Raw genomic sequence first — 57,359 nt, 5'->3', positions numbered from 1 at the left:
TGAGCAGGATCAGCTGGTTTTTGGCAAACACCGGGTCGACCATCGTCAGCGGAACGGTGTGGAAAGCCAGATCCCAGGCCGCATACCAGGGGTATTCCCACTTGTCGGGCATGCTCATGACATCCTCGTTGTTGAGGTGTTTCCAGGCGTGGTTGCGGCCCCACCAGCGCTCGGGCGGTGGAGGCGGCTGACCGGGGTCGCCGCGTAGCCAGTGCGGAATGTCGTAGTGGTAATATTGCTTGCTCCAGAGCATACCGGCCAGCGCCTGCCGCTGAATCAGTTTCTGGTCGGGTGTGGCGTTGACGGGCGCCAGCGGGGCATAAAACAGATCGGCTTCGCGCTGCCGATCGGCAAACACCTGCTCAAACGCCGCATCGAAGGGTTGCGTCTGAATACTCTTGCTCAGCCGGAGCGATACCGTACGGGTTTGGCCCGGCTCGATGCTCAGGCTATACACCGGGGCGAATTTGGTGCCGGTCTCGTTTTCGCGCAACAGGTCGCAGAGGTAATCGTTGTGCTCGGCAATGGCTTCGTGGAAGGCGTCTTTGACAAACGGCGTCGCATTGGGTTGCCCGTAGAGCCGCTTGGTGTTTGTCTCGTTGTCGGTCATCAGCGACAACTCCGTCGGCTGATAATAGAAGTAATAATGGCCTGTTCGGAAATGCGTGATGTGTACGTTGCCCGCCGTGGGGCCTTCGGGCCGGCGGCTGATGGTTGGCTTCTGAAAGTCGGGTTCGAACGCCCATCGGTTGCGGCACCAGATGGTTGGCAACAGCGTCAGCGGGGCGTTGTCGGGGCCGTGATTCGTGGCCGAAATCCGGATGCAGATGTCGTCGGAGTCGACTTTGGCGTATTCGACCAGTACGTCGAAATAGCGACCATCTTCAAAAACGCCGGTGTGCAAAATCTCAAATTCCGGGTCGCTTTTGGTGCGTTGGCCGTTTTCGTGGATCAGCCATTCGTAGGGAAACCGGGCCTGCGGGTATTTGTACAGGCCCTTCATGTAGGAGTGCGTCGGCGTGTTGTCGAGGTAGTAATACAACTCCTTTACATCTTCGCCGTGGTTGCCCTGGTAGTTGTTGAGGCCAAACAGCCGCTCCTTCAAAATCGGGTCCTGCTCGTTCCAGAGCGCCAGCCCGAAACAAACGTTCATGCGGCGGTCGGCAATGCCCATCAGCCCATCTTCACCCCAGCGATATACCCGGCTACGGGCCTGATCGTGCGGAAACGCGTTCCAGGCGTCGCCGTTGGCGCTGTAATCTTCGCGCACCGTGCCCCACTGCCGATCGGCGAGGTAAGGGCCCCAGTTTTCGAGCGGGACCGTTTTCTTGGCGTTTTCGTGGAGGCGATCTAATTCAGGATTGATTGGCGTTCGTGGAGTCGAGGTCGGTTGTGGTTTCTTCGCCATGATTCAGGTACGTTGACTCTTCGTAAACCGGTCAGCCGGTGGGGTTGTTGCTGCCAGAAGCGGTTCTAACCAACGATTAATGTAGGCGGTTGGCCTCCACGGCGGGAAAGCCAACCGCCAATTTGACCCGCAACTGATTGTTGGGTTGTAAACTGAGGCGATCAGCCGCCTGTGGCGAATCCTTCAAAGACCGTCATGCCGCCGTCGATGAAAATGCTGGCACCGGTGATGTAATCAGAAGCATCAGAAGCCAGAAAAACTGCCAGGTTGCCAATGTCTTCCGGCTGCCCGATGCGGTTGTACGGAATTAGTGTCATGAGCGAATTCAGGGCCTGCTGGGTGTTCCAGGCGGCCGTGTTGATGGGCGTCTGAATGGCACCGGGGCAAATACTGTTGACCCGAATCTGCCGGTCGCCGTATTCCTGCGCCAGCGACTGCATCAACATTTTGATGGCGCCTTTTGAGGCGGCGTAATTCACGTGCCCTGCCCAGGGAATCAACTCGTGCACCGAACTCATGCAGATGATTTTTCCGGTGGCTTTCGACACTTCGGGGCGGGGACCCCGCCGCAGAAACTCGCGTATGGCCTCGCGGGCGCACAGAAACTGCCCCGTCAGGTTTACGTCGATCACTGTCTGCCACTGTTGCAGCGTCATTTCGTCGAATTTGGCGTCGCGCTGTAACCCCGCGTTATTGACCAGAATATCGACGGTACCAAAGTGCGCCACGGCCTGCTGGAACATGGCCTGCACCTGATCCTCTTTGGAGACATCGGCCTGAATGGCCAGGGCGTCGACGCCGTAGCTTTTGATGGTGGCTACGACGGCTTCGGCGTCTTCGGGTTTCGATACATAGTTCACAATAACGTTGGCGCCCGCCTGCCCTAGTGAGTTGGCTACGCCCGCGCCAATGCCCGAATTAGCGCCCGTTACAAGCGCCGTCTGACCGGCCAATTGCTTCTCTGCCATATAACTGATGATGGTTTACCTTGTCATTACTCGCTAAACCGCACTTTGGTTACCGGGCTGACACAATTTAACAGACCGTTAACCTTTTAAGATTGGGGTAGTTGTACTTGAAAAGACAACGTTATGATCGAACGCAAGGAAAGTGGGCAGTCGCCCGACGAACAGGACCCCAAACCAGGTACGTTCCTGAAAGGTGAAAACGAAGATACCGACGTTGATGCGTCGGAAGTCGACGACCAGTCGGATGGGATGCCGGAACGGGATTTTCTGGGTAAGAGCAATTTAAGAAATCGCGACAAAGACTCGGAAGAGAACGCGTAGACCCGATAACCGGTCCGTTGGCATTATGCCTGAGCAACCCGCCATCAACGTTTTGTGGTTCAAACGTGACCTGCGCCTGCGCGATCACGCCCCCCTACAGGCGGCGGTGGCCGCGGGACGTCCGCTGCTGTTGCTCTATTGCTTCGAGCCGTCGGTTATGGCCGACCCGAACTACGACCTGCGCCACTGGCGGTTCGTGACGGAATGCCTGGCCGACCTGAACCGGCAACTGCCCCGCATTGCTTCGGAGCCAACCCGGCCTGCTGCCGAACCGTTGCAGCACGAGTGGCTTCCTTTTCAGTTCGACGATGAGCCACTTGATTCATCAACGGATGGGAGCAGGGGAGAACCCCGTGTCTGGCTGTTCCATCGCAACGTAGTTGATGTGTTGACTGCCTTGCAGCAATACGTACGCATCGACACGCTTTTTTCGCACGAAGAAACCGGCCTTCTGGTAACCTATGAAATTGATAAAGACGTGGCCCGTTTCTGCCGCGATCAGGATATCACCTGGCGCGAGTTTCAGAGCAACGGGGTCATTCGCCGCCTGAAAAACCGTGATACCTGGACTGCCGACTGGCAGCGCACGATGCGGGCCGAACAAGAGCATCCCGACCTGACCCGATGGCACCCTGCCGACTTGCCCACCGATTGGTACGAGACAAACCGGGGCCCCGATCTGCCGACCGACTGGCAGCAGCCCGACCCGCTTTTTCAGCCCGGCGGCGAGCAGAATGCCCACCGCTACATGGATAGTTTCCTCACGGATCGTATCACGCTCTACGCCCGGTCGATCTCCAAACCGCTCGAAAGCCGCCGGGGCTGTAGTCGACTATCGCCCTACATCGCCTGGGGTTGCCTCAGCATCCGGCAGGTGTTTCAGGCGCAGTTGGCGGCGGCAAAACACCCGGTTGGTCCAGGATTGGGGCGTCAGTTTAGTGCGTTTGCGTCGCGGTTGCGCTGGCATTGCCACTTCATCCAGAAATTCGAGAGTGAAGACCGCATCGAGTTTGAGAATGTCAACCGGGCGTTCGACACGCTCCAGAAAAACGAAAATCCGGCGCACTATGCCGCCTGGCGCGATGGCCACACCGGCTACCCGCTGGTCGACGCCTGCATGCGCTGCCTGACGGCTACGGGCTACATCAATTTCCGGATGCGGGCCATGCTCATGTCGTTCCTGAGCCACCATCTGCTGCAACACTGGAAGGAGGGTGCGTTGCACATGGCCCGGATCTATACCGACTTCGAGCCGGGTATTCATTACGCGCAGATTCAGATGCAGTCGGGCATGACGGGAACAAACACCGTGCGGATTTACAACCCGGTGAAACAATCCCAAGAGCACGACCCGGAAGGCGTTTTTATTAAACAGTGGGTGCCTGAGTTGGCAAATTGCCCTACAGCCTACATCCATGAGCCGTGGACGATGCCGCCCCTCGAGCAGGATATGGCTCATTTTCATGTTGGCGTCGATTACCCGGCTCCCATTGTCGACATCGTGCAAACGGGCCGGGAAGCCCGTGTGAAGCTGCACCAACCCCGCCGCAGCGACGTAGGTAAAGCCGAAAAAGAACGTATTCTGGCCAGGCATACAATCCCTCAAGCAGACGTACCCAGCCCTACGGTCCGGAAAAAAACGAAGCAGGGCCCGCCCCCGGAGATCCCTGCTCCAAACGCAAGCAAACTTATAGCAGGAGGGGCATAGCCAGGCTCGTTGGGTTGTGATCCATGCAGCAACCTCTTGATCATATTACGGCAGGTTACCCAAACCATGGTCTGCTTCCGAAACGTGGTTATCTTGTAGCGACAAGTCTGGTTGCTATGTATACCCGCAAGCGTGTTGCTCTCCGTCATATCTGGCCTTTTGCCTGGCGGTCTGCCCTATTCTTTGTGCTCTACAGCGGAGTGATCGTCTCGCTCTACGTCTTTTTCCGTTGGCCTTTCCTGACGGTCCCTTTCATACCCATTGCTACCATCGGTACGGCGGTGGCTTTCTATGTGGGGTTCAAAAACAACTCCGCCTACGACCGGCTTTGGGAAGGCCGGCGCGTGTGGGGCAGCCTGACCAACGCCAGCCGATCGTGGGCGATTATGGTGCTCGACTACGTCACAAATTTGCAAACGACAGACCCGCTGCCCGAAACGGCACTACGCGAACAGCAGCGGCTGCTCATCTACCGGCATCTGGCGTTTCTGAATGCCTTACGGATGCAACTGCGGAGCAAAGTGGTCTGGCAGGAACACCACGGATCGGAACTGCGGATCGTCGAGCAGATCGAAGCCTTTAATCTGGGCCGCATGGACGAAGAGCTATGCCGGTTTCTGCCCAAAGGCGAGTCGGCAACGTACCTGAACAAAGCCAACGTCGCTACGCAGCTCATCCGGCAGCAATCGGCTCAATTGCGTGAATTACGGGCTCAGGGCCTGCTCTCCGATATTTATCACAACGAGCTGGAGCGAATGCTGGTTGAGTTATATAATCAACAGGGGGCTGCTGAACGCATCAAATCCTTCCCGTTTCCGCGTCAGTATGCGTTTTTCAGCTACGTTTTCGTCTGGTTGTTTATCCTGCTGCTGCCCTTCGGTCTGATCACCGAAATGGCTAAAGTTGGTGGATGGCACGTCTGGCTGACGATTCCGTTTTATACGATCATCGCCTGGGTATTCAACACGATGGAAGTAGTGGGCGATACCTCCGAAAATCCGTTTGAAAACTCGATCAACGACGTACCCATCTCGGCCATCTGTCGCAATATTGAAATCGACCTGCGCGAAATGCTGGGCGAAACCGACTTACCTCCCAAACTACAGGCTGTCGACAATATTCTGATGTAAGTTGCCGCCTCCCGCTGCTATGGTTTCTTCTTCACCACCAACTCCCGGTAGCCGAACGTCGGGTCGGGTTCACGAACGTACCTGACACCGGGTAGCATGCCCAGCACGATCTCGGCGGTGGTGTAAATGGTATTGCCCGCCATCAGATGCCCGCCGATAGTGCGTCCCGTCGAATCCGACACGGCCAGATGCAGGTGGCTGCCGTTGGTCGACAACGTACCCACGAGCGCCACAATCTCGAAATGCCCGTGATAGGCCGTGGCCCCTTCCTGATTCGCCAGCCGCAGCGAAACGTCGGTCAGGCTACCCACGCAGGTCAGCACCAGCCCCGCCTCGATCCGGTGCTGTGTCACCAGCTTATCGAGTTCCGTTTTTAAATCCTGACCAGGTCGTAACCTGACGGAAAGCGTGGTCATGGGAGAGGGCATGGGCGTGGCAGTCATACGCGTCGATTGTGCCTGCAAATCAGGCGAATTTATTGTGTTCAGCAGGCAAAAAAAGGTAAACAATAAAAAACGTGACATAGCGGTTAATGGGTTGTGTGATTGACTTGTTTTATGCGAAAGTACACCCTACCCGCCATCCTGGCAGCGCTGCTTCTGACTGGTAGCAGTGCCTACACGCCCTCTCGCCCTGCCACAGGTACGTATGCGGTAGGGCTCGCACCGACGGAGTACGAGGTTATCGATACCTATGCCCGGCGTACCCCCGAAGCCAACGCGCGCAGCCTGAAAGCGCTGAGCGCCTACCTGACGGCCCCGGCCCGTACTGATTTTGCCAAAGTGCGGTCTGTCTATGCTTGGATTATGTCGCACGTGAAGTACGACGACCGGGTGTTTACCGGTTCGCTCTATTCGTCGGAGCCGCAGTATGCCGCCAAGATACTGCAAACGCGAAAAGCCGTCTGTACAGGATTTGCCCTGTTGTTTAAGCATCTGTTGGTCGAAGCGGGGGTCAATGCCGTGACGGTGAAAGGCTACTCGCGCTACCTGGATTCGCAGGCCGGTTCGCCTACGGGGGGGATCGACCATGAGTGGAACGCCGTGGAGATCGATGGCGACTGGTATTTGTTCGACATCACCTGGGCGAGCACAACCGCTCAGCATGGCAAACCCAACGATTTCTATTTCCTGACCGACCCGCAGGCCTTCGTATCGCAGCACCTGCCCATCGAGTCGCGTTGGCAGCTCCTGTCCCGGCCCGTCAGCAAAGCCGACTTCGACAGATTCCCCAAATATTACGACGCTTATTTCCAACTAGGCTTCACGCCGTATTTCCCGAAGCAGGGGGCGTTGCGGTCCTATGATGGATTGACACTGAACCTGACCAACGAGGAGAACGTCGAATTCTATTGCGCTGTCGGGCCGCGCGGCGGAACGAGTTACACCAAAGTGCCTCATACCACGAACCACGATGGCGACAGTTACCAACTCCGGGTTAGAATCCCGCAACGAGGTACCCAAACGCTCTACGTGTTTGCCAAACAACGGGCCGCCCGCAACGAGCGCTACAAACAGTATTCGGCCATCGCCTCTTTTACTGTCATGTAATGCCCGGCTCCAGCGGGTAGAAGTAAATGAGTTGATCAACAGTTAGTACCCAACAAACTACCCGGCTGGAGCCGGGCATTACAGATTACTACAAACAACAAAAAGGCCCGGATCATCAGATCCGGGCCTTTTTGTTGACTACGATTACCGATTACTTGTCGCTATCGATGCTTTCCGTACCGAAGCTTACGTCCCGGCGACCGCTGCGGCCACCCCGGCGCGGTTGCTTCGGAGCAGGCGGTGTCGTCAGTTTCTGATACTGCTGCGCGTTGAGCGGCTTCAGATCAGTGATCGAGTACGTGTTGTCGCTGATGATCGTGTTGAACTGACCAACTACGCGCTCAGGCTGACCGTTGCACGGCAGTTGCGTTACGCTGAACACAGCGCGGAAGTACTGCACTTGCGGACGTACCCGGCGACCTTTGTAGCGGATAGCGCGGCCACTTTCGATCGTTGATTTCTCCTGTTGCAGCTGACGAGCCAGTTCACCCGGCAGTTCGCGGAAGTCGAGGATCAGCGCGGTGCTGTCGAACTCGAACGGTTGCGAAGCCAGACGACGGTTCAGCGTGCGGTAGCGCAGACGGGTTACCGTGTCACCTACCGACGTTACCTGACCGTTACAGTAGCAGACGTTAGCCACCTCACGAGTATACGGGTTGCGGTAGTAAACTTCCAGACGCTCCAGACGGTGACGGAACTCGCAAGGACCACCCACGGCTGCCAGCGGTGCAATGCGGCTACCCAGGAAGGCAAAGCTTGTTGTGGCCACTTCGCTCATACACTCGCCGCACGGGGCTGTCTCGTGGTTGTGTACCGTTACGTAGTAGAAACCACGAACCGGCTTACCATTTTGCAGATACTGCGACGGGAACGCGAGGGTTGTGTCTTTCGTGTCAACCGCTTGAGCGATAACCTGATCACCCGTTGCTGAAGCCGCCGGATCGTCAGGACGGAAGTACAGACGGGCCGTGAAGGTTTCGTTTTTCGGGTTGATCGTCGTGCTGCGCCAGCTGATGGTCGGAGCCGTTACGTTGTCAGGAATGCTGTCGGCAACCAGTGTCAGACCGTTAAGCGGTGCATTGCGGAACCGAACGGTGAGTTGCGGAATAGAGTCGCAAGTCGGGCAGAAGGTCGGTGCTTTCGGGATCAGACGCTTCTGGATGAAGCTCTTCCGCAGGCCCAGACCCGCCGTGAAACCGCCGTGCATCCGGCTGAATTCGTAGAAGCTGTTCGTTACGTTCTGCGAGCCACCATCTACAATCACGTAGTTGAGCCGCGTATAGTAACCTTGTGCCTGAACACCCAGATTCCAGTTATTGCCAATGGGGAAGAAAACACCCAGTGAGGCGTTGCTACCCAGTTGAATCAGGCGGTTGCTTGGCGCAACAACCCGAACAACCTGCTCACCCGTGATCGCTACACCCGTCGGGACGGTAGCGCTCAGGAAGGCCGACTCGGTGCGGTACAGACCACCACGAATAGCTGCTTCCAGGAAAGCACCGGTGCGAACGGGGTTTTTCCGACGGCCAAACTCCCATGAAATGATGGGACCGATCGTCAGGAAAAAGTCTTCCTGCGGCTTGTTACGCAGGGCTACCCGATCCGTCGGGATGCCGCGTGACGTTGCCAGATTCAGGAAGTCGGTGCGCCATTCGTTGCGCGTGTAGAAATTCTGGTAGCCAAGCGCAGCGCTCAGACCAAATTTGAACAACCGTTCTGGTTTTGAAAAGAAGTAATCGGCGTTAAACGTAACGTTGACCCCGGTTCCATTATAAAGCGAGTTATCGCGTTTGTTGGGACCGAAAGTAGCGTCGAACGAGCCGCAGTAGGCGAAGGCAGGGCCCACAAAGGCACCTACACGCCAAGGCGAGAGACGGCGAACCAGTGCAAAGGTCTGCAAAGTCGTGTCGCAATCTTCTAGTTCCGTCAGGGTGCTATACTGGCTTTTGAAGGCGGCGCGCTGAACAGTGTCTGCGTAGCTTCCCCGGCCGAGGTTGAAGATGCGTTCACGTGGGGCATAACGATCAGTAGGCTGATTTCGGCGCAGGGTGTCGCCTTGTTGTGCATAGGTGAACGTCGTACCCGCATGTAGGAACGCAATGCCCGCCATGAGTCGGATAAGTCTGTGCATACGTACAGTTATTTTTGTTTCGTTGGCAAAATACAACTTCACTAACTTAAATCAAGAAATTGTTCACTGAAGAATTTAGGCAACGGTCCGGCAACTAAACCGATTTTGGTCAATCAAAGTCGTCGTAAGAATCTGGTACTGCGTTGGATAGGTATTCTCGGGGTGGTAGCTAAAAAAAGTTTACCCGTAATTCGAACAAATACCGCTTTTGAGCCGGTACAGCCACTTTTTAGTACCGTCAGTTGCAAGCCCCGATGACACCGATTTACGCTATTGATTAACTCAAAATCCTGTTGAATGGCTTTTCATTTCACCTGTTTTTTTCAAAATGACGATTGGGTTTGAAAAAGCTTCGTTTAGTGAATTCTTAATTTCAGGCCAAGGTACTCTAAAAAAGTTGTGTTTTTATTCTATATATATAATAGGGTATTTATTGTAAGAAAAGTCCATCATCTACAGAAAGGTGGGGGTACGGAGAATGGACAAGGTTACGCCGATGCCCTACCTTTGCGGCATGAAACCATCCGTAGTTAAGGGGACGCGCGATTTCGGGCCGGCACAGATGCAGAAACGGCTCTTTATCTTCGACACCATCCGGCAAACATTCCGCCGGTTTGGCTTCCAGCCCCTCGAAACCCCCAGCATGGAAACCCTCCAGACGCTCACCGGCAAGTATGGTGACGAGGGCGACCAGCTTCTCTTCAAGATTCTTAACTCTGGCGATTTTGCCGACAAGCTCACCGAGGCCGACCTGGCGCAGGGCAGCAAGAAACTGACCCCGAAGATTGCCGAGAAAGGCCTGCGCTACGACCTCACCGTGCCTTTCGCCCGGTACGTGGTGATGAACCGCCACGCCCTGCCCATGCCGTTCAAACGGTATCAGATGCAGCCCGTATGGCGCGCCGACCGCCCGCAGAAGGGGCGTTACCGCGAATTCTATCAGTGCGATGCCGACGTGGTAGGTACCGACTCGCTGCTCTGTGAAGCCGAGATCGTGCTGATGGTGCACGAAGTATTCCGGAACCTGGGCATTCAGGATTTTACGCTGAAGATCAACAATCGGAAAATACTGGCGGGTATTGCCGAAGCCATTGGCCGGCCCGGCGAGGAAGGGACATTAGCCGTCGCCATCGATAAATTGGATAAAATCGGTCGGGAAAAGGTGATCGATGAGCTGCGTGAACGGGGGTTCGACGATACCAATATCAGCGCACTTGAACCGCTGTTTACCAGTTCAGGTACGTTAGACACGGTGTTGACTGGCCTACGTACCTGGCTCGCTGAGTCAGAACTGGCGCAGTTGGGGCTGGCCGAACTGACCGAAACCCTGCAACTCGCCGATGCGCTCGGCCTGACCGATTCGCGGGTTGAACTGGACGTGACCCTGGCCCGTGGTCTATCCTATTATACAGGGGCCATTTTCGAGGTGAAAGCCAACGGCGTTTCGATTGGGAGCGTGAGTGGCGGCGGGCGTTACGATAACCTGACCGGTACGTTCGGGATGCCGGGCCTATCGGGTGTGGGTATCTCGTTTGGCGTCGACCGGATTTATGATGTCATGGATGAGCTGAATCTCTTCCCGGCGTCGGCGGCACAGGGGACGCAGGTATTGCTCGCCTGCTTCGACGCCGACGGGCGCGCATTGGCCTTACCGCTGCTGAGTCAGCTCCGGGCCGCCAACGTAGTCGCCGAACTCTATCCTGACCTGGCTAAGGTGAAAAAGCAGCTTGACTACGCCAACCAGAAGCAGATTCCGTATGTGGTGCTGATCGGTTCCGACGAAGTGCAAACGGGACAATTGTCGGTGAAGAACATGAACACGGGCGAACAGCAGAAGCTCTCGGCTCAGCAGGTTGTCGAGGCGATGGTGTCGATAAACGGATAAGGAAACGTACCTGAACTCTACAGGTTGATGGCTTCGGTCAGCACTTGCAGGTACGTATCAACGTACTGCTCGACGGCTTTCGACTTATACTGCAAAATATAACGCGGGTGATCGACCGACACGATCCGCTCAAAGAAGGCTTCCTGCTCATTTAGTTTGTGCAGGAAGCTTTCGTTTTTACGGCCCAGGCAGATGGCAATGTGCCGGTCGCAGCCAAAAGTCTGTTGCTGATGCAGTCCCTCGATCATTACTGGCCAAAGAGCCTGCGTGGTGGCCCGGTCGTCATAAAAGTTGTAGTTTTTCCCGTCTTTGATCAGCGCCAACGGGTAAAGCGACGACAGAAAGAACCGGCCGTAAAACGCCTCGACCCCGCCGAAGGCTTCGATGACCTTGTAAATGAACCGGCTCGATAGCTCGGGAGTGGGCGCGAGGTCGTTAGGTATACCGCAGTAGCGGGCCAGGTTCTGCGGGGTCGTAAACGAAAGGCCCGTCACCCCCGCTCCAAACCGACCCGGATTGATGCCTAGGATATAGACGCGGGGGCGGTTATCGCTGTAAAATTTGGTATAAAACTGCCGCACGATGTCCTGCACAGTTGGATCGGCGTAGGGATTCATCGCCGATACGCCAGCGGGCAGGTTGTCAGGTACGTTCAAACCGAGGTAATACGCAATGGCACGTTGCGCGAAGCTGTCTGTTATGCTCACCGCTCTATCCGATAATTAATAAGGGTCAGATCCTGACCCAGCCCACCTGTACCATCGTATTGGCTGATGATGGCCGCCCCCAGCGATTCCGGAATTTTACGGCTGACGATATTGCGCGAATCGACGGGGTAGATCAGGTATTCGTAGGCCAGGTGCTCATCGGCCCAGCGTTTCAGCGTATGAATGGCTTCGCGCCCGTAGCCGTGCATCTGCGCCGACTGTTTCACCCAGATGCCAAATTCGGGGCGCGGGCTGGCCAGTTTGTGCAAGCCTACGCATCCCAGAAATTCGCCCGTTTCACGCAGGGTCATCACCATGTTCAGGTTGCTGCCTTCGCGGTTTTCCTGTTGGGCAGCTGTTACAAACGCTTCCGTATCGGCCCGATGACTCGCCGGGCGTGGATACATGTAGGTAGCAATCGCTGGCGTAAATTCCCGGTAAATCAGGTCGATGTACGCGTCGCCGATCGGGCATAGCCGCAGCCGCTCGGAGTCAAGTACAAGGGTAGATAGGTCGGGGAGCATAACAGGAGCTATTAGGATAAATGGCTAACGGAGGCTTTCATGGCTTCCGTCTGTCGTTTCTTCTGCAAAACGGTAGGGGGGGCCACCCGTTCGCGGCAGTCAAAAATACCACAGCGTTCGCAGGCTTCATTGACCGTGCGCTCAATGATGCTGGGCGGCGTTTTTTGCAGGAATTTCATCTTGCTCCGTAGCGTATCGTTGACGGCGAAACACATCGAGACGCTCATGTTCTGCGCCGCGCTGCCATCGGTGCGGTCGGTCCGGTGAGGATGTGCCACCGAGATAATCAGAAACGTATTGCCCGTATCGGCGTAGGTCGATAGCTGCGCCTGGCAAAGCGAACCGGTAAACCCCTTGTGCAACTGCATGAAACCCAGCTCCTGCAAGATCGTGAGGGCTACCCAACGGCGGCAAAAATGCTCGTCGACCATACCGCGGGGGCCCTGCTGCCGCGAGAGGTGCATCTCCTTCGTAAGGGCGAAGGTAGTTTGTCCGGGCGTATGGTTGAAGCGGTAGAAGAACAGTTGGTCAATGCCGAAATCGCGGGGCAGTACGTTGCTGAGCCGGTAGAAGAACCGTTCGGGCGTAGCGCCAAACGACTCGATCAGTTGCAGAAAGCGCTCGTTGCTCCAGGTGTCGTGGGCAAATAACTCGGTCAGTCGCTCCACCAGCACGTCGCGTCGGATAAGCACCGCCCCGGCGAAATACGACGCCTTGTAATTGTTGAATACCTGCTCGAATGAATCGACTTCCACATACGAATAGGTATAAGGTCGGTTCTTGATGTTCAGGTATTGAAAGCCCACTTCCCGCGCCATCACGTATTGCTGCTGCGCCGCCGACAGCGTGGTGTTCAGGTGCAACGTACCCCGCCCCGCCGTACCCGACTCCGGCCGGAAGACCGACCGTAGCGAACCCAACTCGGGTTGAACCGCCGGATCGAACAGGGCGATGTTGACGTTGAAACGCGTCTTCAGCAAGTTGGTCAGCAAGCTCACCGACACCACCTGATTGCCGGGTACGTATTCATCCAGAAACCGCAGGGCCTCGGTTTCGATATCGTCGAAATGGTTGTCGTTGATTTCCTGATAAGACCGCAGCATGGTCATATAGAGCCGCTCTACGCTCATGTTGTAGCTCAGCGCGATGTCCATAAACGTACGGATCATGGCGCTCACCTTATCGGGTGCCCCCGCCAGCAATTCGAGCAGGTCCGACGGGTCGATGCCGAACAGTTCAAGGGGTATTTCGGTCAGGAATTTGGAGCGAAGCAGATCGGCAATCGGCGCCAGTTTCTTGCTGACTTTCAACGAAACCAGCGTATCATAGTCGACGTCGAGTGCGCCGGCCAGACTCGAAATCTTGTCGGCCTTCGGGTATTTGCGACCTTTCTCGATTTCGGAAATATAGGAGATCGCCAGCCCCGACCGTTGAGCCAGTTCACTCACAGAAATGCCTTTTTCAAGGCGCAGTTGACGAAGTTTCAGCCCGAAAAGCAGGCGAATATGATCGGAAGATAGCGACACGTGCGGGTGATTAAACGGCTATAAAGATACAGTCATTCGGGGTCTCTTCACGCTACGCAACGGCTGACTTTCACGATAGTACCCGCGCTCTAATCCGCTGCTAATGGGCCAGCGCCGCCAGAATGGCATCCAGCTTCTCGACAATCTCCGTATCGATGTCGGCAGGCTGCAATTGACTGATAAGCTGATAATAATCGCGCTTGTAAAAATCTTGCGGTAGCCCCAGTCGGTTGTAGAAATCAGGGAAGATCAGATCCAGCCAGTCATCGGATAGTTTGGCCGTTAGCCAGAAGGAAGCTGACAAATCACGCAATGCCGCCGGGGCCGTATGTTCAGCAATAGCAGCCTGCATAGCGTCTGTAAGCTGCTCTACACTGAAAGTAGGGTGTTTGACTTGCAGGGACTGCGCAAAGCGAAGCAGAGCATCGGGCCGTGCAAAATAATTTTCCAGTTCGCGCCGCTGCCAGAAATGAATGGGTATTGGTAGTGATTGCTGATCGTACTGTTTCTCTTTTTCTAATTTGTCAAAAAGCGCAAAGCCGCGCAAGTCCGGGATGAATTCGTTTAAGGCTACATAATTAGCGGTGGCCTGATGCGGTACGTTATTGGCAGTGTAGTGCACATTGGCCTGTTGCAAAAAAGCTTCGGCTGGATGCTGTAATTGATGCGCAAATTGCTTGAGCATTTGCAGATCTGTTGAGCCTTCCAGATACAGAATGTGTTTTTTTAATCGAGCTAAATAATAACGCTCCCAACCAATATCGGTTAGCGCTTTTTTTAAGTAATTGATCTGCTTCCGCTTCTGCGACTCAGACGAATTTAATTCAATCGCCTGACTGTCGATGACGGCGATGATATTCGAGGCATCAGCCGCTTCGTCCAGCACAACTTCTGAGTGAGAAGCAATAATGAGTTGCGAACCCGTTTCGTTGGCAACGGCATTGATGAGTTGAAAGATTTCCCGCTGCCGAATCACTTCCAGATGAGCATCAGGTTCATCGAGCAACAAAGTCGTACCGGGGTTGGCGTACATGTAGGCTAACAGCAGTAACGTTTGCTGAAAACCGCGTCCTGCCGATGTAATGTCATATTGTATATTGTTTTCAGTATAAGTAAGTTGTAGAAGACCATTGGCGCGGCTATAAGTCGGTTCTTGCAGCTCAGCGCCAAACATTTTTTGAATGGCAATACAAAGATTCTGCCAGCTTTTCACTGGATCAGGCAATGCTTGACTAACTGTTTCCGGGTGCAGAATCTGGTAGCATAGATTACGCAATACTTCGGCGGTTCGTCCCTCGCCCAACCGGCGGGCAATGGCACCCGGCGTTAGTAAATCTTCTTCCGTTGCTAACCCCGACATAGGTTGCAAGAAACCGAAATGGGGAAGTTGATGATCGTGATATAATTCAGTAAGTAACTCAATAGATCCCGATAGTTCACACTCAATCGACTCAGTATTATTGAATCTAAATATTGCTTGACAAAGCCAATTTAGATTCTTGTTGTCTCCAAATATATTAATTTTTATAGGTATATCTTGTGAAATAAAGTCGATCTCTTCGTCATACTCAGCATGATTCTTTTCTCGCCACAACAAAGCTGTGTCATTGATAGGATTATTAAGTAAATCTTTTCGATTTAAAGTAGCTGAATAATAATCACCTATATACTCATCGTAATTGTATAGGTGGTGAGAGAAAAGTTTTCCGCTTTTCTCCGCTTCTATATAGCTTATAACTGCTAGCTCCCATAGACACAACGCCTGAAAAATGGTCGATTTTCCGGCGTTGTTAGGGCCAATCAGAACAACGGATTGCGACAAAGAAAACTCTACGTATTCTAACTTCTTAAAATTCTGAATGATAACTTTTGTCAGCATTGTTCAGGGCCAGTTACAAGGCAACTACGCTCAAATATAGTTGGCTGACCTGGAAGTAGCGAGTATGGCTTAGGCCCCTGAACTCCGCTATCGCCGCTTCGGCCAGATCGCCAACGTACCCAGCAGCGGACCGGGCAATAGCAGCCAGAACAACCAGACAGACGGGCCAAGCTCCGCAACCAGCCAGGCCATGAGTTGGATCGACAGCACCGTCAGCAGAAAGCCGATACTGACCACCAGCGTAATGAGGCTGCCTCGTTGATCGGGTGGCGTGAGGCTGGCTACCAGCGTAGAAAACTGAGGCGAATCGCCCGCGGCGGCCAACCCCCAGATGAACAGGAACATGGCAAAGGCAAACGGCGGCAGGTCGAGCAGAAACGGCACCAGCAGCAGGCACAGCCCCGACGTAATGAGCAACCCACGGGCCACCCGTTCACTACCCACCCGAAGCGCCACGTACCCACCCAAAATGCAGCCAACCGCCCCGGCCGCGATCGCCCCAAACGACCAAAGCGATGCATTGATCGGCTGCGTGGGGTGGTGAGCAGCATACAGCGAAACCAGCGTGGGCAGGAAGGCCCAGACCGTGTAGAGCTCCCACATATGCCCGAAATAACCCAGCATAGCCGGGCGAAAGGCCGATGAACGCGCTAAGGTTTGTAAGGAATCGAGCCCAAATGACTGGCTTTTTGTTGCGGTCATTGTTGACGAAACTGGCTTCGACGGGATGAAAAGCAGTAGTAACAACCCGCCCAGCAGTGCCAGCCCGCTTACCGCACCCGTAATGAGCGAATAGGGCAGCGACGTACCCAGCCCACGCAGCAAGTGCGGGAAAGCCGTGCCTACCACGAGTGCTCCCACCAGAAAGCCCATGGCCCGCCCCAACACCGGCCTGAACCAGTCGGCGGCGATCTTCATGCCTACGGGGTATACGCCCGCCAGAAAAAAGCCCGTCAAAAAGCGGCTGACCAGCACGGTTTCGGCCCGGAGCGGCAAGGCCAGCCACCCCACGTTGACCAGCGCCGCCAACGCCACAGACACCATGAAGACGCGGGTGGTGGGAAATCGGTCGGGGATGGCGAAGAGCGCATAGAGCAACGTACCCAGCACAAAGCCAAGCTGCACCGCCGACGTGATCCAACCGTTCAGGGCGGGTACGTTCAGTAACCGTTGCAGATCGGGCAGGACTGCGTTACCGGCAAACCACAGCGACGTACCCGCAAACTGCGCGAAGACAATAATGGCCAGGTGCCCGTTGGAGAGGGTTGTTGGTGCGGGAGCAGGCTGCATGTTGCAGAGGGTTAACGCGCCAACCCCTGACCGGCAACGTACCCAGTGGTCCAGGCGTTCTGGAAGTTGAAACCGCCCGTAATGCCATCGACGTCAAGCACTTCACCCGCAAAAAATAGGTTGGGATGGGCCTGACTTTCCAGTGTCTGCGGGTCGATGCTGCCCAGCGAGATTCCGCCGCAAGTCACAAATTCGTCTTTGAATGTGCTTTTGCCCGCTACCTGAAACTGACTATTGCCGAGTCGTTCGATCAGCCGGTTCTGGGTTTTGCCGGGCAGATCGGCCCAGCGGATGCCTTCGGGCACACCGGCGTCGGCGCAAAAAGCATCCCAGAGGCGAGCCGGCAGACCAAACGGATTCAGCGAGGTCACCTGCTTGCGGGCATTGTCGTGCCGGAAGGCCTGAATGGTATCGCGCACCTGTCCTTCGTTGAGGTCGGGAAGCCAGTTAATGCGGAGCGTAAACTGATAGTCGCGCTCGGCCAGCTCCCGCGCCGCCCAAGCCGACAGCTTCAGCACGGCGGGGCCACTAAAACCCCAGTGCGTAATCAGCAGCGGACCACGCTGTTGCTGTTTGGTGCCCACCACCTGCACAGCGGCCATAGGCACCGATACGCCCGCCAGCTGAAGCAGCGGATTGTTGGGCGTGTTGAACGTAAACAGCGACGGTACGGGCGACATCAGCGGTTCACTTTGCGTGGGCATCCAGCCGTAGGAGGGCGCCTGCGGGTAGCCTCCTGTAGCCACCAGTACCCGGTCGGCACGCTCCGGTTCGCCCTCGCGGCTGGCGAGCAGATGCAGCGCATAGGTGCCGTCGGGCAGTGGCTCGAGGCGGTCGACGCCGCTGCTGGTCTGAATGCGAATATGGAGGAGGCGGGCCGTATCGAGCAGGCAATTGATAATCGTTTCCGACGAATCGGTTGTTGGAAACATACGCCCGTCGGGTTCGGTTTTTAAGCGAACGCCCCGGTTTTCAAACCAGCGCACGGTCGCCGCCGCGTCGAACTGCCCAAAGAGCGACCGCAGCCAGCGGTCGCCGCGGGGGTAGTGGGTCGCCAGCTTTTTAGGGTCGAAGCAGGCGTGGGTTACGTTGCAGCGACCGCCGCCGGAAATCCGTACTTTCTGGAGCACCGTTCGCCCTTTTTCGTAGATGGTAACCTCGGCAGTTGGGTTGGCTTCGGCGGCGGTGATCGCCCCAAAAAAACCAGCCGCCCCACCACCAATAACAGCAATGCGCAACGTAGACATGATACAAAGTTAGTTCAAAGTTCAACGTCTGATGGCCAAAGTTGGCGGGTAGATCCTGGCTTGGACGTTGATCGTTGCACAATGAACTTTGACCATTGAACAGTAAACTTTAAGCTACCTTTACCCGATGTTCGTTCGACCCAAATTTCGCGCGTCAAAGCGCTACGTGCAGCGTGGTTTCCGATTGCGGGGTAACACGCTGATTCTGTTGTTTGGCTTTTTTTTGCTGGGGCTTTTTTTGCATTACAAAGGGCGCACCGAGCCCGTAGTGGCTTTCTGGAATGATGTGCGTAGCCTGCTGGGCATTCGGCACGATCGCACCGATCGGTCGTCGTCCGATAATCCGTACAAAGCGCCCGAACCCAACGAAGACGTCGCTACCGACGACCGGGCGAGCGACCGGGCTGGCGAATCGGAAGCCTCGGACAAAGCCGGTGAACGCACAGGGCGGAGCGCCGACCAGAAAACGTCAAGTACGCTTTTTGCCTTCGAAAAAGAAGTCGATTTTTTGCTGCCCACCGGCAAAGCCAGCGACGAGCTGGTTCGTCACGAAGGCTACACCCTTCGGTATGATGAAGACCTGAAAAACCCGGTTTGGGTGGCTTATCCGCTACTGGCCTACGAGATTACGGGCGATGCCGAGCGCGATAACGAACGGTTTATGCCCGACCCCGCCGTTGATGGGGGCACGGCGCTGCCCAGCGACTATACACGCTCGGGCTACGATCGGGGGCATCAGGCACCGGCTGGCGATTTTAAGTTCTCGCAGCGCCTGATGCGCGAATCGTTTCTGATGAGCAATATTTCGCCGCAGGCTCCGCAGTTTAATCGGGGTATATGGAAATCGCTGGAAGATCAGGTACGTAGCTGGGCCTACCGCGATGGGGGCCTCTATGTGGTGACGGGCCCCGTGCTGAAAGCGGGGTTACCGACCATCGGGAAAACCAACGAGGTGGCCGTGCCCGAATACTTTTACAAGGTGATTCTGTATTGCCACAACCCCGACATCCGCATGATCGGGTTTCTGCTCAAAAACGAACCGTCGGATGAGCCACTATCGTCGTTTGTGGTGCCCGTCGATCAGATCGAACAGGCAACGGGGCTCGATTTCTTCCCCAAAATTCCCGACGATCTCGAACGGCGTCTTGAAAGCCGGAGCGGCCGCGACGTGATTGATAAGTGGTTTTTTCGCTAAAAAAAGGCGTCGCAAGCTGCAGCCTACGACGCCTTTCGAACTACTAATCACCAGTTATTATTTCTTGAATTTGCCGGCTGTTTCGGCAACGCGTTTGCCCTGGAAGCGGGCCGATGCCAACGCCGTCTCGTCGGGTGAAACGGTACCGTTCTGGCTCGTAAACGACGTGCCGTACGGGTTGCCCGCCTGGAACTGGATAGGATCGGCATAACCCGGCCCAACGATGATCGAACCCCAGTGGTAAAACGTGTTGCAAAGCGCCAGAATCGTCGATTCGTGACCGCCGTGTGCGGTAGCTGCACTGGTAAATGCCGATGCGATCTTGTCGACTAACTTACCCTGCCCCCACAGTGGGCCGGTGGTGTCGATAAACTGCTTCAACTGAGCGGCGGGCAGGCCGTAGCGCGTGGGTGCACCCAGCACGATGGCATCGGCCCATTCCAGATCGGCGAGGGTCGCTTCGGGTACGTCCTGCGTTTCGAGGCGGTGCTTGGTCCAGCCTTCGTTCGACGCAATTGCTTCTTCGGGAGCCAGCTCACGCACCTTCAGGAGGCGGGTTTCGGCCCCGGCCTGTTTGGCGCCTTCTTCAACGGCTTTCGCCAGTTCATAAGTCGTGCCGGTAGCACTGTAGTAGATAATCGCAACTTTAGCCATAATGCGTTCTGAATGAAGTAGAAAGTTTGGTTTTGCTAATTAAATGTATCTACATGTAATTTTGTTCGAGCGTTCTGTGAAAAAATCATGAAATCAGAGGGAACGGTCAGGCTGGCGTGGGAGGGTGTCAACTTTTTTTGCGAAAAAGAATGACAAATCGCCTTCACGCTTGATATATCGGCGAGGTAATTGTTGCCAAAACCGTGTACATTGCATCAAACGGATGTTCCTGAAAAAATAGCTATGAAATTAACAGCTACTCTTCTCCTTTTCGGCGTGCTACCCACAACGGCTGCGTTGGCCCAAAGCCAGATCGTTGTGCCAGATAATACCCCCGTGGCTATCAGCGCCGATAATGGCACTAACAACCTGTTCGTCGGGCAAAGCACTACGCTAGCCAACGGCTCAACTGCCAATACTTTTTTGGGCGCTCAGGCCGGGCAGGCCAACACCTCGGGGTCGCGCAATACCTTTCTGGGTCTGAGAGCGGGTTTCCCGAACACGAGCGGATCAAACAACACCTTCGTGGGCTTCGAGTCGGGCAAGAACAACACCGACGGGAGCGATAACGTGTTTATGGGCTATAACGCCGGGCAGGGGCTGCAACGGGGGCGCGGCAACACAGGCATTGGCTCGGGCGTGGGCGCGTTCGACGGCGAGCAAAACACCTACCTCGGTTACAATACGTCGGGCGGTGTAAAAGGCCTGAGTAACGCTACGGCTATCGGGGCCAACGCCCGGGTGCTGACAAGCAACGCGCTGATCCTGGGCAACAACGTAAACGTGGGCATTGGCAACTCGGCCCCGCAAAGCCTGCTCGAACTGACGGCCCGCGCCGACAACCAGAGCGGCCTTCGCTTTACAAACCTGACGGCCAATTCGCCAGCGCAGAAAGATGTAGCGCAGAACTTCCTGACGGTATCCGAAAAAGGCGACGTGGTGTTGGCTAATAAACTGACAACGAACCAATTGGTGGTGCGTACGAAAGCCGCCAGCGAATGGGCCGATTACGTATTTGAACCGGGTTATGCGTTGCAACCCCTGGCCGAGGTGGAGCAGTACATTCGCCAGCATGGGCACCTGCCCGGTCTGCCTGCGGCCGCCGACATGAGCGCGCAGGGTATGGAGCTGACCAAACTGCTAACGACCCTCGTGCAGAAAAACGAAGAACTGACCCTGCACCTGATCAATCAGCAAAAGCAGATTAAGGCGTTGCAACAGCAACTGAAGCGCAAAGCCCGTCGGTAATCGAAACAGATAGTGCCTAATTAGAGCGCCCGTAGGTTAACGCCTTCGGGCGTTTTCGTGTTAGAGGCTACAGAGCGCAAAGCCATTGCCAGACAACCGTCCCAAACCGAGCGACAACCCACTGACTGGCAACTTCCCGTATCTTTGCGGCCCGATATGAGTGAGAGCCTGAAAAAGACATTGGTCGAGGAGACCGAATCGCCCCGTTGGCGCGACGCCTGGAAGCACACCCGTTTTCGCCGACTGGCTATTGGAGGCCTGCTCCTGTGCGCGTTTCTGCTGTCGATCTGGCCGTGGTATCTGGGGCGCATCGAGGCCCGGCACGGTATCTTGCTCGACGATGTGGTGCTGCGGATGATTCCCGCCCGCGATGTCTCGTTACTCGTCTTTATCAGCTTGTGGGGGGCGGCGCTGCTGCTGATTTACCGGGTGCAGCGCCATCCGATGATCTACCTGAACTTTATCTGGAGCTATGCGCTGCTGTTCATCACCCGGATCATCAGCATCGGTCTCACGCCCCTCGAACCACCCGTTGGCCTGATCGAACTGCGCGACCCGCTCAGCAACTATTTCTACGGGGCTAAATTCATCACCAAAGACCTCTTTTTCTCGGGGCATACGGCCAGTATCTGCCTGATGGCGTTCTGCCTCATACGCCCACTCGACCGGTGGCTTGTCTTCGTGGGTACGTTCATTGTGGGGTGTGGTGTACTCATTCAGCGGGTGCACTATACGGCCGATGTAGTAGCGGCCCCCTTCTTCGCCTATGCCACCTATTGGCTCGCCCAGCGTATCACCCGCAACGCACTCAGCTAGCTTACACGATTAGCAGCACGGTCAAGGTGATCCAATGTGGCGCATTTCATACGTATAAGTATGTGATATGCTGCATTTTATAAACCGATGGTTAACTTGTTTTGCAATGAGTATGCATTGATTAGTATCTAGTGGCCGAATTTGTCGATGGATGATGAAGACACGTTACTGGCTACTTATACTGGGTTTGCTGGGTGTTGGCCCGATGGCTACCGCTCAGTCGTCGCGGACGCTCGATTCGCTGATGACGTACCTGAAAACGCACCCTGCTACCGATACGGCCTACGTGAAGGTGATGGATAAGGCGGCGATTGAACTGATCTACAAAAAAGCCGACTACCCGCGTGCCGATTCGCTCAGTCGGCAGATGGGGGAGGTGGCTACTAAGGCAGGCAATTGGACTAAAGTAGTGGCGTCTCACCGAAACCGCGCCGCCATCTATCTGCTGAAAGCCGACTATGAGCAGGCGATGGTGTTTTTCCAGAAAACGCTGGAAACGGCCGAACAGCATAACCTGCCTCGCCAGGTGGTTTACGGCGCCATGTGCAACCTGATTGTCGGCCACGATAAACTCCAGCACAACGAACAGGTCATTCAACTGGCTACGCAGGCCATCAGATACCAGGAACAGTATCAACTCAAACCCCGCGCCCCGCTGCCACATCGGTTGATCGGGGAAGCCCTGGTGCGCCTCGGTCGGCCACAGCAGGCCATTCCGTACTACCAGCAGGCTGGGGTTATTTTCCGGGAACTTGGCGACGAACGCGGCATTGCCATCTTCGAAAATCAAAGTGGCGATTTTTATCTGGCCTTGAAACAGCCGCAAGAGGCCCTGGCCCACTTCCGGCAGTCAATGCAACTGGCCGAGCGGCTTCAGTTTGAATTGCTTCAGGCCGACGTTCTGGATGGCATCGCCAACGCCCTGCGGCTGCTGAATCGCCCCGCCGAGGCAATGCCCGCTGCCCGCCGCGCTCTGGTAATTGCGCAGAAACAAAACAATGAGTTGGGAATCAGTACGGCATACGGGACGATCGGGCAGCTCTATCAGGCACAGCAAGACTACCCGAATGCCGAAACGTACCTGAAAAAGGCCATTGCGCTGGCCGAGAAGAACCAGTACAAAGACGATCTGAAACGCTACACGCAGGCGCTGGCCGATCTGTTTGCCGAGCAGAACAAGTACCAGCAGGCCTATGTGGTGCAGCTCCAAAACAACAAACTGACCGACTCGACAACGGCCGTGCGTACCAACGCCGAAGTACAGCGCCTGCTGGCCAGATACGAAGCCGACAAGCGGGAAACACAGATTCGCCTGTTGCAGAATGAGCGTAAACTTCAGCAACAGGAAGCCGACCGGACCCGTTGGCAGCGAAACGCACTGCTGGCCGGTGGCGGGTTGCTGGTGTTGCTGGGTGCGGCCGTCACGGCCTGGCTGCTTAACCGCGCCCGGGTACGTCGGTTACAGGAGGCGCAGCAGATTCGGAAACAGATTGCCCACGACCTGCACGACGAGGTCGGTAGCACCCTCAGTAGTATCTCGTTGCTGAGTGGTATGGTCAACGACCTGATCGCGCAGAAACGCCCCGAATCGGCGGAACGGGCCATCCAGAAAATCAATACCGATGCCCGGCAGATTCTGGACGCGATCGACGAGATTATCTGGACCATAAACCCCGGCAACGACTCACTGCAACGGGTGGCCCTGCGGCTGAAAGAATACGCACAGCCCCTGATGGAGTCGAAAAACATTGCCTTTTCGCTCATCGACGACGCGGAGTTGGAACATCTGCCGATTTCAATGGACGTACGCCGGAATTTGTACCTGGTGGCCAAAGAGGCGATCAACAACCTGGTCAAATACTCGGAAGCAACGCAGGCGACGATGCGCTTTGAACATCAGAACAAGCAACTCAAAGTCGTGATCGAAGACAACGGACGCGGCTTCGACGTGAACCAGACCAGCCTGCGCACCGGGCAGCAAAGCATGCGCGACCGGGCCTCGGCCATGGGTGGATTGCTTACCGTGCAGTCAGCGGCAGGAAGCGGCACCAAGTTGGAATTAGTTGTCGATCAGTAGATTTAATGACCCTTCTTTTCTACTATTTTATCGTTTTATAGTGAAATGAGCTAGCTTAAAGGCTTTTCCTGATATACGCCTGAACCTAGCTGAATGAGTCGTTTTTCTACGTTTTTGCTTCTGTCTTTCTGGGCAGTAGCCTTAGGGGCCTACGGGCAATCGAAACCCGTCTATTCCCTCACTGGGTACGTTCGGCAGGCAGGTACGAACGCGCCCGTCGCCGGGGCTACCATTTTTGTGCAGAGCACTCGGGTGGGCACCACGTCGGGCAAAGACGGCTACTTTGTGATCCCGCTCGAAGCCGGGGTCTACCCCGTCAGAATATCACACGTAGGGTTTATGGCACAAACCCTGACCATCACGCTCGACAAGCTGACGATGCTGAACATCGAACTGGCCGACGACACGAAGTACCTGGAAGAAGTGGTGGTCCAAACCGAAGCTCCGGATAAAAATGTGCGTAAAGTGGAGCTGGGTGTTACGCAGTTGAGCATCAAGAACATCCGGCGCATTCCGGCGTTTATGGGCGAGGTCGACGTGGTCAGGAGTTTGCTGCTGCTGCCGGGCGTTACGACGGTAGGGGAGGGGGCCACCGGCATTAACGTGCGCGGCGGAAGCATCGACCAGAACCTCGTGCTTCTCGACGATGCGCCCCTCTTCAACACCAGCCACCTGCTGGGGTTCTTCTCGGTCTTCAACCCCGACATTGTGCGCGACCTGACGCTGCACCGTGGTGGCATTGCCCCGGCCTTTGGGGGGCGGGCGTCGGCGGTGCTCGATATTAAGGTGAAAGAACCCGAAACCGAACGTTGGTCGGCCTACGGAGGCATCGGGCTGGTGTCGAGCCGGGCGGGGTTTGAAGGACCCATTGTCAAGAAAAAGCTGACCGTGCTGGTGGCTACCCGCCTGTCGTTCAACGATTTCCTGTTTGCGCTTGGCCCCGCTAACCTGAGCGGTACCCGCGCCAATTTTTACGACGTCACGACCAAGCTGAAGTGGCAGCCTTCCGAAAAACATACGCTCACCAGCACCGGCTATTTGGGCCGCGACATTTTCAAACTGCCGGGCGACTCACTGTCGGGTCAGGAGATCAACGCCTCATCGACGCAGTTCGACTACCGGAGTATGGCCGGCACGGTGCGCTGGAATTTCTTCATCAACAGCCGCATCAACCTTAACACAACGGCTATCTGGAGCCAATACCGCACCGAGACGTCGTCGGCCGATTCGGCCAATCAGTTTAGTCTGGTGGCCGAAGTGCTGCATAAACAGATCAAAAGCGATCTGTCGGTGATGATCAACGACCGGCACTCGGCGCAGGCGGGGTTGAGTGCCATCGATTACTATATACAGCCCAACCGCCTCACGCCCGGCCCTTTCTCCAACGTGCTGCCCTTCGCGTTGCCAACCGAACGCGCCTACGAACTGGCGGCCTACGTGCAGGATGAATGGAAAATCTCGGAAGCCACGTCGATCGTGGGGGGGCTGCGGTACTCGATGCTGTTGAATGCCGGCCCCGCTCAGGTACGTACCTATGGAACGGAGTTGCCTCGTTTGCCCGGTACGGCCCTCAGTACGACCAACGCCGATGCTGGATCGATCTACAACACCAACGGCGGGCTGGAACCCCGCCTGGCAGTGCGGATGACGGTGGGCGAAGGGCGGTCCATCAAAGCGGGTTACAACCGGATGCGGCAGTACATTCAACTGGTGTCTAATACCACGGCCGCGCTGCCTTCGTCGCGCTGGGTGTTGAGCAACGCGAACATCAAGCCGCAGATTGCCGATCAGTGGTCGGTGGGGTATTTCATGAATGGTAAACAGAATGAATACGAAGCCTCGGCCGAGGTGTATTACAAAACCCTGACCAACGCCATCGATTACCGCGACGGGGCCAACCTGCAACGCAACGCCTTGCCCGAAACCGACGTGTTGCAGGGTAAGGGGCACGCCTACGGCCTCGAACTGCTGGCGAAGAAAAACAAGGGCGCCTGGACAGGCTGGGTCAGCTACACCTACGCCCGCACGCTGCTGACGATCGATAGCCGTTTTGCCGATGAGCGGGTCAACAGCGGGCAGGCATACCCCGCCAATTTCGACAAACCGCACACGCTGAACGCCACCACCACCTACCGGCCCAGCCTGCGGTTTAGCCTGTCGCTCAACTTCACGTACAGCACCGGCCGCCCCATTACGCAGCCTTATGCCCGCGCCCGCTTGAACAACACCATTGTGCCGATCTACGTCAACCGGAATCAGGAGCGTATTCCCGATTACCACCGGCTCGATTTCTCGATGCTGTTTGAGCAGGACCCCGCCAAAAAACGCAAGGTGCAGCAAAGCTGGAATTTCTCGATCTACAACGTTTACGCCCACAAAAACGCGTATTCCGTTTTCTACCGCTTCGACCCGCGCCAGGACAGCGACGCGTTTAAACTATCCATTTTCGGCACGGCGTTTCCGTCGCTTACCTACAACGTCCGCTTTTAACGACGCCCTGACTCATGCTTACCGTTCAACTCAAACAGGCTACACGCGCCCTGGCCCACCTGCTGCTTTACGTACTGGTGATGTCATGCGTGACGCCCTATCAGCCTGAAACCAAATCGTTGCCCAACCGATCGCTGATCGTTGATGGCTACATCACCGATCAGCTGGGGCCGCATCAGGTCACGCTTACTTACACGGCTGATTATACCAATACCGCGGTTAACTTCATTGTTTCCGGTGCCACCGTTTACGTCACCGACGATCAGGGCAACCGGCAGTCGTTCAGCGATCTGGGGCGGGGCATCTACCGCACGCCTTCAACGTTTAAAGGTCAGACAGGACGTACCTACAAACTCACCGTGATCCTGCCCGACGGCCGCCGCTACGAATCGCAGCCCGAAACGATTCGCCCCGTTCCGGCGATCGACAACATCTATGCAACTTATACCCAAAAGAACGTAGCCGGAACGGCCACCTTCGATAAAGGCTTCGATGTCTATCTGGACACGAAGGACCCGGCTACTACCGGCGATTACTACCGCTGGGTCTGGACACACTATGAGTTTCTGGATTTCTGTGAAGTTCGTTCCCGGCTGGTGGGCAGTACGGCGGTCGAGAATAGCTACAGCTGCTGCCAGAAGTGCTGGGATATCATCCGGTGCACGGGGGCCAACTGCAACAATGCCATCTCCGACGAGGCGATCAACGGCAAGGCAATCAGCGGGCAGTTGATCATGCGTGCGCCCTACTCGTCGCTGACGAGCTATTACCTGGAAATTGAACAGTTGTCAATTTCACGGGATGCGTATGTGTATTACAAATCAATCGAAAACCTAACGCAGAACAACGGCGGCATTTTCGATGCAGCGCCTTCTAGTCTGCGGGGTAATATGGTTTCAGTGTCGGATCCCGGCGAAACTGTATTTGGCTACTTCAGCGCCTCTGGCGCGCAGAAAGTGCCGTATCGGGTCGACCGGACAAAAGGCGATGGCACGCCCAATCTGATTATCCGTCCGCCACTGCCCCCGAGCCCGCCCCCACCGCCTTGCGCAGAATGCGTCGAAAGCGACTACCGGACCCGCATCCAGCCCCGTTGGTGGGATTTGTGAGTTTGAGGGTTTAGAAGTTTGGAGTTTGCAGTTTTCAGTCAGTCTATGTGTGCCCATTAACTACCAAACTCCAAACTCCAAACTACTTTTGCGGCATGGCCACCAAGTTTCTCATTCTTCGGTTCTCGTCGATTGGCGACATTGTGCTTACGACGCCCGTTGTTCGTTGCCTGAAACAGCAGGTGCCGGGAGCCGAAGTGCATTTTGCTACCAAGCGCGCCTTCGCTACGCTGCTCGAGCATAACCCGTATGTCGACAAAGCTCATTACTACGATGGCTCGTTGCCAACACTGGTGCGCGCGCTCCGGGCCGAACGGTTCGACTACGTCATCGACTTGCACAACAACCTACGTACCCGGCTGATTAAGCTACAACTGGGCGTTAAGGCCTATTCGTTTGAGAAACTGAACTGGGAGAAATGGCTGCTGGTCCGATTCAAAGTAAATAAGCTACCCAACCTGCACATCGTCGATCGGTACATGGCGACTACGGCGTCGTTCGGGGTGCTCAACGACGGCGCCGGACTCGATTATTTTATTCCCTACAAAGATCAGGTCGAGCGCGAGTGGCTGCCAACGTTGCATCAGGCTGGGTACGTTGCCTACGCGATTGGGGGGCAGCACGCCACCAAAAAACTACCTGTTGACCGGATGATCGAGCTTTGCCGGAAGATCAACCGGCCCATTGTGCTGCTCGGCGGGCGGGAAGATCAGGCGGCGGGTGATACCGTTGCCGACGTGCTGGGCTCCGATATCATCTACAACGCCTGCGGGCGTTACAACCTCAATCAGTCGGCCTCGTTGCTGCAACAGGCGCAGGTTGTGTTCAGCCATGATACGGGGCTGATGCACATGGCCGCAGCACTCAAAAAGAAAGTGTATTCGATCTGGGGCAACACCACACCCGCCTTTGGCATGTATCCCTACCAGACGCCCTACGTGGCGCTGGAAAACACGGCGCTCAAATGCCGTCCCTGCTCAAAAATCGGGTATGACAAATGCCCGTTGGGGCACTTTCGCTGCATGAATGATATTTCATTCGACTTCGTATTGAAGGAGCCCTCCGGGCATAAGCCCCATTCGTAACCGTGCAGTAAATTAGGCTGCTGAAACAAGACATTACGCTTGTTTCTGGCGGAGACCTGCCGGTAATATCGGTGAGTTACGGCCAAAAAAACGTATATTTACTGAGTAGATACTTAGTAAAAAGCTGATAAGTAAACATGGCAGACGAGACACCATCCATCTGGTTGGTCGATGACGATGAAGACGACCTGCAGCTGATACGGGCCGCTTTTTATCGGGCGGCACCAGATCTGGCCATAAAGGCTTTGCAGGACGGAGACGAAGTACTGGCCCAATTGCTATCGTCGCCCGAGTTGCCCAGCCTGATCATGCTCGACCTGAACATGACCCGCACAGGTGGCTTTCAGGTACTCGAAGCCATGCGCTCGGATGAGCGCTATAATCAATTGCCCATTGTGGTATTAACCACGTCGACCAATCCGGCCGACAAAAGCCGGTCGCAGAGTCTGGGCGCGAGTGATTTTTATTCGAAACCAGATCAGTTTGATGCCCTTACGCAGCTGTGTCAGCAGTTGGTACGTCATTGGTTAAGCAAACAGGTCGATTAACGCTCCGCCGTCTCCAATGATTGCAGACATTCTCCGACAGCACAATGTGACTATCAGGGGGCAGGGCGCCCAGCCCATGCTGTTTGCGCACGGATTTGGCTGCGATCAGCACATGTGGCGTTATGTAACCCCCGCGTTCGAGCCAACCCATCGCGTAATCTGTTTTGATTACCTGGGTCATGGCGACGCTTCACTGGAAGCCTACAACCCCGAGCGGTATGCCAGTCTGCACGGCTACGCGCAGGACATCCTCGACATCTGCCGTGCCCTCGATCTGCGCCAGGTGATTCTGGTCGGGCATTCGGTAAGCAGCATGATTGGGTTGCTGGCCTGCATCCAGGAGCCCGATCGGTTCGAACGCCTCATTATGGTGGCCCCGTCGTCCCGGTATCTCAACGACGATGGCTATTTCGGCGGCTTTGAACGGGACGATATCGACGGACTACTCGAAACAATGGATGGCAATTTTCCCGGCTGGGCGTCGGCCATGGCCCCGGTAATTATGAGTAATGCCGACCGGCCGCAACTGAGTCAGGAACTGACCACGAGCTTCTGTAAGACCGACCTCGAGGTCGCCCGGCAATTTGCCCGCGTGACTTTTCTGGGCGATAACCGGCGCGACCTGCCCAATATGCCGGTCCCGGCTCTGATCATTCAGGCGCAGGACGACGTAATTGCACCGGTCGAGGTGGGAAATTACCTGGTCAGCCACATGCCTCACAGCACATTGCGCATTATACCGGTGATGGGGCATTGCCCACACCTGAGCGCTCCCCAGCTAACCATCGACGCCATCCGCGATTACCTGACCATCAGCCATTAACCTTTGTTCTTCTCTCCGTATGCCAGTTAGCCCATCGTCTCTGCCTTGCGGCGTATTGGTGCTGACGAACGACCTGCATATCGAGTCGGTGAACCCATATGTGAGCAATCTGCTGCGTTACGAGGCCGACGAACTGGTGGGTAAACGCCTCGATACGTTGTTGACCATGCCGAGCCGGGTCTATCTACAAACGCACATTTATCCGTTGGTGAACCTGAACGGGCAGGGCAACGAACTCTACCTGACGCTGCAAACCCGCCAACGCGAGCAGGTGCCGGTGCTGCTCAACGCCATCCGGCAGCAGGACGCCGATCAGGTACGTTACGTGTTCACCTTTATGCCCGTCTTTCAGCGGCGGCAGTATGAGCAGGAGCTGTTGGCGGCAAAACAGGCCGCCGAAAACGAACTGTTACGCAACGAACGACTGCTTGGCGTACAAGAGGCCCTGCAACAGCAACAGGTCGAATTAGACCGGCAGGTGGGGCAGCTCCGGCAGCGCAACGACGAGCTGGAACAGTTTGGTAAAATTATCTCCCACGACCTTCAGGAACCGCTGCGGAAGATCTCGGTATTTACCGATATGCTGCGAAATGAGGCGAGCGGAAGCCTGCCCCACATGACGCAGACGGCGTTGAAAGCCCTCGAAAAAGCCAGCTATCGGCTCCGGGCGCTGATCCATGAATTGCAGCTTTATTTCACGCTGCCCAACGATATCGACAATATCTCGCCCATTAATTTAAACGATTTACTGTCAACGGTTTACACGGAGTATGCCAGTCCTACGGCCACTTTCGAGCTAAAGCCGCTGCCATCGATTCTGGGAAATGAAGTTGAGATTACGATGCTGTTTCGGCACCTGATCGATAACGCGGTAAAGTTTCGGCGCACCAACGTACCGCTGCTGGTGCAGGTGAGTGGCTCCGTGGTTAGCCGCAATAGCTTTCGCCATTTACCCAACAAATACAACTACGTGGATTTTGCCCGGATCGTACTGAGCGACAACGGGATCGGTTTCGCCAGCGAACAACGCGAAGCGGTATTCCAACTGCTAAAAAAACTACAGAGCAATACGCCCGGTATCGGCCTTGGCCTGGCAATGGCCCGAAAGATTGTTGAACGGCACGGGGGGCAGATTTCCGCTGAATCAACGGTGGGTGGCGGAACAAAAGTCACGGTATTCCTGCCCATTGCGTAGTTTTGGCCCTGATAACGGCCACCTCGCGGGCCTACGTCACATTGGCTTCAGGGCCGCTAACTCGCCTCGTTTATGTCTCTACACGTGAATGGCCGGATCTGGCTGGAAACCGACGATGAGCGCTTTATGGGTATTGGCCGGATCGAGTTGCTCGAACATATTCAGCGAACCGGCTCGATTAATCAGGCTGCCAAAGCGATGAGCATGTCGTATAAGCGAGCCTGGGAACTGGTGAACTCGATGAACCGGCAAGCCACGCAACCCCTCGTCGACACCCAAACGGGAGGTACCCACGGTGGGGGAGCGGTGGTCACTCCAACGGGGCTAACGTACCTGGCCCATTACAAAGCGCTGCACCAGCGGTTTCGTGATTTTCTGGAACAGGAAGCGGCCCAGCTGCCTGTTTTATAAGCTTAAACTAGTACCGCAGGCATAAAAAAGATCCTGATGTAACGCTGCTTGAGCAAGCCCACTTTATAAAAAACGGGGGGGCGATTAGTAAAAACGATGAGCGTTATATTTCTTTGGAAATAACGCTTCTGCTATGCTCAACGGTTTACTCCTGCTCACCCTGCTGACCCCACCCGACAGCCTGCCAACGCGGACTCCCATCCGGCCTGATTCTGTGCTGCTGAATGAGGTGATCGTTGTGTCGGCCTCGCGCACGGCAGAGCGGCTGATGCGGTCACCGGTGAGTATTGATGTGCTCGATTCGCGCAGCATCCGGCTGTCGGCGCAACCGTCGTACTACGACGCCATTGAGAACCTGAAGGGCGTTCAACTGCTGACGCCGAGCCTGGGTTTCAAGGTGTACAATGCCCGTGGCTTTGCCAACCCGACCAACGTGCGGTTTGTCCAACTGGTGGATGGACGCGACAATCAGGCCCCGCATATTGGAGCACCCATTGCCGGTGCATTGGCCCCGTCGGATCTCGACATTCAGCGGGTCGAGCTGGTACCCGGTGCCGCTTCGGCCCTGTATGGCATGAATGCGCTGAATGGCCTGATCAACCTGCTGACCAAAAATCCCTTTACATCGACGGGCTTGAGCATCAGTCAGAAAACGGGCGTTAATCACGTCGCCGAGGGGGACATTCGGCCGCAGGTGTTCAGCGAAACGAGTTTGCGTTATGCGGCCCTGCTGGGTACGTCATGGGCGTTCAAAATCAACCTTAGCTACCAGCGCGGCTACGACTGGATTGCCCGCGACGCTACCGATCTGTCGCCCGGTCTGAACGCCTCGCTGGGCTTGACGGGCGCCGATAACCCTGCCCGTGACCCGGTGAGTAGTTACGGGAACGAATCGGCTAACCGGCGCACACTCAGTCTCAACGGCCGCAACTATGTGGTGGCCCGCACGGGCTATTACGAAGAAGAGGTCACCGATTACCGGCTCAGTAATCTGGCGGGGTCAGTGGCGCTGCACTACCGACCGTCGCGCACGACCGAACTGGCCTACGTGTATCAGGGCAGCTGGCTCGACAACGTGTATCAGCGCACCAATCGGTTTCGGCTCGAGAATTACCGGCTCGATCAGCATAGCCTTACGTTCACGTCGCCATCGGTTCAGCTGCGGGCCTACCGCACGAGCGAGAACACCGGGCAGAGTTATAACCTGCGTTCGATGGCCGAGAACATCGACCGGTCCTTTAAGCCGGACAATGCCTGGTTTGCCGATTTTTCGCAGCAGTTCCGCAGCAGCGTGGCGGCGGGCGCTTTAGTCACCGATGCGTTGCAGGCCGCCCGTACCCGCGCCGATCAGGGCCGCCCGCAGCCGGGAACGCCCGCTTTTGCCGAGGCCATTGCCCGACTGCGCGACATTAACAACTGGGATATCGGCGCGGCGTTGCGCGTGCAGTCGTGGTTGTATCACGTGGAAGGGCAGGTAGAGCCTACCCAAAAGCTGTGGACGCGATTTCGACAGCAGACCGGCATCGACTTGCTGGCCGGGTTTGATTACCGCACCTACGTGGTCTTCCCCGATGGCAATTACTTCATCAACCCGCCCGATCCCGGCCATAACCTGATTTACACCAAAGCGGGCGGGTTTGTGCAGGCCACGCGTGCCTTCTTCGCCGATCGGTTGAAACTGACAGGTACGTTGCGCGTCGACAAGAATTCGTATTTCAATACCCGGCTCAACCCGCGGGTGTCGGTGGTGTATTCACCCGTGGCGGCGCACAATATCCGGGCGTCGTACCAGACGGGTTATCGTTTTCCATCGCTGTTCGAGGCGTTTTCCAACGTCAATTCGGGTGGGGTGAAGCGCGTGGGCGGGTTGCCGCTGCTGGCGCAGGGGATCTTCGAGACGTCGTACTTCCGCACGTCGATCGATGCCTTTCAGGCGGCTATCAACACCGACGTGAACGTGAACAAGCTGACGACACAGCAGGCTATAGAAAAGAACAAGGGGCTGTTGAAAGCAAATACTTACACCTACATCAAACCCGAAGAGGTGAAGGCGTTTGAGATGGGCTACAAAGGGCTCGTGGCGGGGCAGCGGTTGTTTATCGACGCCGATTTCTATTATTCGACCTACCGCAATTTTATCGCGCAGGTAGAGGCCAACGTACCCCGCACCAACGTACCTGACTCGATACCCTACGCGCTTGCCGACCGTACCAAACAAGACCGCTATCGCCTCTGGACTAACTCCAAAACGGTGGTGCGCAACTACGGCGCCAGTCTGGGGCTGCGCTATGCGCTGGGTACGTCGTGGATCGTATCGGGCAATGCCACCTACGCCCAACTCGACCGCACGGATAGCGGCGATGGGCTGGAAGAGGCATTCAATACGCCAAAATGGATCACCAACGTCGGGCTGGCCAACAGTCAGTTGCTGACCAATTTGGGTTTGTCGGTCAACTACAAATACCAGAGCACCTTCCTGTGGCAATCGTCGCTGGCAACGGGCCTGGTGCCGGCGTTTCATACCGTCGATGCGCAGGTTACCTACCGCCTGGCGGCGTTGGGCGTAACGGCCAAACTGGGAGCAACGAACCTGTTTAATCGACCGTATACGACGTTCGTGGCCGGGCCCAGCGTGGGCGGGTTCTACTATACCACACTGATTTGGGGGCTGTAAGACGCGCCCACTTCAAAAACGGGCGTTTCGGCGTAACGGGAAGCTACCACCACCTGAACCCCGTCGGCATGGGCGTTGAACAATTCACTAACCACCTGCGGCGAATTGTTGTCTTTCGACAGGTGAGCCAGCAGTAAATGGCTCATGTGGGCGGGCCGGTGTTCGCGGAAAAGGTTTAGTGCCTGTAGGTTCGAGAGGTGGCCTTTGTCGCTCTGGATGCGCCGTTTCAGCACATAGGGGTAACGGCCCAGTGCCAGCATATCCTCGTCGTAGTTGGTTTCCAGGAAGGCCGCGTGGCACTGGCTGAAATGGCGCACCACGTGTTCGCAGGGCGCCCCGATGTCGGTAAACACACCCACCTGCACCCCGCCCTGCGTGACAATGAAACTGTGCGGGTCGGAGGCGTCGTGCCATTTGGGAAAGGCCGTCACGCAGAGTTCACCCACGCAGATGGGGTCGTAGGCCCGCAACGGGTAAACCGGGTAGCGCGGCTGCGGAAGCCGGGCGTGCTGCCAGGTCTGCTGGGTCATGTACACCGGCAGGTAATGCTGCTTGGCCAGTTGCGGCAGCCCCCGGATGTGGTCGCTATGTTCGTGCGAAATAAAAATGGCCTTTACCCGCTCCATCGGCAGGCCCAGCCGCTTCATCCGGCGTTCGGTTTCGCGGCACGAGATACCCGCATCGATCAGGACCGCCTCGGTATCGTTGCCGATGTAGTAACAGTTGCCGTTGCTGCCTGAATTGAGCGAGGTAATAAAAAGAGACATGGAGGAAGGTTACGGTTATAAGCAGAACGTACCTGAGCCGCGAAGCCGTTCCTGGGCTACGGAATAAATGCCCAGAAAGTAATACGTTGCTCTGTGGAATCGGTCGCGCTGACCAACAACTAATAGGCCACGGCCACCAGCCCCGGCTCCACGTGCTGGCAGTGGATGGTTACGGCTGTGTAAGCGTCGGGCAGGCGCACGTGGCCGGTTAGCTGGGTAGCGCCGCTGGCAAACGAATCGACCAGCAGGTGTTCGCGGAAGGTGAGCTGCCGTTTGCCATACAATTTGTACATCGCCTCTTTGGCGCACCAGTATACCGCCAGTCGGTCGGGTTGGCCGTTGGCATCGGCGATCTCGGTGGCCGAAAGTACCCGTGGCACCACGCGGGTAAACTGGTCGCGGATGGGTTCAACATCCACGCCGATGGGCCGGGCAAAGTGCCAGGCCGCTACCGCCCAGCCGGGCGTATGGGACAGCGATACGTGGCCGGGCAGGAACGTACCCCGCACGCTGCTATACAGGTGCGGTTTGCCCCACTCGTCTTTATAAAGGCCCATGTATGGGAAACCGGCGTCTTCGATGAGACTTTTGAGCGCTACCCGGCACGCCAGCCACTCGACCCGCTGCCCCGGATGCGTGATGCCGTCCAGGTCGGCCTGTTCGTCGGCCGTCAGTACCAACTGCCCGGCCAGCGTCGGTTCATCTTCGGTGATTTGCCAGCGCACTAGTTGACAGTCGGGGGAAAGCGTATCGGTGGAGAGGAGCGGCATGGGTAATTGGGCGTTCAAAAGTCAAAGTTCACCCTTCGGGGGCCACCGTCCAAGGTTACGGCGCAAATTGGTAGTCCCGTTTTGATGGGTGAACTTTGGCTCGCCAAAACGGCTTGCTCTCCATAAAGAATGCCTAGTTACGTCCAGGTCGAACGCATCGATACATTCGGTGGCCATCGCGATAGTGTTTTTGCCCTCATCAACGCCGCCCAACCCGATCACTTCTATTCGGCCGGTGCCGACGGGCAGGTAGCCGACTGGGATGCCACCCGGCCCGATCTGGGTACGTTGATGGCCCGCATACCCGCGTCGGTCTATGCGCTGGCCCACGACCCGGCCAGTGGCCTGCTCTGGGTCGGGCAGAACTACGAAGGAATCCAGTTTATCGATCCCGCCGGTAAACAGGTGGTTGGGTCGCTTAAGCTGACTACGGGGCCCATCTTTGCTATTCAACTGTATCAGCAAACGGCCTTTGTGGCGCTGGGCGATGGCGTGGTGGTCGTGATCGACGTACCCACGCGGGCCATCCGTAAGCACCTGAAAGCCTCCGACCAGTCGGCGCGCTGTATCGCCATCAACCCTATCGAGCGTGAAGTGGCCGTCGGCTACAGCGACAACCAGATTCGGATCTTCGATCTGCTGACGTTCGACCTGAAACGGGTACTCACCGGCCCCGCCAATTCGGTGTTTACCGTGGCGTATTCGCCCGATTTCCGGCAGTTGCTGGCGGGTGGGCGCGATGCCCATTTGCGCGCCTGGGAGGTCGAGGCAGGTTACCAGCCAAGCCACGATATTGTGGCGCATTTGTACGCTCTGAACCACATGGCTTACAGCCCCGATGGACACTGGCTGGCGACTGTCAGTATGGATAAGACCATCAAGTTGTGGAACGCCGATACGCTCCAACTCCGAAAAGTGATCGATCGGGCGCGTCACGGCGGGCACAGCACGTCGGTAAACCGTGTGTTGTGGCTCTCGGAAACCCGCTTCGTTACCGCCAGCGACGACCGGACAGTCATGTTGTGGCAGGTCGTTGGTTAAGTATTTGCCCCGAAACGTATGCTTTCCCCGAATTTTGTTGTTATTTCCCACCATAGATGCCCAGGTTGGCACCACAGACACCCATGAAAATTACACCCATCGAAATCCGCCAGCATACGTTTGAGAAAAGCCTTCGCGGTTATCGGGTCGATGAAGTCGATGCGTTTCTGGCATCGCTATCCCAGGAGTGGGAGCGCGTGGTAGGGGAGAGCAAGATGCTGAAAATGCAGCTCGAACTGGCCGAAAAAGAGTTGAACAAGCTCAAGGAAATCGAACTAACGCTGTTCCGTACCCTTAAAAACGCTGAAGATAACAGTTCGCACATTGCCGAGCAGGCCAACCGGCAGGCCGAGCAATATATGGCCGAAGCCCGCCAGAAAGCCGACGAGCAACTGGTCGCTGCCAAGAAAAAATCGGCGGTTATGATTCAGGACGCCGAAAATCAGTCGCGTTATGTGCGCGAAACGCTTTCGGTCGAGCTGAAATCGCTGGAGCAGGATTTCAAGGCCATGGAGCGGTATAAAGACAACCTCATGGTGCAGATCCGGGCGTTGGCTACCAACGCGATGGAAAGCGTCGACCGGTTTGAGAAGAAGTTTGCCAAGCAACAGGCCAAGCAGAAGTTTGACGAACTGGTCGGTGAATCCGAAACAACGGGGTCGCAACCAACAGAGCCACAGCTCACAGCGCCTGAGGAACCCGTTGCCGAACAACAGGCCGCGACCGAACCTGAGCCGGAAACGCCCGTTGCGAATACGGCCGAAACCGTTGAAAGCGAGGCCCCTGCCGAGGAGAAATCCGCTGAACCGGCGGTGTATAATCTGCCCGCTGATGCGGAAGTTCCGGCAGACCTACCCGAGGCAACCAACGCTCCGAACTCACCCGACGAGCCCATGGCGGTGGCCGGTGCCGAAGCCTCGGCGCAGTCGCACACCGAGGAGCCAACGTATGAGCAACCCAGGGAAGAGCCCGAGCAGCCGGTTCAGCAGCAGGCAGAATCGGCTGAAAAGAAAAGCGGTGGTTCGTTCTTCGATCAAATCTAAATCCGTTTGCGAGTTATCGGTTGCTGGTGCCGCGCACGTCAGGACCGGCAACCGATAACCCACAGACAGCACTTATTTTGGGAGTCATCGCTTTAGAAGGGCTGGAGTTCTTCGCTTACCACGGGTTCTACGACGAAGAGCAGAAGATCGGGAACAAATACGCGGTGGATATTCTGGTCTACGCCGATTTTTCAGAGGCTGCTGAGCAGGACCGCCTTAAGGCAACCGTCAACTACGAAGAGCTTTACCAGATTACGGCGGCTGTGATGAAGCGCCCCGCCCGCCTGCTCGAACACATCGCACACAACCTTATCAACGACATAAAAAAACGCTTCCCCGGCGTGGAAAGCGTAGAAGTCAGCGTCTCAAAATTCAATCCGCCCATCGGTGGCGTTTGCCACCGGGCGCGTATCACTTTGAAGGAGTAGTTGATGAATGAATAATGTACGATGTATAATGAACAATGGCTGTTATGCCGTCTTTAGGCCCATTGTCCATTATACATCGTACATTATTCATTAATTACACCGCCTGTTGCAGGAGTTGAAAGGAGATATTCATGTGCGAAGCGTCGTATACGCACTCGCCGTTCTGAATCAATAATACCTGCGGCGACTGATGGTCAACGCCGAAGGTGTCGGCAATCTGGTTGGAGATGGGCCGGTAGGCCAGCAAATCCAGGTAGTAGGGCTTAATACCAGCGCTGTCAGACCAGTTGCGCTCCATTCGGCTAAGGGCCATCGCGCTGATCGAACAAGTGGTGCTATGCTTAAAGATCAGAACGGGCTGCTCGGCCGATTCGGCTTTGATTTGATCAAGTTGAGCAGCAGCGGTTAATTTATTCCAGTTCATACGTACGTCATCAGTAGTACTTCGTAAAGCTTTTCTGGATTCCGAAAAGTTCACGAGCACGCTCTTCCCCATCCGAATACAACCCCTTTCTATGCAGGATCTCGATTTACTACGTTACCCGATTGGCCCAATGCCGTCGGGCCTGACGCATTCGCCCGGTGAACTCGCCGATTACGTAACCACCATCGAAAAATTCCCCCGAAAGCTGGCGGCCCTGGTTACTGACCTATCCGACGGGCAGTTGAATACACCCTACCGGCCCGGTGGCTGGACGGTGCGGCAGGTAGTACATCATGTAGCCGATAGCCACATCAACGCTTATGTACGTACCCGGCTGGCCCTGACCGAAGAACGCCCGACTATCAGCCCTTATGAGGAAGCCGAATGGGCTAAGCTGCCCGATTCGGCCTTGCCCATTGCACCGTCGCTAAGCCTGCTGACCAACCTGCATTGGCGGTGGGTAGTGTGTCTGAAAAGCCTGACCGACGAACAATTGCAACGTACCTATTACCACCCCGGCAATCAGGCTGTGTACACCGTGGCTGATGTACTGGCCGTGTATGCCTGGCACGGCGAACACCACTACCAGCACATCATGCGGCTGGCTCAACGGAACGGCTGGATCTTGTAAGGCGTTGCATAGAGAGGAGCGGTGGACGCCCGCTTCACTCATGCGTATGCAAACGATACTGATTTTTCTGCTGTTTTTGGTGGCCCTAGGCTATCTCGGTTGGCGAGCCTATCGAAGCTTGAGTACCCGGCAGGCGGGTTGCGGCAAAGGCTGCGGTTGCAGTAAAGGGTCGGTGCATAGAATTGAAAAATAGTTTTGCGTACCGACCCTTTATCTCAATCTGGTAATAGTAGCTATGTAAAATACAAATACAGAAGAAGCAAAATAACTACTGAATATTCTCTGAGAGAGGTAATTGTAAGCCATCAGTAAAAGTGACGTTATAGTTCATATTTCCTGTGAAGCTGTGTGTCAACGCGCCTCTTGAAGTTCCAGAATAACCTATTAAGTTGTGAGTTACATAAGCGGCGGGAGCAGTGGCAGTCACGTATGGCCCTATATTGACAGGCACAGGGTAATATGTATCAATACAAGGGCCAGAAGAGGTTGGGCAGTAATGATACAGGAAAGTTAGATTACCTTGTACGGTTGCCGTATTATTATAATAAACCACACCTGCCGCTTTTTTAATCCAAAGGGAACGTATTGTCAAATCCATCGTATAGAAGCTGTTTGCTACCTTACCAATCAGGTCTACAGAGTAATAATGCTTGTTTTCGTCATTATATCCTGTGCCAATTATAGGAGACTGCAAAGTGTAAGTGCCAACACCTCCGCGCGCCCTTTTGTCAAGCGTTGTCTCATTTAATTCTTTAAACTCATAAGTGGTAATGTTATCCGTTTCATTATTACTAAGCTTTTTAACATTAGGTATAATGTTTGAGCTTTTACCTACAGGCGTTGCTTTTAAAACATTGGAGGTGAACTGATAGAGGGTATCATCAATTACTACCATGCCATCTTTATTAATAGCACACGAGAAAGCTCCATAATATCTTGCCGAAAAAGGAGTTGACTTTGCTATCTGATCACTTTGATAAGAATTGTATGTTTTAAATTGAAACGTGTTTTCTAATTGGCTCACGACTTCTTTCGAGATAGAATTTTTGCTTAATACAAAAGAATTGAAATGATCTCTAGATTGAAATTTAAGTACTCCTGATATAGAAGTTAAACCTTCAAAAGGCTCACTAGGCATAATGGAGTTATTGTTCTCTTTGCATGAAATGACGCAAATAAGAATAAAGATGATTGAAAGGGATTTCGACATTTTCATGGTAATTTAGTTTTTTTTGTTTGATTAGAGTTTATGAGCGTGTTTGGAAATTATGTTTGGCATTGACGGCCAATCCGTTGCAGCATGATCCGAATGTTGGCTAGATGCAGCCAATTGACCGACGATGATACGATGCGTTCATAATCTTTGACAACCCGTCGGAAGAAATTAGCCCACGCGATCGTCCTTTCGACAACCCAGCGCTTGGATACTGGTACGAACTCTTGAGCGGTTTCTACCCGCGAGGCTTTCTGGGCCGGTCAGCGGAGTTCACTGTTTGGTCATGTTCTTGCTGCTAGATCGCTACAAAGTTGACAGGACTCTCAGCCTTTATCAATTCCCCGATATGTTCTAAATTTCAAGAAAATGGTTCATGTCTGAAAGGTTCTTTTGCTTTAGTTTATCAAGTCGTTAATATAAAAAGATTTGTTTCCGGCGTCAGTAGATGTATATACTACATTACCTGTATACCATTTTCTCTCTCTACTACTTGCTGATACTGTAATCAGCATATAAGTCCTTATATTTGGGATAGACTCATTAATACTTATGTTCAGAGGGTACTTTATTTCACTTGAGCCTCCTGGAGCCCACTTGTAGTGTACGAAATCTATATATCCATTGGCAGTGACAGTGCCACTATGATATGATGTATGATATATGCAATTAGGACAATCTAGCATATATGCATAAGGGTCTATCGATATGCTTAGAAAGGAAAAACCATTGGCTTCTCCAAGTGTGTAAGTAATCTCTAAATAGTGTCTATTACTAAATCCCCCTCCCGCAAGATACTCTATAACATTAGATCTAATTACAGTAACACCTCTCTCTCTAGTATTCTTAAATGTAGTCTTGTTTATCTTAAAAGAATGAATCTCGGAAGTTTTACTGACATTATTTTGAGATACGGCTTTAATATCTTGTATATACTTGGACAAGTATTTGTATTCTTTTATGGGAGCAGCGTATAAAAATTGATCTTCGAATTTGTAAAGAGTATCGGATATTACAATTAATGCATCTTTATTTAAAAAATATGATGTAGGATCATTTATACTGGTATTGAAATTTGTATTTTTTCGGAATTGATTCTTTTGGTAAGTATTTAGACTAACGTAGTTGTAACTTTCTTCCAATTGTGTTGTTGGATTGTCAACTGATTTAGATTTCTTTAAAATTAGTGAATTAAAATCATTACGTGATTTTATAATTAGTATTCCATTTTGGGAACTTAACTCAACTGGTGTGTCAACTAAAGTAGATGGAGAAATAGATGACAATTGGCTACTGCAAGCTGCAATAAGTACAGTTGCCAGAACATATAAACAATATTTTATAGACTTCATGTTATAGTTGTTTATTAGTGTTAAACTAGACTCATATATAAATGTACTAATTTATTTATATAAAAAAGTATGTATACAAAATCTTTTATTTAACGGCAGTATAATTTGACTATGCTATTAGCGCCTAGTAATATGCCAGTTAGGATTCTAAGCAATGTATTAAGACAGATACATAAAAAGCCTACAGCTAGCTGTAGGCTTTTTATGTATCTGTCTTAATGATCCGTGCATTGGTCTGTAAAGGCGTTGCGTTATAGAATTCCCTTGGACTTATCCAAAGCTATACCTCTCTGCTACAAACTTCACGGACTTATTCACGTATCAAAAGTACATTGTTTAGAAAAAGAGTCCCAACGACAGCATAACGTTTGTACGGGCGTTGCTGGTGGCCACTGTAGGCGTATCGGCGTCGTTCAGGTAATACGGCGACAGTCCCTGTTTGGTCGTGTAGTATGACCCCGACACGTCGGCGAAGAAGCGATCGTTCCGTACGCCAACCCCGCCTGAGAAAACCGTACGCGACCGATCAGCACTGTTGACGCGGTCGAGGTCGATGCGGTAGGCCGATGGCAGATAGGCGATACCTGCCCGAAGGCGCAGAATCGAGGCCCGGATTTCGGCCCCTGCCCGCAGGTTCACTACGTTCTGGTACGTGTCCTGTACCACCTGCCGGACATCAGCCGTGAAATCTTCGTTCGTCTGGGTATCGGCGTAGTCGGTGCTGGTGCGCATACCCCGGTACGCTACGTAATCGGCCGTGGCGGTAATAAAACCGATCTTGCCACCACCTAGAAAATAAGTAAACCCGCCCGATGCCCGGAAGGGCGTGGTCAGCGAATATTCAAAATCGTTGGGGTCAACATTGACCGTAGACAGGTTACTCAGTTTATTCCGCAATGTTTGCGACCGACCAAAGGCAAACAACGACTGGCTGAATGTCTCCTTCATCTGGTAAAAGGTCGGCGTGGAGGCGGATAGACCCACCTGGAAGCTTTGTACGGGCCGATAAATGGCCCCCGCCGTCAGGTTGAAGCCCGTTCCCCGAACCGTCAGTTGGTCGGTGCGGCCGTAGTTGTCAAAGTCACCATTAATGGGCGATTCGCGTAGCGTCTGCTGCATGTCGTAACGCAGGCTGGCAATCGACCCCGAAATGCCCAGATAAAGCTTATCCTGTAGATTACCGGCATAAGCGAACGTCCACTGCGAGTTAGCGCCTGTTTGGGTCTGCGTCAGTCGCTGATTCCGCACTACGTTTGGCTGGTCAATGAAGAACGGTGAGCCGTTTTCCTGCGTTGTCTCCCCACCGTAAAAAGTTGGGCTAATGAGGAAAAGGCCATAGGCGGCGGCTTCAGGCGTGCGTGCTGTCGCAACGCTACTTACCTTGTCCCATGTAAAATCCTGCGATAGTGCCTGCTCCCGTACACTCTGAGGACCACCCGAGTTGAGCCCGATCAGGTATTCGTTGATGAACGTCGAATTGTTGTTCTGGTTCGTGCCCTGCGCGTCGACAAGCGTACTGAAGTTACTGTTCTGCGAGTACGAAATCCCGAACGACGACCGACGCCACTCGCTGCTGCGAGGCCGCTCACCGGCAAACACCAGGCTCAGGTTGCCAATGTTGACGTTGGTTTTGTCGGCGGTGCGGGTATTGTTGAGAAAGCGGTTGGTCGTGCTATTGAAATTGAGCGACGGGCTCAGGCTGAACTCCGAACGGTTGTAGAAACCAAGGCCAGCCGGGTTACCCGTAATGTTGCTGGCATCGCCACCGAGGGCTACCTGATTACCGCCCGTTCCCCGAAACCGAGCCGTTCCCGACTGGGTGAAATCGCTGAACCGATAGGCATCGTCGGCATAATTGGCAAAATTGCCCTGAGCCAGTAGTGTAGTAGAAGGGAGCGCCAGCAAGAGGCCGGCTAAAAAGCGTTTCATGTGCGTATGTCAGCTAAGTGAGCGGAATATCGGCGCGTTAATTAAGGCCAGTGTGTTGGTTAGAACACGCCGGGCTTCGATGGTTTAACCAGCAAGACCGGGAAACGATTATTCCATCTATATAAACGAAAAATCCCCGCCAGATGTCGGTCTGAGCGGGGATTTTAATAAACGATTCATGCTATCGTCGTCAGCCCTGGTGGCTGGGTAGCCAATCTACCGTGGTCCACGCGAGCTACCGGCACCGCTTGAGTAGCTGCCGCCACCACCGCCTGACGACGAGTGGCTGGGAGCGCTGTAGCTAGGAGCACTTGGTGCACTGTAGCTAGGGGCGCTGTAGCTCCGGTTGTTGTTATACGACGGCTGTGAAGGCTGCGAGTAAGCGGGTTGCGACGGCTGCGAATAGCTGGGTTGCGAGTAGCTACCCCGGCTGCTGCCAGTACCGCTGCTGTAAGGCTGCGAGTACCCGCGGTTCGACGGCCGCTCGTAGTAGCTGTTGCCCGATGAGGTACGTCCGCCCGCCGGGCTCGACGGCGTGTAGCTGCCCGATGAGTTGCCGTAGGTACGTCCGCTGCTGTACGAACCGACGCCCCGGCTGCTGCCCCGGCCTGAGCCGTTGCTGTAGTAGGTGCCATCGCCCGTCGACGAATTGCTGTAGCCTGACGAGTAACTGTTGCGGCGGCCACCCCGGTCGCTGGGGGCGTTGCTGAAATCACCGTTGTACCGTGCCGATGACGAGCCAGCCCGCGGGCCGTAAGTACGGCTGTTGCGGTACGGATCGGCTCCGCTAACGTAGTAGTTGTTGTTGATCACCGTTGGGCGATAGTAGCCACCCCACGCATAGGGGTTGTAGCCATAGCCGCCGCCGAATCCATACGGGCTGTACCACGAATTGTAACCACCAAAGCCATAGGGGCTATAGAATGGATCGTAGAAGCCGCTGTAGGCGTATGGGCTGTAGCCATAACCGCCGCCAAAGCCGAACGGGCTATAGCCGCCACCCCAGCCCCACATAGAACCAACGCCTACGCCGAGGCTCAGGCCGTTCCAGAAGCCGGTGTTGTTCCAGCCCCAGCGGTTCCAGCTGTTGGCACCATAGAGGCCAGCGTTGTAGCCATTCACAAAGCCGCTGTTATAGCTGTTGTTGACGTCGTTCCAGCCCGGATCGGGTGAGATGCCGCGTTGAACGTTACGGGCGCTCAGTTCGGTGTAATATTCGTCGCGGTTGGCATCATAGCCAGCTTGCTGATCATCCGCGTAATCCGGGTTCAGGTTACTACCCCGCTGCTGCCGCCGGTCCAGCCGACTTGCCCGGCGCACGTCCTGTTCAGACGTTTTCCGGTCGTCGCCCGCAAAGACGGCCGCATTGCCCGAATTGCCGTAGAGGTCGTCAACCTCAGCCGCATTCTGAGCCGTTTGGCGGCTGGAGCTACAGGCTCCGGCACCCAGCAGCGCAACCATTGCGATGTAGTGCCATTTCATATTGCGTACCATGTGTTGTAGAAAGTTTTGCTAATCAGTGAGGGTTCAAGCGATGCGTACTGGTGGCGGTTGTCACTATAACCATGCAGAAGACTGATTGATTACAAAAATAGGATTAAAACCTATCTTTGCAACCCCTTCTGCCCATTAGACCCGGGCTTCTAACAAAGGTTTAATCTACTTATAAAAAAGGTCAAGGTTCAAGGTTCAAGGTTCAAGGTTACACCGCTGAAGTAATCGGCAAAGCAACATTGAACATTAAACAATGGACGTTGAACCTCGTTCGCATGGCTAAAGCAATTCCGTCGCGTGCCGAGGACTACTCGGAATGGTACAACGAATTAATTAAGAAAGCCGAACTAGCTGAGAATTCAGCCGTTCGGGGCTGTATGGTCATCAAACCCTACGGTTTTTCGATCTGGGAAAAAATGCAGCGCGCCCTCGACGATATGTTCAAGGAGACTGGCCACAGCAACGCTTATTTCCCGCTCTTTATTCCCAAATCGTACCTGAGCAAAGAGGCGTCGCACGTGGAAGGGTTTGCCAAGGAGTGCGCCGTGGTTACGCATTACCGCCTGAAAAATGCCGAAGACGGATCAGGCGTGATCGTCGACCCGGACGCCAAACTGGAAGAAGAACTGATTGTGCGCCCCACCTCGGAAACGGTGATCTGGAGCACGTACAAGAACTGGATTCAAAGCTATCGCGATTTGCCGCTGCTGATTAACCAATGGGCCAACGTGGTTCGGTGGGAGATGCGGACGCGGATTTTCCTGCGCACGGCGGAGTTTTTGTGGCAGGAAGGCCACACCGCCCACGCCACCGCGCAGGAGGCGCAGGACGAAACCCGGCAGATGCTCGACGTGTATGCCACCTTCGCCGAAGAGTGGATGGCTATGCCGGTGATTCGTGGTACCAAAACGCCCAATGAACGCTTTGCCGGTGCTGACGACACGCTGTGTATCGAAGCCATGATGCAGGACGGTAAAGCCTTGCAGGCAGGTACGTCGCACTTTCTGGGGCAGAACTTCGCTAAAGCATTCGACGTGCAGTTCCTGAACAAGCAAAATACGCACGAATACGTGTGGGGTACGTCGTGGGGCGTCTCGACGCGGTTGATGGGGGCGCTGATTATGGCGCACTCGGATGACGACGGGCTGGTGCTGCCGCCTAAGCTGGCGCCGATTCAGGTGGTGATTGTACCGATCTACCGCACCGATGAGCAACTCGACGCCATTTCGGCTAAAGTGAAGCCGCTCATGCAGGAACTCCGCAAGGCTGGTATTTCGGTGAAATACGACGATTCGGATGCCAATAAGCCTGGCTGGAAATTTGCCGAATATGAGCTGCGGGGCGTACCTGTGCGGCTGGCGATGGGTGCCCGCGATCTGGAAAACGGAACCGTCGAGATTGCCCGCCGCGACCTGAAAACCAAAGAGACTGTACCGTTCGACGGCCTGACCGCGCACATTCAGGCCTTGCTCGACAACATTCAGCAGACGATTTACCAGAAAGCGCTGGCTTTCCGCGAAGCCAACACCTTCCGGGTCGACACGTTCGACGAGTTTAAGGTGCAGATCGAGAAAGGCGGCTTCATTCTGGCGCACTGGGATGGCACCTCGGAAACTGAAGAGGCCATCAAAGAGCAAACCAAAGCCACGATCCGCTGTATCCCATTGGATGCACCCGACGAAGATGGCGCCTGCATTTTCTCGGGTAAGCCGTCGCGGAAGCGGGTTGTCTTTGCCCGAGCATATTAATGTAGAATGAATAATGGACAATGTATAATGGGCTGGCGCAAGGTTGTTAATGCGCCAGCCCATTATACATTGTCCATTATTCATTCTACATTATTCCTTTATCCCTTACCCCACCGACACATGACTATCCGCCCTGCTACCGTTGCCGATCTGACAACGCTCGTTACTGTTGCCCGTCAGGCCATTTATGAAGCGTTCAGTCCAGTAAAATATCCGGGTAATCCGGTCGAGGCTTTTCTGGATGAAGCCATCACGTTTCCCCATTATGCCGTAGCCATGAACGATAAGCGTACCACTTTCTGGCTGGCCGAAGAGGCGGGCGAGTTGGTTGGTTTTCTGAAGCTGCGCCACCATGCGCCGCCGCGCCGTATGGCTGAGCGCAATGCCCTCGAAATCGTGCAGATTTATCTGCTTGAACAGTGTATAGGCCGCGGTTGGGGGCGTCAGCTCATGACCTTCGCGATCGATTATGCCCGTAGTCAGGGGCACCGGGCTGTCTGGCTGGGTGTGTGGGAACACAACCTGCCCGCCCGTACTTTCTACGAAAAAATGGGCTTCACGCCCTTTGGCTGGCATGTCTTTCCTTTCGGTGGAGAAGATCAGCGCGATATCTGGATGCAGCGGACGATATAAAGACGAGTAGGCGGTTAAACGATCAAATCACTAACTTGTCTTATCAACATACTAATGAGCTGCGTTTCGTGAAACAACTGGTATCGATCTGCCGACTGGTCTGTCTGATGGGTGGCCTGCTGTTGGGGGCAGGTACGTTGGGATGGGCGCAGGAAAAAGCGGATACGACGCAACCGGCTCCCCCTAAAAAACCGCGTCGGTCGTCGGCCGATTCGCTGGCAACACCGTATGGAACGATGGTGGCCGACAGTGCCGAACGGGCCCGCGACAGTTTGATGTACACGCGGCTGAAAACGCGGATGTACAAGCGCAACCTGACGCGGCAACTTTACGATGCGCTCTTTCGCGATGTGTATAACAGCCGGCCGTCGGGTGAAGTCAACAAGATCGAGGTAAACCCGTTTCAGCCCTATGCCGGGCGGATTATCGGCAAAATTTACATTCAGCGGCTGGGAGTTTTCGGCAACAGCGTATACGATACTACCCGGCGCCCGATGAACTGGCTGGAGCGAACCGGTAACAACCTGCACGTCAATACCCGCGAAAACGTGATCCGGCGCTCGTACCTGCTTTTTCAGGAAGGTGACCCGGTGAATCCAACGCAGCTGCGCGACAACGAACGCCTGTTGCGAAATGTGGGGATCTTCCACGATGCCCGGATTCTGGTGCTGCCTCGGCTGGGTAGTCGGCAATTTGTCGATGTGTACGTCATCACGCAGGATGTCTGGTCGTTGCTGCCCGACGGTGGTTTTGGCGGATTCAATAATTTTCAGATCGCGCTCGAGCAACGCAACTTTCGCGGGTTAGGGCATCAGCTGCGCAACCGGATCGCCTACAACGGTACGTTTCCCGGCCAGAAAACCGAGTACGAAGGCCGCTATCTGATCCCGTATATCGGCAAAACCTTCCTGACCGGACAGGCCGACGTGGTGCTGTTGCGCTACCAGAAATTTCTGTCAGTCAAGGTGTTCCGGCCGTTTCTTAACCCTGATACCAAGTGGGCGGGGCAGGTCGAGTTGGGGCGCTACTGGCTCAACAACCGCATCATCACCCGGCAGGATAGTTTAGTGATGTTTCCGCTCAATTATTACTATTCTGATATCTGGCTGGGGCGGTCGTTTCCGTCGCCGTTTCGGGTACGTAACCCCGAAGACCGCGCCCGGATTGTGGTGGCGGGGCGCGTGACCACCTACGACTACACCCGCCGCCCCGAAGTGCGGGCCGATACCAATCAGCTCTACCAGAACCGGCGCACTACGCTCTTCAGCGTGGGGTATTCGCAACGCCGGTACGTGCGCGACGTGCTGATTTATGGCTTTGGCCGTACCGAAGACGTACCCTACGGAACGGTGGCCTCGCTGGTGAGTGGTTTTGAGCGGGCCGAACTCGGCGAGCGATCGTATCTGGGCATCAACTTCTCGCGCGGGCAATACATTCGCAAGGCGGGTTACCTGTATGGCCTGGCCAGTCTGGGTACGTATTACCGCAGCGGGCAGCGCGAACAAACCGTATTAGGGCTGGAAACCAACTATTTCAGTCCGCTGACGAAGCTGACGCTGGGGCAGATGCGTCATTTCCTGAATACCCGCCTGACACTCGGTGCCGACCGATTTACCAATGAGTATGTAAACCTGAACGGCAATAATGCCTTCGGGGCGGGTAACGATTTGCTGATCGGCACCAAGCGGCTGGTTGTGAATTACGAAAACCTGCTGTTTTCCCGGCTGAATGTGCTGGGGTTCCGGGTGGCCTTTATCACCTTCGCCAATTTTGGGTTGGTTAACTTCCCCGAGCAGTCGCTGCTGGCGGGACCGCTTTATCAGGGTTACGGCCTTGGGTTTCGGCTACGCAACGAGAACCTGACATTCAACAGTTTCCAGGTTCGGCTGGCCTATTACCCCAACCTGCCCAACACGCCGTCGGCTTTCCGCTTCGCGTTTGAAGGGGTGCCGGTGTTGCGCTTCCGCGACTTCGACATCAATTCCCCACAGATTACGCCTTACGAATAGGCTGAAAAAATTTCTGGACGCAGCGAACTAACTTTCCTTTACGCTTGTAATTAATGTACCAACATTATATTTGCATCGAAAAGAACAACGCTGCTACACCATGCGGATTGAAGACGAAATCAGACAAGCCACTTTTCGGTCGCCACTACATCGGGTCATTGTCAACCTTATGTTTACCAACAACTGGTTGGTTCATAGCCAGATGCGGTTGCTCAAACCTTTCGGGCTGACGCTCCCTCAGTACAATGTATTGCGCATCCTGCGGGGCCAACATCCCAATCCGGTGCGCATCAATGACATCACCGAGCGGATGCTCGACAAGATGTCAAACGCGTCGCGGCTCGTGGATAAACTCGTCGACAAAAAGCTGGTTGACCGCACCGAATGCCCCAGCGACCGCCGGGCCGTCGACGTGATCATCACCGATAAGGGGCTGGCGTTGCTTACAAAAATCGACGTGGCTCAACAGCAATGGGAACAGCAGTTCAATGCCTATGAGTGCACGCATGCCGACGAGCTGAACAGCCTGCTCGACACGTTCCGTGGCAGCACCGACGGCGACTAAAACGAATTCATTTTTTTACTTTACAATTAATACATGCTATGAAAAGCAACCTGATTCTGGCCGGCCTTGCTGCCGTTGCCCTCACCACAACTACCTCATTCAGCGGCCCCGGCAAAAACACCGTAAAAGCCGTTGCTCCTGCCAAAGCAGCTGCCTACAAAGTGGATGCTGCCAAAAGTGTGCTTACCTGGAACGGTAAGAAAGTAACCGGCGAACACAGCGGTAACGTGAAGCTGAAAGATGGTTCTTTCGTTGTCGATGGCAGCAAAGTGACTGGCGGTGAGTTTACGTTCGACATGAACAGCATCACCTGTACGGACCTGACCGACGCGGGCTACAACGCCAAATTTATCGGCCACATGAAGAGCGAAGACTTCTTCAACACGGCTAAATACCCCACGTCGACGTTCAAAATCACGAAAGTGACGCCCAAAGGCGGTGAGAACTACGACATCACCGGCAACATGACTATCAAAGGCATCACCAACGCGGTGACCTTCCCGGCTACGGTGAAAATGGCGGGTAACACGGTGACGGCTGAAGGCAAAGCGACCCTCGACCGCACGAAGTATGATATCCGTTACGGCTCGAAATCATTCTTCGAGAATATCGGCGACAAAGCCATCTATGACGACTTCACGGTTGGCATGAAGCTGGTAGCGAACAAGTAAGGAATGAAGATTGAACGCGGATGGAACGGATTTGCACAGATTAATGATCACGTTCGGTAAAATCCGTTTCAATCCGCCTCATCTTTTCATCCGCGTTCAATTTCAGGAAACCCCGTCGTTTGATACATTGTCAAACGGCGGGGTTTTTCGTTATGTATCTTGCAGCCTCTTCGCTTAGCTCATTTAGTTTATGAAGCCTGAAACCGTCGCGCTACTCTCAACGCATTATTACGACCGAAACGCCGGCGCTGTGGCCCCGCCGATTTACCTCTCGACTACGTTTGAACGTGACGCCGACGGGACGTTTAAACACGGTTACCTCTATGCCCGCAATGCCAACCCCAACCGCGATGCGCTAGAACGGAGCCTGACCGCGCTGGAAGGCGGGTTTGCGTCGGCGGCGTATGCCTCCGGGCAGGCGGCCACGCTCAACCTGTTTCTGGCGCTGGCCCCCGGTGATCATGTCGTTATCCCGACTGACGCCTACTACGGAACGCCCACCTTGCTGGAGGAACTGATGCACCCCTGGGGGTTGACGTATAGCCGCGTCGATATGACCGACCTCGATCAGGTACGTGCCGCCATGCACGACAACACGCGGGTGGTGTGGGTCGAAACGCCGTCGAATCCGCTGCTGCGCATTGTGGACATTCAGGCGATCGCCGACATCGCGCACGAGGGCGGGGCTATTTGCGTTTGCGACAACACCTGGGCGTCGCCGGTCTTGCAGCGGCCGCTTTTGTTGGGTTGCGACGTGGTCATGCACGCCACGACCAAATACCTCGGTGGCCACTCCGACGTGCTGGGTGGCGCGCTGGTGTTCAAAGAAGACGGGCCGCTTTACCAACGGGTACGTCGGTTGCAGTCGGTGGGTGGGGCCGTGCCCTCGCCGTTCGAGTGCTGGCTGGTGCTGCGCGGTATCAAAACCCTGACCGCCCGGGTACGTATGCAAACCGAGACGGCCGCCAAAGTAGCTGAGTTTCTGGCGACCCATGCCAACGTAGAGGTGGTACATTATCCCGGCCTGTCAAATCACCCCGGCCACGAGATTGCCAAAAAACAGATGAGTGGCTTTGGGGCCATGCTATCGATTCAGGTACGTGGTGGTGCCGAGGAGGCCATGCGTGTGGCGGCTAAAGTGCAGATTTTCACCCGCGCTACGAGCCTCGGCGGTGTCGAAAGCCTGATCGAGCACCGGGCCAGTGTAGAAGGGTCTAACAGCCTCACGCCACCCAACCTGCTCCGCCTCTCGATCGGTCTCGAACACGCCGACGATCTGATTTTTGATCTGAAACGGGCGCTGGAGTAGGAGGGGCGTGCAGCGTAGGGAAAGCCTTACCCTGTGCCTTACGCAATCAAAAAGCTCGGAATCACTTACTGGATACGACGACGGTGTAGGTCTTTCTGACTTGTCCATCGCCGCTGCTGCCCGCTTGTTTTTCCGAAAAGACCACGCGGGCTGTGCCCACTGTAACGCCTTTGATGAGAAAAACAGCTGGCCCCGTCGCGCTTGCCTGGGGACTACCAGTAGTGGCTATTGGCTGCTTGCGCGACACATCGACTACCTCCTGATTGTCGGACGTGGCGGTTAGTTGCCAGCTGGTGTCGGCGCGCGTTGTCATGGTTATTTCCTTGATATCGCCCACCTGTAGCCGGATTTTAGGACCAGTTGCCCCGTCGGTGCGGCCGGTTGTGCAGGCCATCGTCACGGCGAAGAGGCTGCCCAGCAACATGCACAGTTGAATCGGGCGAGATGAGCAGGGTCTCAGGCGACTGGCGGGGGCAACGGATTGGTTGTTCATAGCCCATCAACCCAATTTGTGCACCTACAGTTTTGCCAGTACCCCGGCCTGACCTATGGCTTGCGGGCGGCAATCAACCCGTAATCGAGTTGGGTGGGGATGGTATTGGGCAGGGGCGTCAGACCGGCCTGCGCAAACCAGCTTTGGTACTCGGCCCGGCTGTAGCAGCGGCCTTTGGTCGCCCAGAAGAGTTGCGCAGAATAATCGGTAGCCGCTAGGGGGCCATCGAGCGAATCGTTCAGGTACGTGTCGTGCACCCAGATTTCGCCACCGGGGCGTAGGGCCGCGGCAAACCGTTGCGCCAGTTGCTCGCAGGTTGGCGTTGGCCAGTCGTGGAACAGGCTGGCAGCCAGCAGCAAATCCGTCTGGGGCAGGTCATCGGTCAGCATATCGCCCGGCTGGAAGGTCACCCGATCCTTTACCGTATCGGCCCCCGGTCGGCCGCAGTCGGCAAACTGATTCAGCAATTCGGCGGCTACGGCCAGCACGGCCGGCCGGTCGAAAAGGGTCGCCGTTGCGTTGGGGTTGGCCAGGAGCCACTCATAGGTATAGAAGCCCGTGCCGCCAGCCACGTCGAGCAGATGCCCGTCATGGTTCGGGAGGTTGGCCGCCACAATGGGCGAAAGCAATTGAGCCCGACCCGCCAGCCCCAGCGTGAATTTGCGGGCTAGTTCGGCATCGTCCATCGGCGACGGACCATCCCCTTCTTTCACGAACGAAATACCCTGTGGCGCGTCTAGCGGGCCATCGTGTCGGAGTCGCTGTGCCATCTCTACGGCTCCCGGATCGTCTTGTTCAAGTCCCGTGTAACCGGTCAGGTTTGGCGTCTGGTGTTGCGTTACAAAACGTCCCAGATCAGTGATTTCCAGACGGCCATGTTCGTCATACCGAAGCAGCTTCATCGCACACAGTGCCGGGAAGAGTACCATCGCCGGGCGTTCGGCCAACCCCAGCCGGTCGCATAGTTCGGCCAGCGACAATGGCCCGCCGCTGAGCACTTCGAATACAGTCAGGTGATGAACGGCGGCCAGTAATAGCCGTGAGCCAAACATGGCGCGCAATTGACGGGTGATGGGAGCTGGGTCGGGCTGAAAAGGCGTCATAACGGGTACTAATCGATCAGGATTGAGTCGTAAAGATAACGGGTCAGGGCCCGACCCGACCGGCGTGAGTAGCTTAGTTCACCGGGTTTCTTACTACTCAGCCACTTGCCAATTCCGAAACCGTATGACACCTGCCCGCTACCTCTTTTTCATCTGTTTATTGCTCTCGTTCTCCGGCTTTGCCCAGTCCGTAACTGTCATCACCGAATCGGCCAGCCGGTTTCTGGGTACGTTAACGGTGGAAGAACGGCAAAAAACACAGTACGCCTTCACAGATTCGCTCCGGTTCAAATGGACGAACCTGCCCGTTGGCCTGGTGCCCCGACCCGGTATTGCCTACGGGTCGCTGTCCGACAACAGCCGGCTGGCTTTTCATCGGGTACTGTCGGCGATGCTGAGTTCGCAGGGGTACCTGAAAACCACCAGCCTCATGCACCTCGACGATATCCTGAATACCCTTTACCAACAGGCGTTCGACAGCGGTAAAATTGACCAGCGCATGCTGACGATGATGCAAAATATGAAATGGGCGCACGGCAACTATTTCATCTCGATCTGGGGGAAACCGCAACCGGGTGAGGCGTGGGGGCTCAATTTCGGGGGGCATCACCTGGCTCTCAGCCTTACGTCCAATGGCCGGGCTATCTCGATGTCGCCCTACTTCATTGGCACCGATCCGTCCGAAGTGAAATCGGGGAAGTATGCGGGTTTGCGGGTGCTGAGCAAGGAGGAAGACTACGGTTTTCTGCTGATTAACGCCCTCACCGACGCGCAAAAAGCAGTGGCTATGCTCAAACAGGACGTACCCAAAGACATCATCACGTCGCCGCAGGGCAGCCAGCGAATTACCAGTTATTACGGCATCGCCGCCAGCCAGTTTACCGCCGATCAGAAGGACATTCTGACCCTACTGATTCAGGAATACACGCATAATTTCGAGCACCAGAAGGCGCATCAACTGTTCGACAAGATCATGAAGTCGGGTCTTGATAAGGTGTATTTTGCCTGGGTAGGCAGCCTCGAAAACAACAAGCCGCACTACTACATTATCAACGGCCCCGACTTCCTGATCGAATACGATAACGTTGGTTTTCAAAATGATGGCAACCATATCCACGCCATCCTCCGCGAAAAAGGTAATGATTTCGGTGATGACCTCCTGAAGCGCCACTACCTCGAAACCAAACACTAACCCTTCCCCGCCTGACGAAGAAAACCGATTGGGGGCGCTTTACAGGCCTACCAACTCGGCACTCAGGTCCCAGAGGCGTTTGGCGTAGAAATTATTCTGGGCGTCTTTGGTCGGGGTTTTCGGCTTGCTATCGTCGAAATACAGGCCCGTAACGTGCTCGACCTGGGGCGAGGCGGCCAGAAAAATAGAGGTAGCGGCTCCCTGTTCCGGGGTTTTCAGGAATGGCCGCGCCAGACTGAGAATCGCCCCGAATACAGCCCCCGAATCGGCCGCGAAATTGGTGCTGACGGTTCCGGGATGTAAGCTGTTCGAGGTGATCCCGTCGTCCATCAGTCGGTCGGCCAGTTCTTTGGCGAACAGAATATTGCACAGTTTCGATTTGCCATAGGCCTTCATCGCGCCATAAGCGGCTGGCCGGGCCAGTTCATCCAGCCGGAACCTACCGGCGAACCGATGCGCCTCCGACGATACCGTCACCACGCGGGCATCCTGGCCTTTGCGCAGCAGATCGAGCAGCAGGTTGGTGAGCAGAAACGCGCCGAGGTGATTGGTGGCAAACGTTAGTTCGTAGCCGTCGGGCGAGTATTGCTCGTTGGCGATGTATAAACCGGCGTTGTTGACCAGCACATCGATATGGTCGTAGCGTTCCTGAAGTTGGGCCGCTGCTGCCCGCACCGAGGCCATGCTGGCTATGTCGCACTGGATCAGGTCGATGGTCACGGTCGGGTTTGCCGCCTGAATGGCCTGCTGAACGGGCCGGGCTTTGTCGAGATTACGGCAAAGCATAACAATGTCGAAGCCTTTCCGGGCCAACTCCTGTGCCGTGATTTTACCAATTCCCGAATTGGCACCGGTGATTACGCAAAGGCGATTCGTGTTCATAAAAGCAGGTTGTTTGCTGATGTATGGGGGGTAAACTATCTGCCTAACCTTGTGGTTTCACAGGAAGACCCGTTGGGCATCGGATCGCGGCCTTGTCTACACCATCGGGGCCGCTAATCGCCTAAGAAACAACACTGATCCATGAAAATTGCTATTCTTTCAGGCTCACCACGCGCCAACAGTAATACACTCCGTTTTTCAAAATTCATCCAGAACGTTTTACAGGAAAGTGGCGAGCACGAGGTGTCGCTGATCGACTTCGCTCATTACGATTTACCGCTTGTTGGGTCGGCCTGGCTTAGCCCCGACAACCTAACGCCCTTCCAGCAGGAACTCGTTGCGGCCTGGCGAGACGCTGACCTGATCTTTCTGACTTCGCCCGAGTACAACTGGACGGCCACCCCTCAGATCGTTAACACATTCCATCTGCTGGGTACGCCCGCCTTCAAGCAGTTGTTTGATGGAAAAGTCTTCGCTACGGTGGGTACGTCCAACGGGCGGGGTGGGCGCCAGCCGGCACTCGATATGATGACGGTTGTGAACAAGGTGATCAGCTTCACCAACAGCTACTCAATTGTGTCGCCGAAGCTCTACGAATCGCACGAGACGGACAAGAACCTCGATGCTGACGGGCAGTTTATCGGTAACGAGGTCTATGACCGTACCGCCCGCGCCTTTGTCCACTACACGCTGGCCGTTGCCCAACGCTGGCAAACGCCCGTGGAAGCGTAAATAGCGTTCAATGTCCAACGTCCCATGTTCAAGGTTGGCTGATGCGTCTTACTCGGGCGTCAGCCAACCTTGAACATGGGACGTTGGACATTGAACGTTATTTACTTTTCCCTCCGCTGGCGACCCAGGCGCTGGCCCGCGAGATACCTGACAGTATGGCGAGCAACGTTGACATCACGAAGGTGAAAACAGCGATGAACGGATAGGCCAGAATAAACAATACGTTGAACGTCTTGAAGCCGACCGACGCCCGCATTTTCTCGTCGCGCTCTCTATGCCGACGGGCTACTCGTTCTTCTTTCGTTTCCATAAGTTGTTAGTCAGTTGCCTT

The 57,359-nt window shown here is 55.1% G+C and carries 52 protein-coding genes (1 of these 52 cut by a window edge); 30 read left to right on the top strand and 22 right to left on the bottom strand.

Annotation, left to right across the window (positions count from 1 at the left end):
- Together ACAW74_RS19350 and ACAW74_RS19345 are read right to left on the bottom strand one after the other, a co-directional pair.
- Window positions 1-1,408 carry the 5' portion of an MGH1-like glycoside hydrolase domain-containing protein gene (locus ACAW74_RS19350; protein ID WP_370699869.1) on the bottom strand. It extends 1,268 nt beyond the left edge of the window, so the window shows 1,408 of its 2,676 coding nt (coding positions 1-1,408); it begins with the start codon at window positions 1,406-1,408; its stop codon lies off the left edge, out of view.
- Window positions 1,409-1,569: 161 nt separating this feature from the next.
- Complete coding sequence (locus tag ACAW74_RS19345; RefSeq protein WP_370699868.1) at window positions 1,570-2,376, bottom strand: SDR family oxidoreductase; 807 nt, start codon at window positions 2,374-2,376, stop codon at window positions 1,570-1,572.
- A 123-nt stretch (window positions 2,377-2,499) separates the two neighbouring features.
- Between ACAW74_RS19345 and ACAW74_RS19340 the strand changes: the two genes are divergently transcribed.
- From ACAW74_RS19340 to ACAW74_RS19330, 3 genes are all read left to right on the top strand, one after another.
- Window positions 2,500-2,697, top strand: coding sequence for a hypothetical protein (locus ACAW74_RS19340; protein ID WP_370699867.1), 198 nt, complete (start codon window positions 2,500-2,502; stop codon window positions 2,695-2,697).
- 25 nt (window positions 2,698-2,722) lie between these two features.
- Entirely contained in the window at window positions 2,723-4,405 is a 1,683-nt protein-coding gene (locus tag ACAW74_RS19335) for a cryptochrome/deoxyribodipyrimidine photo-lyase family protein (RefSeq protein WP_370699866.1), read from the top strand.
- A gap of 116 nt (window positions 4,406-4,521) precedes the next feature.
- Window positions 4,522-5,535 carry a bestrophin family protein gene (locus ACAW74_RS19330; protein ID WP_370699865.1) on the top strand — a complete coding sequence of 338 codons (1,014 nt, stop codon included), beginning with the start codon at window positions 4,522-4,524 and terminating at the stop codon, window positions 5,533-5,535.
- 17 nt (window positions 5,536-5,552) lie between these two features.
- Here ACAW74_RS19330 and ACAW74_RS19325 read toward each other — a convergent pair whose 3' ends face one another.
- On the bottom strand, window positions 5,553-6,059 hold the full coding sequence (locus ACAW74_RS19325; RefSeq protein ID WP_370699864.1) for a PPC domain-containing DNA-binding protein: 507 nt from the start codon (window positions 6,057-6,059) through the stop codon (window positions 5,553-5,555).
- A 33-nt stretch (window positions 6,060-6,092) separates the two neighbouring features.
- Between ACAW74_RS19325 and ACAW74_RS19320 the strand changes: the two genes are divergently transcribed.
- On the top strand, window positions 6,093-7,085 hold the full coding sequence (locus ACAW74_RS19320; protein ID WP_370699863.1) for a transglutaminase domain-containing protein: 993 nt from the start codon (window positions 6,093-6,095) through the stop codon (window positions 7,083-7,085).
- 151 nt (window positions 7,086-7,236) lie between these two features.
- Here the strand turns inward: ACAW74_RS19320 and ACAW74_RS19315 are convergent, their stop codons facing one another.
- Complete coding sequence (locus ACAW74_RS19315; protein WP_370699862.1) at window positions 7,237-9,216, bottom strand: hypothetical protein; 1,980 nt, start codon at window positions 9,214-9,216, stop codon at window positions 7,237-7,239.
- Window positions 9,217-9,730: 514 nt separating this feature from the next.
- On the opposite strand from ACAW74_RS19315, the gene hisS reads away from it, so the two are divergent.
- A complete protein-coding gene (gene hisS, locus ACAW74_RS19310) occupies window positions 9,731-11,101 on the top strand; it encodes a histidine--tRNA ligase (RefSeq protein ID WP_370699861.1) in 1,371 nt (456 codons plus the stop codon).
- A gap of 17 nt (window positions 11,102-11,118) precedes the next feature.
- On the opposite strand, the gene ACAW74_RS19305 is transcribed toward hisS, so the two are convergent.
- From ACAW74_RS19305 to ACAW74_RS19280, 6 genes are all read right to left on the bottom strand, one after another.
- Window positions 11,119-11,808, bottom strand: a complete 690-nt coding sequence (locus ACAW74_RS19305; RefSeq protein ID WP_370699860.1) for an SMUG2 DNA glycosylase family protein — start codon at window positions 11,806-11,808, stop codon at window positions 11,119-11,121.
- Entirely contained in the window at window positions 11,805-12,332 is a 528-nt protein-coding gene (locus tag ACAW74_RS19300; RefSeq protein WP_370699859.1) for a GNAT family N-acetyltransferase, read from the bottom strand. The genes ACAW74_RS19305 and ACAW74_RS19300 overlap by 4 nt, the downstream gene beginning before the upstream one ends.
- A gap of 11 nt (window positions 12,333-12,343) precedes the next feature.
- Window positions 12,344-13,858, bottom strand: a complete 1,515-nt coding sequence (locus ACAW74_RS19295) for a helix-turn-helix domain-containing protein (RefSeq protein WP_370699858.1) — start codon at window positions 13,856-13,858, stop codon at window positions 12,344-12,346.
- Window positions 13,859-13,958: 100 nt separating this feature from the next.
- Complete coding sequence (locus ACAW74_RS19290) at window positions 13,959-15,737, bottom strand: AAA family ATPase (RefSeq protein WP_370699857.1); 1,779 nt, start codon at window positions 15,735-15,737, stop codon at window positions 13,959-13,961.
- Window positions 15,738-15,824: 87 nt separating this feature from the next.
- Window positions 15,825-17,027 carry an MFS transporter gene (locus ACAW74_RS19285; protein ID WP_370699856.1) on the bottom strand — a complete coding sequence of 401 codons (1,203 nt, stop codon included), beginning with the start codon at window positions 17,025-17,027 and terminating at the stop codon, window positions 15,825-15,827.
- Window positions 17,028-17,038: 11 nt separating this feature from the next.
- Window positions 17,039-18,274 (bottom strand): BaiN/RdsA family NAD(P)/FAD-dependent oxidoreductase, encoded by a 1,236-nt coding sequence (locus ACAW74_RS19280; RefSeq protein WP_370699855.1) that lies wholly within the window; start codon window positions 18,272-18,274, stop codon window positions 17,039-17,041.
- A 127-nt stretch (window positions 18,275-18,401) separates the two neighbouring features.
- Between ACAW74_RS19280 and ACAW74_RS19275 the strand changes: the two genes are divergently transcribed.
- On the top strand, window positions 18,402-19,469 hold the full coding sequence (locus ACAW74_RS19275) for a DNA/RNA non-specific endonuclease (RefSeq protein WP_370699854.1): 1,068 nt from the start codon (window positions 18,402-18,404) through the stop codon (window positions 19,467-19,469).
- Between the two features lie 57 nt (window positions 19,470-19,526).
- Here ACAW74_RS19275 and wrbA read toward each other — a convergent pair whose 3' ends face one another.
- Entirely contained in the window at window positions 19,527-20,123 is a 597-nt protein-coding gene (wrbA, locus tag ACAW74_RS19270) for an NAD(P)H:quinone oxidoreductase (protein ID WP_370699853.1), read from the bottom strand.
- Between the two features lie 243 nt (window positions 20,124-20,366).
- Here wrbA and ACAW74_RS19265 point away from each other — a divergent pair, with 243 nt between their 5' ends.
- The 11 genes from ACAW74_RS19265 (at window position 20,367) to ACAW74_RS19215 (ending at window position 34,599) form a co-directional block, all read left to right on the top strand.
- Window positions 20,367-21,371 carry a hypothetical protein gene (locus ACAW74_RS19265; RefSeq protein WP_370699852.1) on the top strand — a complete coding sequence of 335 codons (1,005 nt, stop codon included), beginning with the start codon at window positions 20,367-20,369 and terminating at the stop codon, window positions 21,369-21,371.
- A gap of 57 nt (window positions 21,372-21,428) precedes the next feature.
- Entirely contained in the window at window positions 21,429-22,187 is a 759-nt protein-coding gene (locus tag ACAW74_RS19260) for a phosphatase PAP2-related protein (RefSeq protein WP_370699851.1), read from the top strand.
- A gap of 151 nt (window positions 22,188-22,338) precedes the next feature.
- The gene (locus tag ACAW74_RS19255) at window positions 22,339-24,264 is read left to right on the top strand and encodes a tetratricopeptide repeat-containing sensor histidine kinase (RefSeq protein ID WP_370699850.1); all 1,926 of its coding nucleotides are present in this window, start codon (window positions 22,339-22,341) and stop codon (window positions 24,262-24,264) included.
- A gap of 93 nt (window positions 24,265-24,357) precedes the next feature.
- Window positions 24,358-26,754, top strand: coding sequence for a TonB-dependent receptor (locus ACAW74_RS19250; protein ID WP_370699849.1), 2,397 nt, complete (start codon window positions 24,358-24,360; stop codon window positions 26,752-26,754).
- 14 nt (window positions 26,755-26,768) lie between these two features.
- A complete protein-coding gene (locus tag ACAW74_RS19245) occupies window positions 26,769-27,863 on the top strand; it encodes a DUF4249 domain-containing protein (RefSeq protein WP_370699848.1) in 1,095 nt (364 codons plus the stop codon).
- A 95-nt stretch (window positions 27,864-27,958) separates the two neighbouring features.
- Complete coding sequence (locus ACAW74_RS19240) at window positions 27,959-28,948, top strand: glycosyltransferase family 9 protein (RefSeq protein ID WP_370699847.1); 990 nt, start codon at window positions 27,959-27,961, stop codon at window positions 28,946-28,948.
- 137 nt (window positions 28,949-29,085) lie between these two features.
- On the top strand, window positions 29,086-29,496 hold the full coding sequence (locus tag ACAW74_RS19235; protein WP_370699846.1) for a response regulator: 411 nt from the start codon (window positions 29,086-29,088) through the stop codon (window positions 29,494-29,496).
- A gap of 16 nt (window positions 29,497-29,512) precedes the next feature.
- Window positions 29,513-30,319, top strand: a complete 807-nt coding sequence (locus tag ACAW74_RS19230; protein WP_370699845.1) for an alpha/beta fold hydrolase — start codon at window positions 29,513-29,515, stop codon at window positions 30,317-30,319.
- Between the two features lie 19 nt (window positions 30,320-30,338).
- On the top strand, window positions 30,339-31,514 hold the full coding sequence (locus tag ACAW74_RS19225) for an ATP-binding protein (RefSeq protein WP_370699844.1): 1,176 nt from the start codon (window positions 30,339-30,341) through the stop codon (window positions 31,512-31,514).
- A 72-nt stretch (window positions 31,515-31,586) separates the two neighbouring features.
- Window positions 31,587-31,925 (top strand): winged helix-turn-helix domain-containing protein, encoded by a 339-nt coding sequence (locus ACAW74_RS19220; protein ID WP_370699843.1) that lies wholly within the window; start codon window positions 31,587-31,589, stop codon window positions 31,923-31,925.
- Between the two features lie 133 nt (window positions 31,926-32,058).
- Window positions 32,059-34,599 (top strand): TonB-dependent receptor, encoded by a 2,541-nt coding sequence (locus tag ACAW74_RS19215; protein ID WP_370699842.1) that lies wholly within the window; start codon window positions 32,059-32,061, stop codon window positions 34,597-34,599.
- On the opposite strand, the gene ACAW74_RS19210 is transcribed toward ACAW74_RS19215, so the two are convergent.
- Together ACAW74_RS19210 and ACAW74_RS19205 are read right to left on the bottom strand one after the other, a co-directional pair.
- Window positions 34,572-35,366: an MBL fold metallo-hydrolase gene (locus tag ACAW74_RS19210; RefSeq protein ID WP_370699841.1), complete on the bottom strand. Its 795-nt coding sequence runs from the start codon at window positions 35,364-35,366 to the stop codon at window positions 34,572-34,574. The two genes, ACAW74_RS19215 and ACAW74_RS19210, sit on opposite strands and share 28 nt — an antisense overlap.
- 119 nt (window positions 35,367-35,485) lie before the next feature.
- Window positions 35,486-36,136, bottom strand: coding sequence for a 4'-phosphopantetheinyl transferase family protein (locus ACAW74_RS19205; RefSeq protein WP_370699840.1), 651 nt, complete (start codon window positions 36,134-36,136; stop codon window positions 35,486-35,488).
- Between the two features lie 129 nt (window positions 36,137-36,265).
- Between ACAW74_RS19205 and ACAW74_RS19200 the strand changes: the two genes are divergently transcribed.
- From ACAW74_RS19200 to folB, 3 genes are all read left to right on the top strand, one after another.
- Complete coding sequence (locus ACAW74_RS19200) at window positions 36,266-37,177, top strand: WD40 repeat domain-containing protein (protein ID WP_370699839.1); 912 nt, start codon at window positions 36,266-36,268, stop codon at window positions 37,175-37,177.
- Window positions 37,178-37,260: 83 nt separating this feature from the next.
- A complete protein-coding gene (locus ACAW74_RS19195; protein ID WP_370699838.1) occupies window positions 37,261-38,220 on the top strand; it encodes a DivIVA domain-containing protein in 960 nt (319 codons plus the stop codon).
- Window positions 38,221-38,297: 77 nt separating this feature from the next.
- The gene (folB, locus tag ACAW74_RS19190; protein WP_370699837.1) at window positions 38,298-38,648 is read left to right on the top strand and encodes a dihydroneopterin aldolase; all 351 of its coding nucleotides are present in this window, start codon (window positions 38,298-38,300) and stop codon (window positions 38,646-38,648) included.
- A gap of 94 nt (window positions 38,649-38,742) precedes the next feature.
- Here the strand turns inward: folB and ytxJ are convergent, their stop codons facing one another.
- Window positions 38,743-39,072, bottom strand: coding sequence for a bacillithiol system redox-active protein YtxJ (ytxJ, locus tag ACAW74_RS19185; protein WP_370699836.1), 330 nt, complete (start codon window positions 39,070-39,072; stop codon window positions 38,743-38,745).
- 91 nt (window positions 39,073-39,163) lie between these two features.
- Here ytxJ and ACAW74_RS19180 point away from each other — a divergent pair, with 91 nt between their 5' ends.
- Entirely contained in the window at window positions 39,164-39,703 is a 540-nt protein-coding gene (locus ACAW74_RS19180) for a YfiT family bacillithiol transferase (RefSeq protein WP_370699835.1), read from the top strand.
- On the top strand, window positions 39,618-39,896 hold the full coding sequence (locus tag ACAW74_RS19175) for a FeoB-associated Cys-rich membrane protein (RefSeq protein WP_370699834.1): 279 nt from the start codon (window positions 39,618-39,620) through the stop codon (window positions 39,894-39,896). The genes ACAW74_RS19180 and ACAW74_RS19175 overlap by 86 nt, the downstream gene beginning before the upstream one ends.
- Window positions 39,897-39,971: 75 nt before the next feature.
- Here ACAW74_RS19175 and ACAW74_RS19170 read toward each other — a convergent pair whose 3' ends face one another.
- The 4 genes from ACAW74_RS19170 to ACAW74_RS19155 all read right to left on the bottom strand — a co-directional run bounded on the left by ACAW74_RS19170 (window position 39,972) and on the right by ACAW74_RS19155 (window position 45,691).
- Window positions 39,972-40,913 carry a hypothetical protein gene (locus ACAW74_RS19170; protein WP_370699833.1) on the bottom strand — a complete coding sequence of 314 codons (942 nt, stop codon included), beginning with the start codon at window positions 40,911-40,913 and terminating at the stop codon, window positions 39,972-39,974.
- 401 nt (window positions 40,914-41,314) lie between these two features.
- Window positions 41,315-42,268, bottom strand: coding sequence for a hypothetical protein (locus ACAW74_RS19165; protein ID WP_370699832.1), 954 nt, complete (start codon window positions 42,266-42,268; stop codon window positions 41,315-41,317).
- A gap of 336 nt (window positions 42,269-42,604) precedes the next feature.
- The gene (locus tag ACAW74_RS19160; protein ID WP_370699831.1) at window positions 42,605-44,197 is read right to left on the bottom strand and encodes a hypothetical protein; all 1,593 of its coding nucleotides are present in this window, start codon (window positions 44,195-44,197) and stop codon (window positions 42,605-42,607) included.
- A gap of 216 nt (window positions 44,198-44,413) precedes the next feature.
- Window positions 44,414-45,691 carry a hypothetical protein gene (locus ACAW74_RS19155; protein WP_370699830.1) on the bottom strand — a complete coding sequence of 426 codons (1,278 nt, stop codon included), beginning with the start codon at window positions 45,689-45,691 and terminating at the stop codon, window positions 44,414-44,416.
- Between the two features lie 275 nt (window positions 45,692-45,966).
- On the opposite strand from ACAW74_RS19155, the gene proS reads away from it, so the two are divergent.
- The 6 genes from proS (at window position 45,967) to ACAW74_RS19125 (ending at window position 52,626) form a co-directional block, all read left to right on the top strand.
- Window positions 45,967-47,439 (top strand): proline--tRNA ligase, encoded by a 1,473-nt coding sequence (gene proS / locus ACAW74_RS19150; RefSeq protein WP_370699829.1) that lies wholly within the window; start codon window positions 45,967-45,969, stop codon window positions 47,437-47,439.
- 120 nt (window positions 47,440-47,559) lie between these two features.
- Window positions 47,560-48,072 (top strand): GNAT family N-acetyltransferase, encoded by a 513-nt coding sequence (locus tag ACAW74_RS19145; RefSeq protein WP_370699828.1) that lies wholly within the window; start codon window positions 47,560-47,562, stop codon window positions 48,070-48,072.
- A gap of 68 nt (window positions 48,073-48,140) precedes the next feature.
- Entirely contained in the window at window positions 48,141-50,081 is a 1,941-nt protein-coding gene (locus ACAW74_RS19140) for a hypothetical protein (RefSeq protein ID WP_370699827.1), read from the top strand.
- Window positions 50,082-50,181: 100 nt separating this feature from the next.
- Window positions 50,182-50,646 carry a MarR family winged helix-turn-helix transcriptional regulator gene (locus ACAW74_RS19135; protein ID WP_370699903.1) on the top strand — a complete coding sequence of 155 codons (465 nt, stop codon included), beginning with the start codon at window positions 50,182-50,184 and terminating at the stop codon, window positions 50,644-50,646.
- A gap of 38 nt (window positions 50,647-50,684) precedes the next feature.
- Window positions 50,685-51,317 carry a YceI family protein gene (locus tag ACAW74_RS19130; protein ID WP_370699826.1) on the top strand — a complete coding sequence of 211 codons (633 nt, stop codon included), beginning with the start codon at window positions 50,685-50,687 and terminating at the stop codon, window positions 51,315-51,317.
- Window positions 51,318-51,507: 190 nt separating this feature from the next.
- Window positions 51,508-52,626, top strand: a complete 1,119-nt coding sequence (locus ACAW74_RS19125) for a trans-sulfuration enzyme family protein (protein WP_370699825.1) — start codon at window positions 51,508-51,510, stop codon at window positions 52,624-52,626.
- A gap of 61 nt (window positions 52,627-52,687) precedes the next feature.
- Here ACAW74_RS19125 and ACAW74_RS19120 read toward each other — a convergent pair whose 3' ends face one another.
- Both ACAW74_RS19120 and ACAW74_RS19115 read right to left on the bottom strand, forming a co-directional pair.
- The gene (locus ACAW74_RS19120) at window positions 52,688-53,119 is read right to left on the bottom strand and encodes a hypothetical protein (RefSeq protein ID WP_370699824.1); all 432 of its coding nucleotides are present in this window, start codon (window positions 53,117-53,119) and stop codon (window positions 52,688-52,690) included.
- A 53-nt stretch (window positions 53,120-53,172) separates the two neighbouring features.
- Window positions 53,173-54,222, bottom strand: a complete 1,050-nt coding sequence (locus ACAW74_RS19115) for a methyltransferase (protein WP_370699823.1) — start codon at window positions 54,220-54,222, stop codon at window positions 53,173-53,175.
- 124 nt (window positions 54,223-54,346) lie between these two features.
- Between ACAW74_RS19115 and ACAW74_RS19110 the strand changes: the two genes are divergently transcribed.
- Window positions 54,347-55,414: a DUF3500 domain-containing protein gene (locus ACAW74_RS19110; protein ID WP_370699822.1), complete on the top strand. Its 1,068-nt coding sequence runs from the start codon at window positions 54,347-54,349 to the stop codon at window positions 55,412-55,414.
- A 39-nt stretch (window positions 55,415-55,453) separates the two neighbouring features.
- On the opposite strand, the gene ACAW74_RS19105 is transcribed toward ACAW74_RS19110, so the two are convergent.
- The gene (locus ACAW74_RS19105; protein ID WP_370699821.1) at window positions 55,454-56,296 is read right to left on the bottom strand and encodes an SDR family oxidoreductase; all 843 of its coding nucleotides are present in this window, start codon (window positions 56,294-56,296) and stop codon (window positions 55,454-55,456) included.
- A gap of 141 nt (window positions 56,297-56,437) precedes the next feature.
- Between ACAW74_RS19105 and ACAW74_RS19100 the strand changes: the two genes are divergently transcribed.
- Complete coding sequence (locus ACAW74_RS19100; RefSeq protein ID WP_370699820.1) at window positions 56,438-57,028, top strand: NAD(P)H-dependent oxidoreductase; 591 nt, start codon at window positions 56,438-56,440, stop codon at window positions 57,026-57,028.
- A gap of 97 nt (window positions 57,029-57,125) precedes the next feature.
- Here ACAW74_RS19100 and ACAW74_RS19095 read toward each other — a convergent pair whose 3' ends face one another.
- A complete protein-coding gene (locus tag ACAW74_RS19095) occupies window positions 57,126-57,338 on the bottom strand; it encodes a hypothetical protein (RefSeq protein WP_370699819.1) in 213 nt (70 codons plus the stop codon).
- Window positions 57,339-57,359 lie beyond the last annotated feature (21 nt).

This window comes from Fibrella musci (genome assembly GCF_041321105.1).
Taxonomy (GTDB): domain Bacteria; phylum Bacteroidota; class Bacteroidia; order Cytophagales; family Spirosomataceae; genus Fibrella; species Fibrella musci.
The sequence above is the reverse complement of the archived record's forward strand: the minus strand, read 5'-3'. Positions and strand labels throughout refer to the sequence as shown.

What these genes read in the sequence shown, in the direction of transcription:
- ACAW74_RS19345 (WP_370699868.1), bottom strand. Translation starts at nt 2,376, where the DNA reads ATGGCAGAGAAGCAATTGGCCGGTCAGACGGCGCTTGTAACGGGCGCT.
- ACAW74_RS19340 (WP_370699867.1), top strand. Translation starts at nt 2,500, where the DNA reads ATGATCGAACGCAAGGAAAGTGGGCAGTCGCCCGACGAACAGGACCCC.
- ACAW74_RS19335 (WP_370699866.1), top strand. Translation starts at nt 2,723, where the DNA reads ATGCCTGAGCAACCCGCCATCAACGTTTTGTGGTTCAAACGTGACCTG.
- ACAW74_RS19330 (WP_370699865.1), top strand. Translation starts at nt 4,522, where the DNA reads ATGTATACCCGCAAGCGTGTTGCTCTCCGTCATATCTGGCCTTTTGCC.
- ACAW74_RS19325 (WP_370699864.1), bottom strand. Translation starts at nt 6,059, where the DNA reads ATGTCACGTTTTTTATTGTTTACCTTTTTTTGCCTGCTGAACACAATA.
- ACAW74_RS19320 (WP_370699863.1), top strand. Translation starts at nt 6,093, where the DNA reads ATGCGAAAGTACACCCTACCCGCCATCCTGGCAGCGCTGCTTCTGACT.
- ACAW74_RS19315 (WP_370699862.1), bottom strand. Translation starts at nt 9,216, where the DNA reads ATGCACAGACTTATCCGACTCATGGCGGGCATTGCGTTCCTACATGCG.
- hisS (WP_370699861.1), top strand. Translation starts at nt 9,731, where the DNA reads ATGAAACCATCCGTAGTTAAGGGGACGCGCGATTTCGGGCCGGCACAG.
- ACAW74_RS19300 (WP_370699859.1), bottom strand. Translation starts at nt 12,332, where the DNA reads ATGCTCCCCGACCTATCTACCCTTGTACTTGACTCCGAGCGGCTGCGG.
- ACAW74_RS19290 (WP_370699857.1), bottom strand. Translation starts at nt 15,737, where the DNA reads ATGCTGACAAAAGTTATCATTCAGAATTTTAAGAAGTTAGAATACGTA.
- ACAW74_RS19285 (WP_370699856.1), bottom strand. Translation starts at nt 17,027, where the DNA reads ATGCAGCCTGCTCCCGCACCAACAACCCTCTCCAACGGGCACCTGGCC.
- ACAW74_RS19280 (WP_370699855.1), bottom strand. Translation starts at nt 18,274, where the DNA reads ATGTCTACGTTGCGCATTGCTGTTATTGGTGGTGGGGCGGCTGGTTTT.
- ACAW74_RS19275 (WP_370699854.1), top strand. Translation starts at nt 18,402, where the DNA reads ATGTTCGTTCGACCCAAATTTCGCGCGTCAAAGCGCTACGTGCAGCGT.
- wrbA (WP_370699853.1), bottom strand. Translation starts at nt 20,123, where the DNA reads ATGGCTAAAGTTGCGATTATCTACTACAGTGCTACCGGCACGACTTAT.
- ACAW74_RS19265 (WP_370699852.1), top strand. Translation starts at nt 20,367, where the DNA reads ATGAAATTAACAGCTACTCTTCTCCTTTTCGGCGTGCTACCCACAACG.
- ACAW74_RS19255 (WP_370699850.1), top strand. Translation starts at nt 22,339, where the DNA reads ATGATGAAGACACGTTACTGGCTACTTATACTGGGTTTGCTGGGTGTT.
- ACAW74_RS19250 (WP_370699849.1), top strand. Translation starts at nt 24,358, where the DNA reads ATGAGTCGTTTTTCTACGTTTTTGCTTCTGTCTTTCTGGGCAGTAGCC.
- ACAW74_RS19245 (WP_370699848.1), top strand. Translation starts at nt 26,769, where the DNA reads ATGCTTACCGTTCAACTCAAACAGGCTACACGCGCCCTGGCCCACCTG.
- ACAW74_RS19240 (WP_370699847.1), top strand. Translation starts at nt 27,959, where the DNA reads ATGGCCACCAAGTTTCTCATTCTTCGGTTCTCGTCGATTGGCGACATT.
- ACAW74_RS19235 (WP_370699846.1), top strand. Translation starts at nt 29,086, where the DNA reads ATGGCAGACGAGACACCATCCATCTGGTTGGTCGATGACGATGAAGAC.
- ACAW74_RS19230 (WP_370699845.1), top strand. Translation starts at nt 29,513, where the DNA reads ATGATTGCAGACATTCTCCGACAGCACAATGTGACTATCAGGGGGCAG.
- ACAW74_RS19225 (WP_370699844.1), top strand. Translation starts at nt 30,339, where the DNA reads ATGCCAGTTAGCCCATCGTCTCTGCCTTGCGGCGTATTGGTGCTGACG.
- ACAW74_RS19220 (WP_370699843.1), top strand. Translation starts at nt 31,587, where the DNA reads ATGTCTCTACACGTGAATGGCCGGATCTGGCTGGAAACCGACGATGAG.
- ACAW74_RS19215 (WP_370699842.1), top strand. Translation starts at nt 32,059, where the DNA reads ATGCTCAACGGTTTACTCCTGCTCACCCTGCTGACCCCACCCGACAGC.
- ACAW74_RS19210 (WP_370699841.1), bottom strand. Translation starts at nt 35,366, where the DNA reads ATGTCTCTTTTTATTACCTCGCTCAATTCAGGCAGCAACGGCAACTGT.
- ACAW74_RS19205 (WP_370699840.1), bottom strand. Translation starts at nt 36,136, where the DNA reads ATGCCGCTCCTCTCCACCGATACGCTTTCCCCCGACTGTCAACTAGTG.
- ACAW74_RS19200 (WP_370699839.1), top strand. Translation starts at nt 36,266, where the DNA reads ATGCCTAGTTACGTCCAGGTCGAACGCATCGATACATTCGGTGGCCAT.
- ACAW74_RS19195 (WP_370699838.1), top strand. Translation starts at nt 37,261, where the DNA reads ATGAAAATTACACCCATCGAAATCCGCCAGCATACGTTTGAGAAAAGC.
- ytxJ (WP_370699836.1), bottom strand. Translation starts at nt 39,072, where the DNA reads ATGAACTGGAATAAATTAACCGCTGCTGCTCAACTTGATCAAATCAAA.
- ACAW74_RS19180 (WP_370699835.1), top strand. Translation starts at nt 39,164, where the DNA reads ATGCAGGATCTCGATTTACTACGTTACCCGATTGGCCCAATGCCGTCG.
- ACAW74_RS19175 (WP_370699834.1), top strand. Translation starts at nt 39,618, where the DNA reads ATGTACTGGCCGTGTATGCCTGGCACGGCGAACACCACTACCAGCACA.
- ACAW74_RS19170 (WP_370699833.1), bottom strand. Translation starts at nt 40,913, where the DNA reads ATGTCGAAATCCCTTTCAATCATCTTTATTCTTATTTGCGTCATTTCA.
- ACAW74_RS19165 (WP_370699832.1), bottom strand. Translation starts at nt 42,268, where the DNA reads ATGAAGTCTATAAAATATTGTTTATATGTTCTGGCAACTGTACTTATT.
- ACAW74_RS19160 (WP_370699831.1), bottom strand. Translation starts at nt 44,197, where the DNA reads ATGAAACGCTTTTTAGCCGGCCTCTTGCTGGCGCTCCCTTCTACTACA.
- ACAW74_RS19155 (WP_370699830.1), bottom strand. Translation starts at nt 45,691, where the DNA reads ATGGTACGCAATATGAAATGGCACTACATCGCAATGGTTGCGCTGCTG.
- proS (WP_370699829.1), top strand. Translation starts at nt 45,967, where the DNA reads ATGGCTAAAGCAATTCCGTCGCGTGCCGAGGACTACTCGGAATGGTAC.
- ACAW74_RS19145 (WP_370699828.1), top strand. Translation starts at nt 47,560, where the DNA reads ATGACTATCCGCCCTGCTACCGTTGCCGATCTGACAACGCTCGTTACT.
- ACAW74_RS19135 (WP_370699903.1), top strand. Translation starts at nt 50,182, where the DNA reads ATGCGGATTGAAGACGAAATCAGACAAGCCACTTTTCGGTCGCCACTA.
- ACAW74_RS19130 (WP_370699826.1), top strand. Translation starts at nt 50,685, where the DNA reads ATGAAAAGCAACCTGATTCTGGCCGGCCTTGCTGCCGTTGCCCTCACC.
- ACAW74_RS19125 (WP_370699825.1), top strand. Translation starts at nt 51,508, where the DNA reads ATGAAGCCTGAAACCGTCGCGCTACTCTCAACGCATTATTACGACCGA.
- ACAW74_RS19120 (WP_370699824.1), bottom strand. Translation starts at nt 53,119, where the DNA reads ATGAACAACCAATCCGTTGCCCCCGCCAGTCGCCTGAGACCCTGCTCA.
- ACAW74_RS19115 (WP_370699823.1), bottom strand. Translation starts at nt 54,222, where the DNA reads ATGACGCCTTTTCAGCCCGACCCAGCTCCCATCACCCGTCAATTGCGC.
- ACAW74_RS19110 (WP_370699822.1), top strand. Translation starts at nt 54,347, where the DNA reads ATGACACCTGCCCGCTACCTCTTTTTCATCTGTTTATTGCTCTCGTTC.
- ACAW74_RS19105 (WP_370699821.1), bottom strand. Translation starts at nt 56,296, where the DNA reads ATGAACACGAATCGCCTTTGCGTAATCACCGGTGCCAATTCGGGAATT.
- ACAW74_RS19100 (WP_370699820.1), top strand. Translation starts at nt 56,438, where the DNA reads ATGAAAATTGCTATTCTTTCAGGCTCACCACGCGCCAACAGTAATACA.
- ACAW74_RS19095 (WP_370699819.1), bottom strand. Translation starts at nt 57,338, where the DNA reads ATGGAAACGAAAGAAGAACGAGTAGCCCGTCGGCATAGAGAGCGCGAC.